Origin of the sequence: Armatimonas sp. (assembly GCF_043757465.1) — a bacterium.
Taxonomy (GTDB): domain Bacteria; phylum Armatimonadota; class Armatimonadia; order Armatimonadales; family Armatimonadaceae; genus Armatimonas.
In genome coordinates this window covers 1-54,829 of the sequence record NZ_JAYVPL010000023.1, presented here as the reverse complement: position 1 = coordinate 54,829, position 54,829 = coordinate 1, and the positions used below count along the sequence as shown (strand labels likewise).

General features: G+C 58.6%; 55 protein-coding genes, 1 tRNA gene and 1 pseudogene (1 of these 57 cut by a window edge). 28 read left to right on the top strand and 29 right to left on the bottom strand.

Going from position 1 to position 54,829, the window contains the following annotated elements:
* On the bottom strand, nucleotides 1-860 hold the 5' portion of the coding sequence (locus ACH2ED_RS03345; protein ID WP_395088792.1) for an ADP-ribosylglycohydrolase family protein. Its footprint begins 118 nt before the window's first position; only the first 860 of its 978 coding nucleotides appear in the window; its start codon is at nucleotides 858-860; its stop codon lies off the left edge, out of view.
* Nucleotides 861-915: 55 nt separating this feature from the next.
* Between ACH2ED_RS03345 and ACH2ED_RS03340 the strand changes: the two genes are divergently transcribed.
* Genes ACH2ED_RS03340 through ACH2ED_RS03330 form a run of 3 tightly spaced genes read left to right on the top strand, consistent with a single transcriptional unit; the run spans nucleotide 916 to nucleotide 3,298 of the window.
* A complete protein-coding gene (locus ACH2ED_RS03340) occupies nucleotides 916-1,599 on the top strand; it encodes an outer membrane lipoprotein carrier protein LolA (RefSeq protein ID WP_395088791.1) in 684 nt (227 codons plus the stop codon).
* Nucleotides 1,596-2,225: an outer membrane lipoprotein carrier protein LolA gene (locus ACH2ED_RS03335; protein ID WP_395088790.1), complete on the top strand. Its 630-nt coding sequence runs from the start codon at nucleotides 1,596-1,598 to the stop codon at nucleotides 2,223-2,225. The genes ACH2ED_RS03340 and ACH2ED_RS03335 overlap by 4 nt, the downstream gene beginning before the upstream one ends.
* Nucleotides 2,222-3,298: an AAA family ATPase gene (locus ACH2ED_RS03330; RefSeq protein ID WP_395088789.1), complete on the top strand. Its 1,077-nt coding sequence runs from the start codon at nucleotides 2,222-2,224 to the stop codon at nucleotides 3,296-3,298. The genes ACH2ED_RS03335 and ACH2ED_RS03330 overlap by 4 nt, the downstream gene beginning before the upstream one ends.
* A gap of 14 nt (nucleotides 3,299-3,312) precedes the next feature.
* Here ACH2ED_RS03330 and ACH2ED_RS03325 read toward each other — a convergent pair whose 3' ends face one another.
* Nucleotides 3,313-3,939, bottom strand: a complete 627-nt coding sequence (locus ACH2ED_RS03325; RefSeq protein ID WP_395088788.1) for a hypothetical protein — start codon at nucleotides 3,937-3,939, stop codon at nucleotides 3,313-3,315.
* 108 nt (nucleotides 3,940-4,047) lie between these two features.
* The gene (locus tag ACH2ED_RS03320; RefSeq protein ID WP_395088787.1) at nucleotides 4,048-4,221 is read right to left on the bottom strand and encodes a hypothetical protein; all 174 of its coding nucleotides are present in this window, start codon (nucleotides 4,219-4,221) and stop codon (nucleotides 4,048-4,050) included.
* 81 nt (nucleotides 4,222-4,302) lie between these two features.
* Here ACH2ED_RS03320 and ACH2ED_RS03315 point away from each other — a divergent pair, with 81 nt between their 5' ends.
* Nucleotides 4,303-5,034: a DUF1080 domain-containing protein gene (locus tag ACH2ED_RS03315; RefSeq protein WP_395088786.1), complete on the top strand. Its 732-nt coding sequence runs from the start codon at nucleotides 4,303-4,305 to the stop codon at nucleotides 5,032-5,034.
* A complete protein-coding gene (locus tag ACH2ED_RS03310; protein WP_395088785.1) occupies nucleotides 5,031-5,657 on the top strand; it encodes a VOC family protein in 627 nt (208 codons plus the stop codon). Before ACH2ED_RS03315 ends, ACH2ED_RS03310 begins: the two co-directional genes overlap by 4 nt.
* Nucleotides 5,658-5,662: 5 nt before the next feature.
* Here the strand turns inward: ACH2ED_RS03310 and ACH2ED_RS03305 are convergent, their stop codons facing one another.
* The gene (locus tag ACH2ED_RS03305) at nucleotides 5,663-6,541 is read right to left on the bottom strand and encodes an alpha/beta hydrolase (protein ID WP_395088784.1); all 879 of its coding nucleotides are present in this window, start codon (nucleotides 6,539-6,541) and stop codon (nucleotides 5,663-5,665) included.
* Nucleotides 6,542-6,572: 31 nt separating this feature from the next.
* On the opposite strand from ACH2ED_RS03305, the gene ACH2ED_RS03300 reads away from it, so the two are divergent.
* Nucleotides 6,573-8,747 carry a beta-L-arabinofuranosidase domain-containing protein gene (locus ACH2ED_RS03300; protein WP_395088783.1) on the top strand — a complete coding sequence of 725 codons (2,175 nt, stop codon included), beginning with the start codon at nucleotides 6,573-6,575 and terminating at the stop codon, nucleotides 8,745-8,747.
* A 56-nt stretch (nucleotides 8,748-8,803) separates the two neighbouring features.
* On the opposite strand, the gene ACH2ED_RS03295 is transcribed toward ACH2ED_RS03300, so the two are convergent.
* From ACH2ED_RS03295 to ACH2ED_RS03280, 4 genes are all read right to left on the bottom strand, one after another.
* Nucleotides 8,804-10,540: a tetratricopeptide repeat protein gene (locus tag ACH2ED_RS03295; RefSeq protein ID WP_395088782.1), complete on the bottom strand. Its 1,737-nt coding sequence runs from the start codon at nucleotides 10,538-10,540 to the stop codon at nucleotides 8,804-8,806.
* Nucleotides 10,540-11,328, bottom strand: coding sequence for an ABC transporter permease (locus tag ACH2ED_RS03290; protein ID WP_395088781.1), 789 nt, complete (start codon nucleotides 11,326-11,328; stop codon nucleotides 10,540-10,542). The genes ACH2ED_RS03295 and ACH2ED_RS03290 overlap by 1 nt, the downstream gene beginning before the upstream one ends.
* Nucleotides 11,329-12,348, bottom strand: coding sequence for an ABC transporter ATP-binding protein (locus tag ACH2ED_RS03285; protein ID WP_395088780.1), 1,020 nt, complete (start codon nucleotides 12,346-12,348; stop codon nucleotides 11,329-11,331).
* Between the two features lie 170 nt (nucleotides 12,349-12,518).
* Nucleotides 12,519-13,730, bottom strand: a complete 1,212-nt coding sequence (locus ACH2ED_RS03280) for a DNA glycosylase AlkZ-like family protein (protein ID WP_395088779.1) — start codon at nucleotides 13,728-13,730, stop codon at nucleotides 12,519-12,521.
* Between the two features lie 65 nt (nucleotides 13,731-13,795).
* Here ACH2ED_RS03280 and ACH2ED_RS03275 point away from each other — a divergent pair, with 65 nt between their 5' ends.
* Nucleotides 13,796-14,368, top strand: coding sequence for a DUF4476 domain-containing protein (locus ACH2ED_RS03275; RefSeq protein ID WP_395088778.1), 573 nt, complete (start codon nucleotides 13,796-13,798; stop codon nucleotides 14,366-14,368).
* A gap of 16 nt (nucleotides 14,369-14,384) precedes the next feature.
* Here the strand turns inward: ACH2ED_RS03275 and ACH2ED_RS03270 are convergent, their stop codons facing one another.
* The 3 genes from ACH2ED_RS03270 to ACH2ED_RS03260 are packed head-to-tail and all read right to left on the bottom strand — an operon-like array spanning nucleotide 14,385 to nucleotide 16,754.
* On the bottom strand, nucleotides 14,385-15,035 hold the full coding sequence (locus ACH2ED_RS03270) for a response regulator transcription factor (RefSeq protein ID WP_309687434.1): 651 nt from the start codon (nucleotides 15,033-15,035) through the stop codon (nucleotides 14,385-14,387).
* Nucleotides 15,022-15,621, bottom strand: coding sequence for a hypothetical protein (locus ACH2ED_RS03265; RefSeq protein WP_395088777.1), 600 nt, complete (start codon nucleotides 15,619-15,621; stop codon nucleotides 15,022-15,024). Before ACH2ED_RS03265 ends, ACH2ED_RS03270 begins: the two co-directional genes overlap by 14 nt.
* Nucleotides 15,618-16,754 carry a DNA double-strand break repair nuclease NurA gene (locus tag ACH2ED_RS03260; protein ID WP_395088776.1) on the bottom strand — a complete coding sequence of 379 codons (1,137 nt, stop codon included), beginning with the start codon at nucleotides 16,752-16,754 and terminating at the stop codon, nucleotides 15,618-15,620. The genes ACH2ED_RS03265 and ACH2ED_RS03260 overlap by 4 nt, the downstream gene beginning before the upstream one ends.
* Before the next feature lie 50 nt (nucleotides 16,755-16,804).
* Between ACH2ED_RS03260 and ACH2ED_RS03255 the strand changes: the two genes are divergently transcribed.
* Complete coding sequence (locus ACH2ED_RS03255) at nucleotides 16,805-18,382, top strand: ankyrin repeat domain-containing protein (protein ID WP_395088775.1); 1,578 nt, start codon at nucleotides 16,805-16,807, stop codon at nucleotides 18,380-18,382.
* Nucleotides 18,375-19,520 carry a molybdopterin-synthase adenylyltransferase MoeB gene (gene moeB / locus ACH2ED_RS03250; protein WP_395088774.1) on the top strand — a complete coding sequence of 382 codons (1,146 nt, stop codon included), beginning with the start codon at nucleotides 18,375-18,377 and terminating at the stop codon, nucleotides 19,518-19,520. The genes ACH2ED_RS03255 and moeB overlap by 8 nt, the downstream gene beginning before the upstream one ends.
* A gap of 18 nt (nucleotides 19,521-19,538) precedes the next feature.
* On the opposite strand, the gene ACH2ED_RS03245 is transcribed toward moeB, so the two are convergent.
* Together ACH2ED_RS03245 and ACH2ED_RS03240 are read right to left on the bottom strand one after the other, a co-directional pair.
* Entirely contained in the window at nucleotides 19,539-20,576 is a 1,038-nt protein-coding gene (locus ACH2ED_RS03245) for a threonine aldolase family protein (protein WP_395088773.1), read from the bottom strand.
* Entirely contained in the window at nucleotides 20,573-21,103 is a 531-nt protein-coding gene (locus ACH2ED_RS03240; RefSeq protein ID WP_395088772.1) for a DUF1992 domain-containing protein, read from the bottom strand. Before ACH2ED_RS03240 ends, ACH2ED_RS03245 begins: the two co-directional genes overlap by 4 nt.
* Nucleotides 21,104-21,352: 249 nt before the next feature.
* On the opposite strand from ACH2ED_RS03240, the pseudogene ACH2ED_RS03235 reads away from it, so the two are divergent.
* Nucleotides 21,353-21,829 (top strand): annotated as a pseudogene (locus ACH2ED_RS03235) (DUF6932 family protein); the annotation flags it as partial.
* On the top strand, nucleotides 21,753-22,199 hold the full coding sequence (locus ACH2ED_RS03230) for a helix-turn-helix domain-containing protein (RefSeq protein ID WP_395088771.1): 447 nt from the start codon (nucleotides 21,753-21,755) through the stop codon (nucleotides 22,197-22,199). The pseudogene ACH2ED_RS03235 and the gene ACH2ED_RS03230, both read left to right, overlap by 77 nt.
* A gap of 6 nt (nucleotides 22,200-22,205) precedes the next feature.
* Here ACH2ED_RS03230 and ACH2ED_RS03225 read toward each other — a convergent pair whose 3' ends face one another.
* On the bottom strand, nucleotides 22,206-22,814 hold the full coding sequence (locus tag ACH2ED_RS03225; RefSeq protein WP_395088770.1) for an RBBP9/YdeN family alpha/beta hydrolase: 609 nt from the start codon (nucleotides 22,812-22,814) through the stop codon (nucleotides 22,206-22,208).
* A gap of 64 nt (nucleotides 22,815-22,878) precedes the next feature.
* Here ACH2ED_RS03225 and ACH2ED_RS03220 point away from each other — a divergent pair, with 64 nt between their 5' ends.
* Both ACH2ED_RS03220 and ACH2ED_RS03215 read left to right on the top strand, forming a co-directional pair.
* On the top strand, nucleotides 22,879-24,177 hold the full coding sequence (locus tag ACH2ED_RS03220; RefSeq protein ID WP_395088769.1) for a PQQ-dependent sugar dehydrogenase: 1,299 nt from the start codon (nucleotides 22,879-22,881) through the stop codon (nucleotides 24,175-24,177).
* A 1-nt stretch (nucleotide 24,178) separates the two neighbouring features.
* Nucleotides 24,179-24,505: a hypothetical protein gene (locus tag ACH2ED_RS03215; RefSeq protein ID WP_395088768.1), complete on the top strand. Its 327-nt coding sequence runs from the start codon at nucleotides 24,179-24,181 to the stop codon at nucleotides 24,503-24,505.
* Between the two features lie 9 nt (nucleotides 24,506-24,514).
* On the opposite strand, the gene lysS is transcribed toward ACH2ED_RS03215, so the two are convergent.
* Together lysS and ACH2ED_RS03205 are read right to left on the bottom strand one after the other, a co-directional pair.
* Nucleotides 24,515-26,044 (bottom strand): lysine--tRNA ligase, encoded by a 1,530-nt coding sequence (gene lysS, locus ACH2ED_RS03210; protein WP_395088767.1) that lies wholly within the window; start codon nucleotides 26,042-26,044, stop codon nucleotides 24,515-24,517.
* A 32-nt stretch (nucleotides 26,045-26,076) separates the two neighbouring features.
* Nucleotides 26,077-27,306, bottom strand: coding sequence for a Gfo/Idh/MocA family protein (locus ACH2ED_RS03205; protein ID WP_395088766.1), 1,230 nt, complete (start codon nucleotides 27,304-27,306; stop codon nucleotides 26,077-26,079).
* 59 nt (nucleotides 27,307-27,365) lie between these two features.
* Between ACH2ED_RS03205 and ACH2ED_RS03200 the strand changes: the two genes are divergently transcribed.
* The 4 genes from ACH2ED_RS03200 to ACH2ED_RS03185 all read left to right on the top strand — a co-directional run bounded on the left by ACH2ED_RS03200 (nucleotide 27,366) and on the right by ACH2ED_RS03185 (nucleotide 31,059).
* Complete coding sequence (locus ACH2ED_RS03200; protein ID WP_395088765.1) at nucleotides 27,366-28,508, top strand: M24 family metallopeptidase; 1,143 nt, start codon at nucleotides 27,366-27,368, stop codon at nucleotides 28,506-28,508.
* A gap of 61 nt (nucleotides 28,509-28,569) precedes the next feature.
* Complete coding sequence (gene trxA, locus ACH2ED_RS03195) at nucleotides 28,570-28,893, top strand: thioredoxin (RefSeq protein ID WP_395088764.1); 324 nt, start codon at nucleotides 28,570-28,572, stop codon at nucleotides 28,891-28,893.
* 115 nt (nucleotides 28,894-29,008) lie between these two features.
* Nucleotides 29,009-29,704: a response regulator transcription factor gene (locus ACH2ED_RS03190; RefSeq protein ID WP_395088763.1), complete on the top strand. Its 696-nt coding sequence runs from the start codon at nucleotides 29,009-29,011 to the stop codon at nucleotides 29,702-29,704.
* Between the two features lie 488 nt (nucleotides 29,705-30,192).
* Nucleotides 30,193-31,059: a sensor histidine kinase gene (locus ACH2ED_RS03185; protein WP_395088762.1), complete on the top strand. Its 867-nt coding sequence runs from the start codon at nucleotides 30,193-30,195 to the stop codon at nucleotides 31,057-31,059.
* Here the strand turns inward: ACH2ED_RS03185 and ACH2ED_RS03180 are convergent.
* Nucleotides 31,042-31,326, bottom strand: coding sequence for a hypothetical protein (locus ACH2ED_RS03180; protein ID WP_395088820.1), 285 nt, complete (start codon nucleotides 31,324-31,326; stop codon nucleotides 31,042-31,044). The genes ACH2ED_RS03185 and ACH2ED_RS03180 overlap by 18 nt on opposite strands.
* 11 nt (nucleotides 31,327-31,337) lie before the next feature.
* Between ACH2ED_RS03180 and ACH2ED_RS03175 the strand changes: the two genes are divergently transcribed.
* The 4 genes from ACH2ED_RS03175 to ACH2ED_RS03160 all read left to right on the top strand — a co-directional run bounded on the left by ACH2ED_RS03175 (nucleotide 31,338) and on the right by ACH2ED_RS03160 (nucleotide 34,404).
* Nucleotides 31,338-31,721: an FKBP-type peptidyl-prolyl cis-trans isomerase gene (locus tag ACH2ED_RS03175; RefSeq protein WP_395088818.1), complete on the top strand. Its 384-nt coding sequence runs from the start codon at nucleotides 31,338-31,340 to the stop codon at nucleotides 31,719-31,721.
* 1,033 nt (nucleotides 31,722-32,754) lie between these two features.
* A complete protein-coding gene (locus ACH2ED_RS03170) occupies nucleotides 32,755-33,264 on the top strand; it encodes an FKBP-type peptidyl-prolyl cis-trans isomerase (RefSeq protein WP_395088817.1) in 510 nt (169 codons plus the stop codon).
* 237 nt (nucleotides 33,265-33,501) lie between these two features.
* Complete coding sequence (locus tag ACH2ED_RS03165; RefSeq protein ID WP_395088816.1) at nucleotides 33,502-33,834, top strand: FKBP-type peptidyl-prolyl cis-trans isomerase; 333 nt, start codon at nucleotides 33,502-33,504, stop codon at nucleotides 33,832-33,834.
* Between the two features lie 3 nt (nucleotides 33,835-33,837).
* Nucleotides 33,838-34,404: an FKBP-type peptidyl-prolyl cis-trans isomerase gene (locus ACH2ED_RS03160; RefSeq protein WP_395088761.1), complete on the top strand. Its 567-nt coding sequence runs from the start codon at nucleotides 33,838-33,840 to the stop codon at nucleotides 34,402-34,404.
* Here ACH2ED_RS03160 and ACH2ED_RS03155 read toward each other — a convergent pair.
* Nucleotides 34,391-35,497 carry a glycosyltransferase family 4 protein gene (locus tag ACH2ED_RS03155; protein WP_395088760.1) on the bottom strand — a complete coding sequence of 369 codons (1,107 nt, stop codon included), beginning with the start codon at nucleotides 35,495-35,497 and terminating at the stop codon, nucleotides 34,391-34,393. The genes ACH2ED_RS03160 and ACH2ED_RS03155 overlap by 14 nt on opposite strands.
* A gap of 143 nt (nucleotides 35,498-35,640) precedes the next feature.
* Here ACH2ED_RS03155 and atpC point away from each other — a divergent pair, with 143 nt between their 5' ends.
* The 3 genes from atpC to ispD are packed head-to-tail and all read left to right on the top strand — an operon-like array spanning nucleotide 35,641 to nucleotide 37,964.
* Entirely contained in the window at nucleotides 35,641-36,051 is a 411-nt protein-coding gene (gene atpC / locus ACH2ED_RS03150; protein WP_395088759.1) for an ATP synthase F1 subunit epsilon, read from the top strand.
* A gap of 32 nt (nucleotides 36,052-36,083) precedes the next feature.
* The gene (locus ACH2ED_RS03145; protein ID WP_395088758.1) at nucleotides 36,084-37,244 is read left to right on the top strand and encodes a PIN/TRAM domain-containing protein; all 1,161 of its coding nucleotides are present in this window, start codon (nucleotides 36,084-36,086) and stop codon (nucleotides 37,242-37,244) included.
* Between the two features lie 9 nt (nucleotides 37,245-37,253).
* A complete protein-coding gene (gene ispD / locus ACH2ED_RS03140; RefSeq protein ID WP_395088757.1) occupies nucleotides 37,254-37,964 on the top strand; it encodes a 2-C-methyl-D-erythritol 4-phosphate cytidylyltransferase in 711 nt (236 codons plus the stop codon).
* Here the strand turns inward: ispD and ACH2ED_RS03135 are convergent.
* A complete protein-coding gene (locus ACH2ED_RS03135; protein ID WP_395088756.1) occupies nucleotides 37,950-39,146 on the bottom strand; it encodes a PQQ-binding-like beta-propeller repeat protein in 1,197 nt (398 codons plus the stop codon). The two genes, ispD and ACH2ED_RS03135, sit on opposite strands and share 15 nt — an antisense overlap.
* Nucleotides 39,147-39,168: 22 nt before the next feature.
* On the opposite strand from ACH2ED_RS03135, the gene ACH2ED_RS03130 reads away from it, so the two are divergent.
* Nucleotides 39,169-40,494 (top strand): ankyrin repeat domain-containing protein, encoded by a 1,326-nt coding sequence (locus tag ACH2ED_RS03130; RefSeq protein ID WP_395088755.1) that lies wholly within the window; start codon nucleotides 39,169-39,171, stop codon nucleotides 40,492-40,494.
* A 29-nt stretch (nucleotides 40,495-40,523) separates the two neighbouring features.
* Here the strand turns inward: ACH2ED_RS03130 and infC are convergent, their stop codons facing one another.
* The 6 genes from infC to ACH2ED_RS03100 form a co-directional block, all read right to left on the bottom strand.
* The gene (gene infC, locus ACH2ED_RS03125; RefSeq protein WP_395088754.1) at nucleotides 40,524-41,321 is read right to left on the bottom strand and encodes a translation initiation factor IF-3; all 798 of its coding nucleotides are present in this window, start codon (nucleotides 41,319-41,321) and stop codon (nucleotides 40,524-40,526) included.
* A 144-nt stretch (nucleotides 41,322-41,465) separates the two neighbouring features.
* Complete coding sequence (locus ACH2ED_RS03120; RefSeq protein ID WP_395088753.1) at nucleotides 41,466-42,428, bottom strand: ABC transporter ATP-binding protein; 963 nt, start codon at nucleotides 42,426-42,428, stop codon at nucleotides 41,466-41,468.
* Nucleotides 42,428-43,405, bottom strand: a complete 978-nt coding sequence (locus ACH2ED_RS03115) for an ABC transporter ATP-binding protein (RefSeq protein WP_395088752.1) — start codon at nucleotides 43,403-43,405, stop codon at nucleotides 42,428-42,430. Before ACH2ED_RS03115 ends, ACH2ED_RS03120 begins: the two co-directional genes overlap by 1 nt.
* Nucleotides 43,406-43,418: 13 nt before the next feature.
* Nucleotides 43,419-43,778, bottom strand: a complete 360-nt coding sequence (locus ACH2ED_RS03110; protein WP_395088751.1) for a DUF5658 family protein — start codon at nucleotides 43,776-43,778, stop codon at nucleotides 43,419-43,421.
* Between the two features lie 29 nt (nucleotides 43,779-43,807).
* Complete coding sequence (locus ACH2ED_RS03105) at nucleotides 43,808-45,184, bottom strand: PIG-L deacetylase family protein (RefSeq protein WP_395088750.1); 1,377 nt, start codon at nucleotides 45,182-45,184, stop codon at nucleotides 43,808-43,810.
* Nucleotides 45,185-45,225: 41 nt separating this feature from the next.
* A tRNA-Ser gene (locus ACH2ED_RS03100) sits at nucleotides 45,226-45,313 on the bottom strand.
* Nucleotides 45,314-45,373: 60 nt separating this feature from the next.
* Between ACH2ED_RS03100 and ACH2ED_RS03095 the strand changes: the two genes are divergently transcribed.
* A complete protein-coding gene (locus tag ACH2ED_RS03095; RefSeq protein ID WP_395088749.1) occupies nucleotides 45,374-45,838 on the top strand; it encodes a phosphatase PAP2 family protein in 465 nt (154 codons plus the stop codon).
* Between the two features lie 3 nt (nucleotides 45,839-45,841).
* Here ACH2ED_RS03095 and ACH2ED_RS03090 read toward each other — a convergent pair whose 3' ends face one another.
* Genes ACH2ED_RS03090 through ACH2ED_RS03075 form a run of 4 tightly spaced genes read right to left on the bottom strand, consistent with a single transcriptional unit; the run spans nucleotide 45,842 to nucleotide 53,499 of the window.
* Nucleotides 45,842-48,949, bottom strand: a complete 3,108-nt coding sequence (locus ACH2ED_RS03090) for a hypothetical protein (RefSeq protein WP_395088748.1) — start codon at nucleotides 48,947-48,949, stop codon at nucleotides 45,842-45,844.
* The gene (csaB, locus tag ACH2ED_RS03085) at nucleotides 48,946-49,950 is read right to left on the bottom strand and encodes a polysaccharide pyruvyl transferase CsaB (protein WP_395088747.1); all 1,005 of its coding nucleotides are present in this window, start codon (nucleotides 49,948-49,950) and stop codon (nucleotides 48,946-48,948) included. The genes ACH2ED_RS03090 and csaB overlap by 4 nt, the downstream gene beginning before the upstream one ends.
* Nucleotides 49,947-51,872, bottom strand: coding sequence for a DUF5693 family protein (locus ACH2ED_RS03080; RefSeq protein ID WP_395088746.1), 1,926 nt, complete (start codon nucleotides 51,870-51,872; stop codon nucleotides 49,947-49,949). Before ACH2ED_RS03080 ends, csaB begins: the two co-directional genes overlap by 4 nt.
* Before the next feature lies 1 nt (nucleotide 51,873).
* Nucleotides 51,874-53,499: a M48 family metalloprotease gene (locus tag ACH2ED_RS03075; protein WP_395088745.1), complete on the bottom strand. Its 1,626-nt coding sequence runs from the start codon at nucleotides 53,497-53,499 to the stop codon at nucleotides 51,874-51,876.
* Nucleotides 53,500-53,528: 29 nt separating this feature from the next.
* Between ACH2ED_RS03075 and ACH2ED_RS03070 the strand changes: the two genes are divergently transcribed.
* A complete protein-coding gene (locus ACH2ED_RS03070) occupies nucleotides 53,529-54,155 on the top strand; it encodes a flavin reductase family protein (RefSeq protein ID WP_395088744.1) in 627 nt (208 codons plus the stop codon).
* Between the two features lie 11 nt (nucleotides 54,156-54,166).
* On the top strand, nucleotides 54,167-54,694 hold the full coding sequence (locus tag ACH2ED_RS03065; protein ID WP_395088743.1) for a hypothetical protein: 528 nt from the start codon (nucleotides 54,167-54,169) through the stop codon (nucleotides 54,692-54,694).
* Nucleotides 54,695-54,829: the final 135 nt, after the last annotated feature.

Here is a 54,829-nt window from a genome sequence, read left to right as displayed (position 1 = left end):
CGCTGAGGAATACCTGAGAGGCCGCAGGCAAGCCCGGCGATTCCGCCCGCGACGCAGGCTGTTGTGTCGGTGTCGTTGCCGAGTGCGACGGCGGCTTTCACAATGTCCTCGTAGTTGCCCGCACTCTGGACTTGGTGGGCGGAGCGCAGGCAGTCCACGACATAGCCGCCGCCTGTGCCGGGGATATTATCCAGAGGCCGGACAGAGAACTCTAGCTGCTCGCTATAGGAGCCGTTTGGTGTGTAGTAGGCGGTGAGCGTGGCAACGGCTTCCAGCCAGGGATTGAGCGAGTCCGCGAGAATATTTCTAGCCCAGAGGCAGTAGAGTGCGCAGCAGACTTGGGCACGCGGGTGCCCGTGGGTGATGCTAGACTGCAAGTGGGAGTCGCGGATGAGGTCATCGTCGGTGCCGGTGTGCCAGAGGGCGAGGGGAAGTGCACGCATGAGTGAACCGTTGCCGTTAGCCATCTCATCGGTCCGACCGGCGGCATGCGCGGGCGTTCCACGTATCAGCTCGCGGATGGCGTCGCCCGTCTGGATGCCGCAGTCGAAAACGCGCTGGTCTGGGGTGTAGGCGGCTTCGTTGTACCACGCGACAATGCGCCTGCCGAAATCGTCTAAGTTTAGCTCGCCACAGGTGAGAAGCGAGTCGAGTAAGGCCAGCGCCTGTGCGCCATCATCGCTCCAAGTGCCTGTGGGAGTTCGGCCATGCGCACGGTTGAAGCCCGGTGGGGGCTGCATCTCTATCTGATCCAAGGGCGGGATCGTCTCCGGGCGGTGGAACTCGTAGGGAACGCCCAAGGCATCGCCGATGAGAAGGCCGTAGAGACCGCCGGCAAGTCTGTCTTTCAAGTCATTCATACAATTAACGTATCACAGACAATAAATACCTGTCAAGAGGCAGGTATAATGCGGTATGCAAGAAACCTCTGCTGACCCTGCCGTGAAAACGGAGCTGGCCCGCTGTTTTGCCACCCATCATGCGCTCAAGTCCTTCGCGGTTGACGTTCGCGTGACATCGCGTGGTGTGCCGATGTTGCGAAGTGTGCCGATGTTGCGAAATGGAGTCGTGCAGATTGCTCTGGAGCGCCCCGGGCGGCTACGCATGGAGGCGCAGGGAGCACTGCGTGAGGCGGGGATATGCCTTTTGGTCGCGAGTAGCAACTATATCTACGAGGCACTCTCGCCCGCTAAAACCTACCGCGTCAAATCCATACCCGCAGATGGTGACGCATTGACGTATGGGCTCCAAAATAACGAGATCCTTCCCCTGCCTTTCTTCTCACAGCTCCTGGTGGATAAAGACGGGCTAGAGGCACTTTTGAAAGAGTATGCAACGGTGCAGATGGCACGTGAGACGGTGATTGGAGCACCGGCACAGCGGGTATTTACGCTGGAGAGAGAGAGCCGTCGGGTCATACTTCGCTTTGACGAGAAAGCGGGGCTTTTGCGCCAGGCCATTTTGACACAAGGAAATATCGAGATTCGTGAGGACTACCGAGGCCTGCGAGTCAACCCGCGCTTACCCGCTGATCTCTGGAGATTTGTGCCACCCCGTGGCTTCCGTGACGAAGATGCCCAAGGAGCCGCAATCGGATGAGACAAGTAGACCCAGCCGCAAGCATGCTCCTGGATCGCTTAGTGGCAGCACACCAGGCGCTCTTCTCTTTCTCCGCCGATGTGAAAGTGGAGGCGGTCAGCGATGCACGAAACGAGACCACTCTGGCGTCTGTTGTCTACATGAAGCCCAATAAAGCACGGGTGGAGCTCAAGCTCGCTCAGGGCGCACGTATTGTCTCCGTTTGTGATGGGACGACCCGCCTCTATGCCGATGGGAAAAAGCACCAGAAAGTCAAGGCGGAGTCCGGGGAGAAAGCCATCATCGAGACTCTCTCACAGACGGGTCTCTTGATTGCCCCGGTCTTTCTCTATTTAACGTCGCGCTCGGCACCGGTTCACACTCTTCGACCGGGGGCGACGAAGGTCTTGGGATTCACCACGCCTACCACTCTGGATGGTGTCGTTGTGGATGTGGTCGCCGCTGATATTGAGACCAAAGACGGCAAGGCACGACTTGTGTTCTCGATAGGCAAAGACGACCGTTTGCTTCGTCGGCTGGAGATCAATACCAGCAACCAGCGCCAGAGTCTCTCTCTCGTGGAGAGCTATACCAATGTCAAGGCTAATCCCAAGCTCGATAAAAAGGCATTTCTCCTGGTCCCATGATCACTGCGCTCTCCGTGAAGGGGTACCGATCCGTGCGGGACGCGTGGCTGGAGCTCGGGCCGCTGAGTGTGCTCACCGGACCCAATGGCTGTGGAAAGTCCAATCTCTACCGGGCGGTCTACTTGCTCCATGCGGCGGCGGCGGGCAACCTCGCTCGCGCACTCGCCGATGAGGGCGGGATGCCATCGGTACTCTGGGCGGGGCCACGCAAGCGCCAGGAATTGCGTGAGCTGACACTTGGAGTACGGCTCACAGGCGGATTCGCCTACACGCTCACGGCGGGACTACCAGGCCCCAATGAGCTGCCCATGAACCTGGGATTTTTTAGCAACGACCCCCTGATCAAAGAGGAGAGCATTACGTTCGAGGGCGCGTCACTGGTAGAGCGGGGCAAGAGTGGCGTCACTCTGCGCGACGAGGCCGGAAAGCGCGTCTCGCTGCCGATGCTCTTGACGCGCAGTGAGTCGGTCTTGACACAAGTGTCCGATCCGCACCGCTATCCCTACTTAGTCAATCTGCGTGATACGCTCCAGCGTTGGCGCTTTTACCACCAGTTCCGCACCGACGAAAGTGCGCCTCTGCGCCAGCCGCAAGTCGGGACATTCACGCCCGCACTCTCGCACGACGGGCGCGATCTCGCTGCCGCTCTGGCGACGATTCTCACGATTGGTGATTCGGAGCGGCTCTACCAGACCATCCGCAGGGCGCTGGGCGGCGCGGAGCTACGGATTGAAAACGACGATCAGTCACGCTACCGTGTTCAGCTTCAAACGCCAGGCCTGCTCCGTCCGCTGGAAGCCACCGAGCTCTCCGATGGCACGCTACGCTTCTTGTGCCTTGTGGCCGCACTGCTCTCCCCACGCCTGCCGCCACTGCTGGCCTTCAATGAACCCGAGACAAGCCTGCACCCCGACCTCATCGAACCGCTTGCCGAGCTCATCGTCGAAGCGTCCCGTCGCTCGCAGCTCTGGATCGTAACACATAGTACCAAGCTGGCAGAGGCGATTGAGCAACAGTCTGGCACCGTACCCGTCCGGCTGGCTTTACGAGATGGGGAGACCGTGATTGCCTAGCGCTTGGGGATTGCCTAGCGCTTGGGGCCGTTCGGGTCGGTGTTGGGCAGAAGGCTCTTCCACAAAACCCCGAGCTGCGTTCCTTGCTGGATGTGCTGGCGTGCGATCTTGCCCTCGCCGTTGTGCCGTTTTTGGGCATCGAGAAGGCCCTTGGTGATGGTCGCTGTATCAGCAGTGAGAGGCCACTGGGCGAGAACCGCACCTTTCTGACCGAACGTGTCTGGCTCGATGGCGTAGATACCAGGGCTGGCGACGGTGATACCTGCTGCCTTCAAATCCTGCGGGGTTGCGACAGGGGCATAGGCATACTTACCAAGAAGCTCAGGAGCCCAGGCAAGCTTCACAAGCAGTGCCTCGCCGCCACCCACAGCCACGACGAGGGGCATGGAGTCGCAGGCCGCTGTGTTGAGCGAGAGGCGGAAATCGTGCATGGCAGGGACGGCGCTGGGCTCACCTTTGGCCGGATACTTTCCGGCTGACTGCTTCATCGCCTCCGCCATCTCGGCGGGGCTACGGAACGCAAACTGAGGAGATCGCCCCGGACGGGCGAGGTAGCTCTTGCCATCGGGCGTGAGCATCGCAAAGACGGTGTTCTCCAGGGTGCCCGCCCGTCCTTTGAAGATCCCCTCCAGGTACTTCACTTCGGCGGCATTCTCATAGGTGGCGGGACGGATGCAGATAAACGCACGCGACGCGTCAATGACGGGTTTCTGAGACAGGAGACTCCTGTCTGTACTTTGCTTGCCCGGTCACCAGATACCGGAGACGCCGTGGCACTCCGGGACTGCGGACATGATCAAGAGGGGGCGATTGGTGCGCTTGGCTTCCGCGAGCCCGGCCTTCAGCGTGCCGAACCACACAATGCCACCTTCGGGCCGGTACCCGACAGTGCGCTCATTTAACGAGGGAGGTTGAACTTTCATGTTTTGCAGTATGGGGCAAACTTGTGAAGGAGTCATGAAGGCGGGGGGAGGAAAAATGCCCGAAATGTCGAACCAATAGTCATGGCAAAACGTAATTCCCTTTTATTTTTAAGCGCAACAACGCTTCTCGGAGCGGCGACGCTCCTGGCAACAACGGCACCGGCGGCCTCTCAGGGCCAGAGAGCCGCACAGCCTCCCGCCTTTCCAACCTCCATTCGTCTAGGGGGGCGCGCACCGATGGCGGCGAAGACCCTGATTGGTAACAAGGGCGAAGAGTTCGGCACAAGCTGGGTCAAGCGTGGTTCGACAGAGGCAGCCGCATGGACACTGGAAGAAGACGGCGGAATGAAGCCCGATAAGACCGATATCACCAGCAAGGCAGAGTTCGGCGACTGCTTTTTGCATGTCGAGTTCAAGGTTCCGACGGGCCACGGTAACGCGGGGGTCGCGTTTCAGGGGCGCTACGAAGTCCAGATATACAACTCCTTCGGTGGCGAGCTGACCAAACAGACGGGTGCCGCCTTCTACAGCCAGAAAGCCGCCACCTTCAACGCCGCCAAACCTGCGGGTGAGTGGCAGAGCTACGACATCCTTTTCCGCGCTCCTCGTTTTGATGCGGAGGGGAAAGTGACCGAGAAGGCCCGCGCCAGTGTCTTCTGGAACGGCGTGCTTGTCCAAAACAACGAGGAGTTCAATGGCCCCACCGGAATCCAGTACGGAGATTTCAAAGGCGAGGTCAAGGTCGGACCGATTGTTCTGCAGGGCAACCATGATCTGGTGCAGTACAAGAACCTCTGGGTTATCGCGCAGTGAGTTTCCGTGCGCTCCAGATGGGCACCGCTGATCTGGAGCGTGCACAGCAGTTTTGGACCCATACTATGGGGCTGGAGGTACTTTCCTCCGGCCCTAACTGTGTCACCCTCGCTGCGGGCGAGACGCACTGGACTCTCACGCAGGCCAGCACCCCGCCTGCCATCGCGCACTTTGCTTTCAATGTCCCCGAGAATCTGTTTGACGAAGCGGTCGCCTGGCTGAGTGCGCGTACCTCGCTCCTCACTAACGCTGCGGGCGACGAGAGGCTTTTTGACTTCACGAACTGGAACGCCCACGCCGTCTACTTCACCGACCCCGACGGCAATATCGCCGAGCTGATCGCCCGCCACACACTCCCCACAAGCCGCCGCGCGAGCTTCGAGATTCTTGGTATCAGCGAGATCGGCCTCGTGACCGACGATGTTCCCGGCACCGCGACTTCACTCGGGCTTCCGCCTTACCGGCAAGGCGGCCCACAGTTTCAGCCCGTCGGTGATGAAGAAGGGCTTCTCATCATTGTCCATCAAGGCCGACCCTGGTATCCCGACAACCGCTACCCCGCCGAGCCGATTGCGTTTTCCGTCACGATGGCGGATGGCCGGACGGTTTCGTCGGAACGCTGAAGTGCCTACTTCTTCGCCAAGTATTTATCGAACCAGTCCATCAGAAGCAACGCGTCGTTCTCGATACCGGGCCAGCCGTGGCCTTTTCCGGGGCGACGCACTAAATCACACGCGACGCCTTCTTCCTTCAGCTTTGCGATAAAACGCTCGGACTGCTGAATCGGGACGAGCAAGTCGGCGGTGCCGTGGATCAGAAAGACGGGTGGGGTGGTTTTGTTGATGCCATAGATCGGCGAGAGCGTCTTGCTGAGGCGCTCAATCTCCTCAGGTGGTGTCTTGTCCGTGATCCCGAACGCGGGCCAGTAGCCTTTCAGAAAGGGATTGAGCATCGCCTTCGCGCCGTCTTTGCCGTAGTTGAGAAAGTCGGTGGGGGGATAGAAACACGCGGCGCACTGCACGGCACTCGACGCGCGGTCTATGGGATCTTTGGCAGTGGGATCGCCGGGGCCGCCGTAGGCCGCGATCATCGTGGAGAGATGCCCGCCCGCACTTCCCCCGCTGATACCAAGCTTGTCGGGGTTGATCCCCCAGCGGCTGGCGTTGGTGCGAACAAAACGCACGGAGCGGTGGATATCCTGCATGATCTCGGGGAGCGTGAACTTGGGCTGCGTGCCGTGCACGACCTGAAAGAGTGTGTAGCCACGGTCGGTGAAGGCTTTCCCCAGAGCCGGGTTAATGTCCTCGTGCCGCGAGTTCCAGCCACCGCTCACCATCCAGAGAATACCTATCCCGTTCGCCTTGGACTTCTCCGGCACAAAGACATCCATGCTCAGCGCGATGCCCTGTTTGTGGCCGTAGATCACATCCGTCTGACGGGTCTGCGCGGACGCAGGAGAGAGGAGGGCGAGGGCGGCAGCGATGCCAGAAAACATTCGTCGTGTCATGGAGATATTTTACCCGTAAAATGCCAGCGACATGCCCAATCACCTTGTTCCGCTCGATCCCCGCCACGTCCGTCTAGGCGCTGGCCCCTTCGCCGCTGCCCGTGACCGTAACGCCGCCTGGCTTCTGTCCCTTGATCCCAAGCGCCTACTGCATGGCTTCTACCAAAACGCGGGATTACTCCCCTGCGGCGAGGCGTACGGCGGCTGGGAGCAACAGAGCCTGTCGGGTCACTCACTTGGGCATTATCTCTCGGCGTGTGTGCGGCTCGCCGTAGAAGCCCCCGGGGATGACCCGCGCTTTACGGAGCGAGTCGCGCTCATTCTCTCTGAGCTAAAGCGCTGTCAAGACGCTCACCCCGATGGTTTTATCGGCGGAATGCCCGATGCCGACCGGGTCTTTGACGAGCTACGTGCGGGCGTGGTTCGTGCGCGTAACTTCGATCTCAACGACTGCTGGGTGCCCTGGTACAACCTGCACAAGCTCTTTGCGGGGCTATTGGATGCGGCACGATTGTTCGTCCCCCCCCGCCGGGCGGGGGATGGGGGGCTGGCCCTCAGCCTCGTCACCAAACTCGGCAATTGGGCGATTGAGGTGACAGCAAATCTTAATGATGCACAGTGGCAGACAATGCTTAGCTGCGAGTTCGGCGGGATGAATGAATCTTTTACCGAGCTGTATGCGCTCACGGGCGAAGTGCGCTTCCTAGAAATGGCCGAGAAGTTCTATCACTGCGCCGTCTTAGACCCGCTCGCCGACGGGACGGACTGCCTGCCGGGCTTGCACGGCAACACGCAGATTCCCAAGATCATTGGCTGCGCCCGGCTCTACGAAGTGACTGGCAACGAGAAGTACAGGCGCATTGCGGAGAACTTCTGGCGCTTTGTAACGCAGAGCCATAGCTATGTAATCGGTGGGCACGGAAGCGGCGAGCACTTTGGACCTGTGGGAGAGTTGTCGGGGCGGCTGACGAACACGACCTGCGAGACGTGCAATAGCTACAACATGCTCAAGCTCACGACGCAGCTTTTCTGTTGGGAGCCACGTGCCGAGTACGCCGACTTTATGGAGCGCGTGCGGATCAACCACATCCTTGCCAGCCAGAACCCCGCCGATGGCATGGTCTGCTACTTTGTCTCGCTGCTCTCCGGGCACTTCAAGACCTACTCCACCCCCGAGGACTCGTTCTGGTGCTGCGTGGGCACAAGCTGGGAAAACCACACCCGCTACGGCGACGGCGTTTACTTTAGGGATGCCAAGCACCGGGTGCTCTATGTCACGCAGTTTCTTGCCTCTGAGGTGCATTTACCTGAGTGGGGGCTGACGGTGCGCCAGGAGACCGCCTTCCCAGACAGCGATACCGTGCACTTCACCGTCACCGGCCCTAGCGATATTGCCGTCCGCTTACGCATGCCGTCTTGGGCAGGGTATTCGGTGATCCAATGGCAGGACATTCGCAACCAGACAGTGACCTTCCCGAAAAAACGCTCTCTGGAGCCGCTTTTCGGTGCGTCACAGAAAATAGCGCTTCTCGACGGCCCGGTGGTGCTTGCCGCCGATCTCGGAGCTGCGCCGCTGCCCGGCGATACGGATGGGGGAGAGCCGTTCAATGCACAGATTCCCTCTGCGCCGGTGCTTCTCAATCCCAAAGCCCGGACGTTTGAGCGTGAGGGCATTGCCTTGGTGCCGTTCTACCAGCTCCACGGGCATCGGCAGTGCGTCTACTTTGACACCTTCTCGCTCAAGGACTGGAAAGCACAAGAAACTACCTACCGCGCCACCGAAGCCCGGGAGCACGCAGAGCGAACCAAGCTCCTCGATACCTTCTCGCCCCATCAGATGCAGCCGGAGCGCGACCATCACTTCACCGGCGAGGGCTTTATCGGCGGCGAGCGCAGCGCCTGGAAGTTCCGCCAAGTGGAAAAAGAAAACGGCTGGTTTTCATTCACCTTGCGTAGCCTGCCCGATACTCCCGTAGAGCTTGTCTGCACCTGGGGGCCACCACAAGAGGGCGATGTAGAATTTACCGTCGCAGTGGAGGGCGAGCAGATCGCTGCCCCAGCGCTCGTTCTTGAAAAGCACCGACACATAGTCGAGACCTATACGCTCCCCGAAGGTCTCACGCAAGGCAAAGAGCAGCTCACAGTGCGTGTGATTGGCCCCAGTGCGCCACTCTTTCTAGCGAAGCTCCAGAAGTGCCTATCGTAACGCACAAAGGCCCCGGAGCCAGCGGCTCCGGGGCCTTTGTGCGTTTGTCACGAGGGCTACTTCTGGAGCTTGTCCAGTCCGATACCCGCGCTGTCGTCAAATAGGACTTTTTTATCCGACCCGTTGATGTCTTCTTTGGTCAGCTTGAGCTTCAAGTAGAGCATCTGCTGGCCGAGCTTAACATCCGACCGGAGGTAGCGCTTGTCCTTCAGGCCCTCCCCATTCCAGCCTAGGCGGTCTTGAACAAAATCCGGGGCGCTCCGTGGGCTAAAGGAGACAATCAGGTCGTAGAGGTCGGTCTTGAAGCCGTACATCTTCGGATCCTTGCTCATGTCCAGTTCGCGATTTTTGCCAAACTCACTCAGTGCAAGCTTGTCCTCTGTCGCCACTAGGATCTTCTTTGTCTCAAGCTGAGCCATACGCGCTGGGTCAGACTTAAGCTCACTCAGAAGCGCTGGGAGATCTGCCAGGGTGTAGAACTTCTTCTGGTGCGTCATCGGGGGGAAGATGAAGGTCACCAGTTGGAGCTGACCTATGGGGGAGATCTGTCCCGATGCCAAGGCTTGCGCCGCCGAGATTCCCTTAGGCGCACTGGCTTGATCCTTGTAGGAATAGATCCCCGCACGCTCCAGGTTTTGATCGCCTGCACCGCCAGGGTTGAACTGATAGGGCGTTCCCTTCAAAGTTCGTCGTCCCCCGCGTGAGCTAAGCGAGTCCTGCATGATGGTCAAGTCATCGGACACTTCGAAGCTAAAGTTCTGGGAGTCCGGCATGACATAGCCTGCATTTTGCAAGCGAACATCAACACGGGCTCCGTCAACGGGGCCATCCATGACAATTCCGCTAGAGATCGTGGCGGACTTAGGATCACCTTTGTCATCGAAGCTGAGATCGTCGTACTGATCTTTCAGGCATCCGACCAGGTTCCAGCTTCCTTCGACTCTCAGAACACGGGGGCGAATCCGAGTGACTTTAACCCCCAAACTTGCCTCTACGAGGCCTAGACGCGCGATGTCTCTAGGACGGCAGTAGCTACGGACTTTCATGATACGGAAGTTTTTCGACGCATTGTTGTAGCCCTGGCGGTTGCGGCTCTCAATGTCTTCCTTGCCTGCGACACCCTTGGAGGCATCCCAGAGTACCTTGTGTCGCCGCATGGCATCTGCCCAGGCAGCAATCGCCCCCTCGGGATCACCAGAGCGCTCGACACAGTGGGCGAGCAGGTGCTCTATTTGGTTGATATCGTGATTAGGATCGGCATCGCGCCCGGCTTTGTAAGCATCCGCTGCCAACTTGAAATCTTTCACCTTGTCAAAAAGGTTCCAACCCTTTTCTTTATAGAGGTCAAAGACCGTGGAATTCGCCGCGATTCCCTCATTGAGCAGGGCAAGACCCACCGGCAAGTAACGGCGATCCGAGCGCTGGTCGGTATCGGTGAAGTTGTACATCAGGTGCCAGGCACCCGTCGCGTAGACATCCAGCCAGTTGGGATCGAGCCACGTGATCAGGCGCAGGAGTGGCAGGATCGCATCGTAGTTGCCCGAGTGGAAGAACGAGTCCGCGCGCACCCAGAGCAGCCCCGCGATCACCTGCCGGAAGCCCGAAATCGCAGCGAGGGAGTACTCGAAGGGCAGCCCCCCCGTGGACTTGATCATTGAGGGCGGCTCGACTGCGGGTTGGCGGCGGAGCGGGTCAATCCTGGCCTGAAGAAGGCCCTGGACTGCCAGCAGTGCCAGTGCACCGGCGGCGAGCTTTGGGTTACCTCGCACCGCATCTAGGAAATTTTTCATCATCACACCTCGCGCCGATCAAAGACCAGGATGGAGAGAATCAGTAGCACTGTGGCATAGACCACCGCGTAGATACAGTTCTGTGTGAGCAGTACCGCCTCGGACTTCACCTGCACATTGGCCTGCACAAGCGGGTTGGTGTAGTTAAAGTTGCCAAAGTTAGGCACGAGGTAGTGCACCGCCGTGAAGAACCCTTTCGCCAGGACATTTTGCGTGTTCTTCGCCAGATCCAATGTAAAGCTGGAGAGGTTGCCCACGATAAACATAGAAAATGTCAGGAAGAAGTTCACCAAGGGCGACAGGAATGTGGAGAAGAAGATCGCCAGTGCACTCAGCAGCGCCATCTGCATGTAGATCATCAACACGCCCTTGAGCATGTTCAGCGGGCCGAACAGACCCTCTGCGCCACGCTGTTTGAGGGCGATTGCGATCACAAAAGCAAGCCCCATCAGTCCAACATTGATGAAGATGGTGCTGGCGGCGCCAAAGTACTTGCCCAGCAGGAACTCTGGGCGACGGACGGGCTTGGAGAGGATAGTGTAGATCGTGCGGCGCTCGATCTCAGCGGGGATGAGGTTGATCGAGAGGATGACGGTGATCAGCAGCGCCGCCATTGAGATAATCCCAAGGCCCATGCCTTTGACGAGCGTTAGCTCCTGGCGGGGGGCGAACTGCTGGAATGCGAAGGTGAGGACCAGCATCGCAAAGCCCACCATGAGGAAGGCATTGAGAACTTTCTTGCGTAGGGCTTCGCTAATTGTATTTCGTGCAATAACAAGGGAAGTATTCATTTATTTATCCATCAAGTCCTTATACTTGTTCACGGTCGGTTTGGCATCGCTGCCCTCGACGGTGCGGTCGCCGGTGGACGCCAGACTTCCGGTGGCTGCATCAATGCGCTCACCGACGATCTCGACAAAGAGATCTTCTAGACGGCGTTTCTTGGGAATGACAGAGAAGACATCCCCCTTTGCGCTCCGGATGGTATCGAGAAGTCCGCCGACATCCGAGTTCGGGATGGTGATCGTCAGCTTGTCATCAAAGGTCGTGCTTGCCAGGTTCCCTAGCTTGCCGGTAAGCTCCGCCGACGGCTTTGCAACTGTCACCTCTACCCGCTCGCCGCCCAGAAGCTCGTCCATGGTGCCAATGACCTGGAGCTTGCCCTTATGGATAATCGAAGCACGCCCACAGACCATCTCGACATCCTCAAGCTGGTGGCTGGAGAGGAACATTGTCTTGCCTTGCCGCTTGAGATCCAGCATCAGGTCGCGAATATCACGACGTGCAATGGCGTCCAGACCCGAGGTTGGCTCATCGTAAAAGAGGAGATCCGGGTCGTTGATCAGGCTCTGAGCAATACCGACGCGCTGGCGCATTCCTTTGGAGAACTCCGCGACACGTTTGTTGACATCGCTCTTGCCACCCAGCCCGACAAAGTCCACGAGCTCGGCGGCTTTCTTTTTGGCGTCTTCGTACTTCATGCCAAAGAGCTGCGCATAAAAAGTCACGATCTCAAGAGCGGTCATGTGCTCGTAGAAATAGGGCGACTCAGGAAGATAGGCGATCTTGTGTTTTGCCTCGATATCCCCGGCGGGTTTTCCCAGGACATAAGCTTCTCCCTGCGTGGCGAAGATCAGCCCCAGCAGGATTTTAATCGTGGTTGTCTTTCCGGCGCCGTTGGCGCCCAGGAAGCCAAAAACTTCGCCTTCTCCCACCGTCACGGAGAGGTTGTCCACTGCGTTGACTACCTCGCGCTTCAGGGGGACAGGGTACTGTTTAGTCAGGTTTTTAATTTCTATGGCTGCCGCCATACGAAAGCTCCTTATGCGAAGCGAAGTGCCCTGTCGTTGGGCCGCGCCGCTCCACGAGTGCGTTTGGGAATGTTTTTGTTATAAACGATGACGAGGAGCGACGCAAGAAACGTGCCCCCGAATTAGTACGGATAAGCCAGAGAGAATGTTCCCATTCAGGCCGCAGAAGTTTACCGCTTCGCTCTCCTAATGTCAAGCAAAGATGCAAGTGACTTGCAAATAGCGACGGGACAGGTTCCCATAATGATAACTTGGCTCACTTCCAAAAAGCTTGCGAGATTTTTAAGGCAAAGTGCAACGGTTTCCGCGACAGTCTGCGCCTCGAGACTGTTCTCCAGTGAGAGAGAAAGCACCTGCAGCGTATCCGTCTTCGTCTCGCGCTTTAAGTCCACTCTTCCAATGAGCCTGTCGCCCAGAAGTATAGGCAGAACGTAGTAGCCCCACTTGCGTTTTGCCGCCGGGACATAGACCTCCCAGGTGTAGTCAAAGTCAAAGATCTCGCGGTTGCGCTGCCGGTCGTAGATCAGCGGATCGAGGGGGGCTAATAACCTTCCATGTGCGCAAGGCACCTGAGAAGAGGGAGGGGAGAGATGCAAAATGTCTTCGATGAGGCAGTACCAGGGCTTGGTGAGTCCCTCTATCTCCACTTTGCAAAACGCGCTCTCGCCGAGCGTTGCAAAATCGTCTCGCCGGGGGCGAAAGAGCGCTTTTGCCTTGAGGCGCTTGCGGGCAAGATAACGCGCTGTCTCTTCCGGTTCCGGGAGCGTGGCATCGTCGGCGTGCCACTGTGCCAGCTCCGGGGCGACACGCTCCAGGCGATCAAAGTAGCGCTCAAAGTTCTTGCGGTGCGCAATCCCGAGCTTCCCGTGTAGCCAGAGCTTCTCCGCCACCTGCGAGATCACGGTGGAGCGCGTCCCCCAGCCGGAGAGCATGTGTCCGAAGTCATTTCCATGACGGCGCGTCGAAAGCGGTCCGTGGGTGTCCAGCGCTGCCAAAAATGCCTCCGCGACGGGCTCTTCCTCGGGAAGCAACCCCTCCCAGCGCCCTGGCGTCTGTGTGCGGGCTTTCTTGCGGCGCACAAAATACGGGTAGTCGGCATGGGGAAGTGCTGCGAGATTAGGAAAATGGATCTCAAAGGCGCTCGCAGGGGAACTCTCGCTGCCATAGAGGGTGTCGGCGAGCTTTTGGGGCGTGTAGTCTTTCACGCGGGGCCACAGGATCAAATCATGCATCCGGCCACAGATCGGGATAGAGTCCTCCTGCACAAACTCCAGCCGCTGAATCGCCGCTTCGGTGTCGGGGAGGCTCTGCCAGCTCTCTAGCGCAAAGGCACGGATAAGAAACGCCCGAGCGGTTTCTTTGGGGATTCGAATCGTCTGCACCCCGCTTGATTCGTCGGTGAACGCCCGTTTTCCTTCTGGCGAGCGTTTTTAGTGTACACTAATATATGCAAAAATCTCGAGAGATACGGACTACAGGGCGCGCGATGCTCCCAGAGGAGCGCGCCCATCGTCTGGCGGTGGACATGGCGGACGCACGCGAGCTGCTCCGTCGGGTGCTGGCCGCACAAAGTAAAGATAGTGGCACGGCCCGCGAGCGGGAGACCCGCCGGGACCGAGAAAATGATCAACGTCGCCTGGAGACGCTTCTGGATCAGGCCGAACGGGACGCACGCGATTTAGAGCGAGATCTCGTGCGCCAGAGCGCTTATGCGTACTTGGAAGTGCCGCGTCTCGCCCTGCGCGACGACGAGTTCCGTGATGTCGTGGACTCCGTCAAGCGCCGTAGCTTCCCGGAGGACAAGCTCAGCACCGTGCGCCTTGCCACACGTAGCAGCTACCTCACCTGTAGCCAGCTTCGTGTCCTAGTTGGCCTATTCAACTTCAGCGAGGGAAAAGAGGAAGTGGCTGTCACCCTCTACCCACGCCTCACTGACCCCCAGCGTTTCTATACTCTGGCAGACGCCTTTCCCTTTTCCAGCACCTGGCGCAGCGTGTGCACCAAGCTAGGCATTCTTTAGCCTTCGCAGGTGATTTCTATACCAGCCCCTGTCGGGCGGCCAGGAGCGCGGCCTCGGCGCGGGAGTTTACTTCCAGCTTCTCAAAAATCTTGGAAATATGATTCTTGACGGTCTTCTCGGAGATGAAGAGCGCGTCGGCGATTTCTTTGTTGCGCATGCCCTTGCCTATCAGCCCCAGCACCTCGCGCTCGCGGTCCGTGAGGTGGGCAAAGACGGCGTTATCGGCGGCTTTCTGAGTCGTGAGTCGTCCAAACTCGGCCAGAATGCGGGTGATCAGCACGGGATTGAGTAGCGACTCACCACGCGCCACGGCGCGGATGGCGGCCAGCGCATCCTCGGGCGGGGAGTCTTTCAAAACATAGCCGAGCGCACCGGCTTTGATCGCCGCAAAGACTTTGTCATCGTCGCCGTAGATCGTCAGAATGACGACTTGCGTGTTGGGGAGCTCCTGGCGGATCGTCTCCGTGACCTGGATACCGTTGAGCTTGGGCATGCCAATATCGGTGAGGAGCACATCGGGCTTCTGGGCGCGACAGACAGAGAGGGCCCGCTCGCCATCTGATGCGGTACCGACCACCTGAATATCGTCTTCGAGGGCGAGAATCTGCGCCAGGTTCTCGCGCATCATGGTCTGGTCTTCGGCGATAACGAGTCTAATTTTTTCCACGTTTTTGTTGCTCCATTGGCTTTGAGAGGACTTGTTTGGTGGGATGGGCGGACGTCTCCGCTTTGCTGAAATACAGGAGCAGAGCGGGCAGAGCAACCCAGAGGGGAAGCAGAAGGTACAGCATGGCCCGCATCAGGCTCAGGTTTCTTAGGTAGAAATCAAGCGGCATGACTTCTTTATTCAACGTATATCCGGTATTGCTGGTGATGCGCTGGACTTCCTCTTCCAGGGCGTTGATGTGTTTGTCTGATTTCTTGAGACTGTCAGTGGCAACCTGAAGGGAGTGGGCGGCGAGGAACAGGAACACAATCAAGACCAGAGCAGCTAAACAAATAAAATAGTGCGTGGGTGTATCCGCCTTTTGAAAAGACACAGCCAGCCAGAGTGCCAAGGAGATATTCGTGATCACGAAGCTGAAGAAGCCCAAGGCGATCAGAGTGGCGTTGTGTCTCCAGTGGACATGGATCTCAAAGATCCGTCGCTCGACACGCTCAATATTGGTGTGGTGAGGAAGGAGCTCATGGTTGTGTGGCAGAGCAGCAGTAATACTCTCCTCCGAGTTGAAATAGTCGTTTGTTGTAATCACAAGGCCTCCGTCCGGTACGAGTGGGCTACCAGTGCAACATACTCCGAAAGTCCGGCATCGGCAAGGTCGTAGTGAACGGCGGTGCGCAGCGCCACGAGAGCATCGCCGACGGACTTGGCCATTCGGTCGGCGACGTACTGCGGGTAGGGTTCGCGAATCTCGGGGCTGATCACCTGTGCTTTAATCACGGCGAAGACCTGCGCGAGCCTCTCGGGAGTCTGCGCGATCTCTTTTTTGATCTCTAGCCGGTAGGCAGGGCTCCAGGGCTGTGGTTTGTAGTAGGTGGCAAAGAGCCCGTCGGTGCGCACCTGGGAGACGGCCTCATTCACAGCCTCACGCACTTCTTCACGAATCGCATCGGAGGGGGTGAGTTTCTGAATTTCCTTGGCAATCCAGTTGCGCTTGCTCTTTTGTGTCAGCCCCAGCGGCACGGGTTCGGTGTACTCATCGGTCTGGAGCAGCAGTGTCATGGTCGTGCGGTCGTCGAGCTTGAGCTGGCCACCCAGCCAGGTCTCGCCCAGATCCCGCGTGCCGTCGTACTTCACTAAAGCGACGATCTCTGGCTTAAACATTGCGGCGTGCAGCGCTTCTGCGGTCTTGTACTGCGCAAAGTTCTCGGCCAGCTCTTGCCGGAGCCCGTCGTCTCGAATGCTCAGCGCGGCGTTGAGCGAGATCACGGGCGTCAGGTGCGAGCCATCTAGGAGCACAACGGGATGGGGGGCGTTAGCAAGCAGCGAGAGCTCTAGTGTGGTCATCACGGCGCGGCAAGTGCTCCCCGTGGCATCGCCTTCGTGCGGGAGCGTTTTCTGCCATGCGGCGAACGGGGTCTCGCGCCACAGCCCCGATCCTCCCAGGCCCTCCACGCCCACAGCCACTGCCAGCGCCGTGTCCATACCCAGGCCCTTCTCCACCGCCGCGCCGCCGTCTACGGCGCAGCACGGAGGCGCAATTACCTCGGGAAGCTGCGTGGTGTGGAGTATCCGGCTGGCCAGAATCAGCTGGTGGCGCATCAGTTCACGGCGGGAGTCCACGCTCTCAAAAAGCTCCCGCACCTCGCCTGCCACCTCGGCGGCTTTGCCCAGAATTTGTCGAATAATCTGATCGGGAAGGTCGGAACCACTATCGAATGACATCACGCGGATTGTACCCTTGGTACGGTAGAAAGGCACGGTACAATAGCGCCATGGCCTTCTCCTGGAAGCGAGCGCGGCGGGCGAGTAAGCTCCGTCAGTACCGCGATGTGCGTGAGGATTTGCTACGCATGGGGCGCTATGCGCCAGCTCCGATTCGCAGTAAGGCCGCGCCGGTTCGCTTCTGTCCCCACAGCTGGACGACTCTTTGGGGCGCGGCGGCACTGGGCTACGCTAAGATCGTTAAGCGCTTTGTTGAAAACGGAGCGGCTGTCAACCAGCGCGATGAGTGGGGGCGCACGGCGCTCTGGTGGGCGGTGGATGAGCGGCGCTTTGAGATCACGGAGCGGCTTTTGGCCTTCGGTGCGAACCCTGATCAGCGCGATGAGACTGGAATTGGCCCCCTGCACCTTGCCATCCGGCGCGGCGACACGGCGCTGGTCACGCTACTCTTGAGCCACGGAGCGCGTCCCGAAGGCGAGGTGGAAGGTGACAAGCCGACCCCGCTGATGTGGGCAGTGCGACGCGGTGATGCGGCTCTCGTGGAGACACTTTTGCGTGCAGGAGCGCGCACCACGGCGCGGGATCGGTGGGGGCACACCGCGATTTTCTATGTCCAGAGTGCCACGGCGGGCAGTGTTCTGGCACTGCTCCTGGAAGGCGGGGCAGCGCCGACGGAGCGGGCGGGAGATCACGATACCCCGCTGCACCGTGCGCTCCGCGTGGGGGATGTGCGGCTCTGGAAAGCGCTCGTGCCCGGGGATGATCTGCCCGATTTTCTGCCCCTGCGTGGCCGTGCCGACGACACGCTGCTCCATGCCGCCGCAGAGGGGGGGGATCCAACACTGGTGGCCCGCCTGATAGACGATGGCACGCTGATCAATGGGCGCAACGCCTTCGGGCACACCCCACTTCTTGTGGCGCTGACAGCGGAGAATCTTCGTGTGACAATACTTCTCACCCAGGCTGGAGCAACCATTGGGTTCCTCGAAGCGATTGCAATGGGCGATGCGGCGCGTGCCTCCGAGCTCTGGCCGCGCCCGGGGACACTGCTCGATGCGCCCATCTCGGGTCTGGAAACGCCTCTGATGGGTGCGATTGCCCGAGGTCGCACTGAGCTGGTCGAGCGATTGCTGGCCGTGGGAGCCTCCCCCAATGCGGGAACCCGGACGCTGGGAACGCCCCTAGATGTCGCGGTGCTCACGGATCAGCCCGAGCTCGCGCGGCTGCTTCTGGCACGCGGGGCTGACCCGACTCTACTGCGTCACGTCACCTCGGGGGAGCTGCGCGAGCTTCTAGGAGAAATTCCGGAGCTACTGCCGCTCCAGATGGCGCGCCTGGAGCACACACGTGCGGACACCCAGGCCCTCTACGAAGCCGCCGTCGCCGGGGATGATGCCCTGCGCTTCTTGCTACTCTGCGGTGCCAACCTCAATACGCCCGATGAACAGGACGCGACGGCATTAATGCTTGCCGCTCGTGATGGCGATGCGCCTGCGGTGCAGCGCTTACTCACGTTTGGAGCCGCTCCCGCCGGTGCCTACGCCGAGGCGTTGAAGGCCGGGCGCATTGCAGTGCTCTCCCTGCTCACTCTGGATGAGGATACGGAGGAGCCCGACGGCGATGACTGATAGTTCTTCCACAATGGATCTTTCTTCCACGGAGCGCGAGCGCTATGTCCGGCATTTGTTATTACCAGAACTCGGGTTGGCGGGCCAAAAACGACTCAAGGCGGCCACGGTCGCGGTGGTCGGGGCAGGGGGGCTGGGCTGTCCGGCGCTCCAGTATCTCGCTGCCGCAGGAGTGGGCACGATTCGCGTCATTGATGACGATGCTGTAGATCGCTCGAACTTACAGCGCCAGATTCTCTACCGAGACAGCGATGTCGGGCAGGCCAAAGCCGAGGTTGCGGCGGCTGTGCTCCGGGCACAGAACCCACTGATTCTCATCGAAGCCCACCGCGTGCGCCTGGTTGCAGCAAATGCCGCTGCGCTTCTGCGCGGGGCAGACGCAATTGTCAATGGCGCGGATAACTTTCCCACCCGCTACCTGGTCAGCGATGCGAGTGTTTTGCTAGGCATTCCCCACGTCCACGGCGCGATCCATCGCTTCGAGGGCGAGGTGAGTGTCTTTCTGCCCGGTGGGCCGTGTTACCGCTGTCTCCATCCGAATCCCCCGGCACTGGGAACCGTGCCATCGTGTAGCGAGGCAGGGGTGCTGGGCGTGTTGCCTGGACTGGTGGGGACGATTCAGGCCACGGAGACACTGAAGCTGCTGCTTGGAATCGGGCTACCGCTGGTCGGGCGCTTGCTCCTGCTCGATGCACTCACTTTGCGGTTTCGCGAGCTTCGCCTGCCCCGAAATCCGGCGTGCGGGGCCTGTGGAAACACGCCAACCCTCCAGGAGCTTGCCGATAACACTGGGGTACAATGCCCCACAGGAGTAACAACGATGCGTGAGATGACGCCCACGGAGCTGAAAGTAAAGCTAGATCGCGGCGATGAATTTCTTTTGATTGATGTGCGTGAACCCAATGAGTTCGAGCTGTGCCGGATTCCGGGTGCACGGCTTATCCCCCTAAACACGATTCCCCAACACATGGGAGACCTCGATCCCGATGCGGAGATTGTCCTTCAGTGCCGCAGCGGTCGCCGGAGCGCCGACGCGCTGTTATTTCTTCAGGCGAATGGTTTTACCAACCTCTGGAACCTCAAGGGGGGAATTCTTGCGTGGGCCGACGACATTGACCCGACGATGGCAAAGTACTAAGCCCGTAGCCGGCACACCCTAACTGCACACCGCCCGGATCACAGTGAGCGCCTCAGAAATTTCGGCCCGACCGACTCCTAAATGGGTCACAAACCGGGGACGGCTACCGCTCCCCGAGCAGACGACACCTTGAGCTTTGAGCCGGGCCTTGAACGCATCGCCACTAAGGCCCGTACCCGCAATATCGACAAACACCAGATTGGTCTCCGGCCACGGGGAGAGCTTGAGCCCGGGAATTTCGGCGAGTCCTTGCGCTAGAATCTGAGCGTTTTCGTGGTCCAAGGCAAGCTGGGGAAGGTGGTGCTGGAGTGCGTAGAGCCCCCCCGCAGCAACGATCCCGCTCTGGCGCATCGCCCCACCGATGGCATGCTTCCAGCGCCGCGCAACCTCAATCGGCTCTTTGGTTCCCAGCAGCAAAGCCCCAATAGGTGCTCCCAGCCCCTTGGTCAAGCAGACCGTCACCGTGTCAAAATCGCGGACTAAGCGCTGCGCCATGGCCCATGCCCCCTCCACGCCGCCAAGCGTCACCGCTGCATTGAAGAGCCGTGAGCCATCGAGGTGTAGCTTAAGCCCGGCCTCGCGCACCGCAACCACCACATCGTCTAGCTCCGCCATTGTCCAGACTGCGCCACCACAGAAGTTATGCGTGTTCTCCACACACACCAAGCGGGTGGGCGGAAAGTAGGGGCCGCTGGGACGAATTGCCGCCCTCACCTGGTCCCCTGTGAAGACTCCCCGCTCACCCGTCACCACATCTAGCATCACCCCGGAGAGTACCGCCGGAGTACCGCCCTCGAACAAGCGAATATGACACAGCTCGTGGCAGATCACCGAATCGCCCGGCTGCGTGTGAACCTTCAGCGCAATCTGATTGGCCATGGTTGCCGAGGGTAAAAATAGTGCCGCTTCTTTACCAAGCTTCTCCGCTAGAAAGTCCTGGAGCGCCTGCACGGTCGGGTCTTCCCCAAAGTGATCGTCCCCAACCTCAGCCGCCGCCATCGCCGCCCGCATCGCCGCCGTCGGCTTGGTTTTGGTATCCGAGTACAGATCAATCATGTGCCAAACTCTTCCATTTCTTTGGGGATGCTGTAGCTACGAAAAGGCCGCGCGTAGCCCGATGGGCAGATCATGTTGTACTGGAGAACCAGTGTATTGACCGCGCTCATGGACTCTTTCAGCTCAGTGCGCAGGCGCACCTTTACTCGCTCCCGGCTCTCCAGCGGCGCTTTATCGAGTAGCTTGAGCGCCCGCTCTTTTTGTTTCGTCACCGCCTCGAGCTCCCGCTTGATGTCCACCTCAAGCTGCATCCACTGCGGGAGCGCCCCAGCGTTCTTGAGGATTTTCTTCACCATGCGCTGCTCCGGCGGCAAGCCCATGTCTTCGTCGTAGTTTAGGGGCTGGCCTTTGAGCGGGTTGTCGTCGAACACTCCCGCATCCATCGCCTCCTTGATCTTCCGCTCCCCTACAATGCGCATCCAGTCCATACGATTCAGTTTACCCTGCGTCATGAACGACGCGGGCCCCGCTTCGCGGCGGGCGCAAGCGCCACAAAGTCGCTCCGCGACAGGAGGGACTATGAACATGGCAAAAAAGTTGTGTTTGGGTATTGACATTCTTAAAACCCAATGATATAGTTGTGTTACGTCGGAAGACTCTTACCAAGATAAAAACACAAACAAGATAAAAACACAAACAAGAGTTATTTTTGGTTTGAAAATAAATTTATTATAAAGATGACTATGTCATTTTATGTAGCCTGGAGAAATTATGTTGATGTGTTTCGACCGAAGTGGGAATTTCCCCATTGGTATCCATGAGCCAGTGGGAATTTCCCCATTGGTATCCATGAGCCAGAGAGTTGGGCTGAGTTTGTTTCGCGCCTCGGGACAAACCCGACGCGTCGTCGTCAGATTGAGGGGCTGAAAGATGCCTTGCGCCTGCTGAAAGAGGTGGGTTGTCAGGCCGTTTATGTGAACGGTAGTTTCACTACGGCGAAGGAGTTGCCGGGTGATTTTGATGCTTGCTGGGACACCACGGGCGTAGATTTTGATCGGCTTGATTCGATCTTTTTCAGGCTTCGCCCTCCACGCAGCCAGATGAAAGCGCGTTTTGGCGGTGAGCTGTTTCCTGCGAGCACCGGTGCAGGCAACGGCGAGACTTTTCTGGAGTTCTTCCAGCACGACCGCAACGGGATACCGAAGGGGATCGTGAAACTAGATTTGAGGAAATTAAATGGCAGCGATCTTGAACCAGCGCCAGTACCGGATCACGAAATCCTGGGTGCGGCGCTTCGAGAAAACACTAGCTGAGTTCCTGACTTCCGAGCAGGCAAATGCGCTCCCACCAAAGCAGCGCCAGCTTGAGGAGGATGCCATTCGTGGGCAGCTAGAGACACTTCAAGCGGAAGTGGCGGAGTATGAGGCGCTTCTGGCAAGTGCTCAGCCGCTGGAAGTCCGCTCGTTTGCGGAGCTTCCCCGCGCTCTGATTCGTGCTCGGATTGCGTCGGACATGACGCAGAAGGAGCTTGCAGAGCGCCTCGGGCTGAAGGAGCAGCAGATCCAGCGCTACGAGTCCAGCGAGTACAAAAGCGCGAGTATGGAGCGTATCGCTGAGATTATGGCGGCACTGAATGTCGAGATTGACGGGATGCGGCTGCGGTTTGCGCAAGCCGCACCCTGACACTCTCTATTTGTTGCCGACGGGCGGCAGCTCGGCGTTTCCGAGGCACCAGTCCTCGACCCACTGCCACTTGCCGTAGCCCCAGTACGGGCTGATATGGCCCCCGCCCGTCAGGACGGTGCACTCAATCCCGAGGCGCTTGGCGTAGGTTTCCATCTGCTCCCAGGTCGCGTAGTCGTCGTCGTTGCCGCCAACCAGGTGGGTGACTGTTGCTGCTTGGGCGATGGCTTCGGGATTGAGGGGCGGCGGGAAGAACGTGTCCACCGTGGCAGGGGCGCTCCACGGGGGGATGCCGGGGACGACGTAGGGCGGGGCGACCAGCAGCACGCGCTCGGCGAGCTTCTTACTAGAGCGGGAAGCGACGTGCAAGTAGGTGATGGCTCCGAGGCTGTGGCAGACGACGGTGAGATTATCGGGATCACCGGCTGCGGCGAATGCGGCCTCCTGGCCCGCGATCCAGAGGTCGAGGTTCGGTGCCGTTGGCTCGGGGAGCTTGGGGTAGTGCAACGTCTGGCCCGCATTCGTTAGCGTGGCGGCGAGGTGCTCCTGCCAGTGATCGGGCTTGTTGCCGCCCCAGCCGTGCAGTATCAGAGTGGATTTGTTCTTGTTATTCATGGGCTGTATTAGACCACAAAATTCCAGCGGAGAAAACGCGGCTGCACAGAGGTACAATCTTCGCATGAAGAATCGGAGAGTGATAGTTCTTGCTGGGGTAGTGCTGGCGGGAGGCGCGTGTGCGCTGGCCCAACAGTCCGGGGTTTTGACAGGGAAAGCGGCGCTGGGAGACTGGAGTACCGATGCGCCCGGGGTGCGTCGCAAGCTCACGACGGCGGATCTGCCCAAACCATTTGATACGCCGTCGGTGGATCGTGGCCCGCAGTGGGCTCCTCGGCCAGAAGGTGCACTACCTAAAGCGCCCGCCGGATTCAAAGTGACGCGCTATGCCGAGGGGCTGGAAGGCCCCCGTGTGATCCAGACCGCACCCAACGGGGATTTATTTGTGGTGGAGTCAGATCGTGGCCGCGTGAAGCTGATCCGCGATGCCGACGGCGATGGTAAACCGGAGCTGACGCTGGCGTTTGCGACGCGCCTCAGGCAACCATTTGGGCTGGCGTTCTTTCCCGCCAAGAACCCGCAGTGGGTCTATGTTGCCAACACGGACTCGGTGGTGCGTTTCCCGTATCGAGTGGGGGATCTGGCCCCCCGTGGCGAGGCGGAAGTGGTGGTCGGTGATCTCTCTGGCGGCGGACGACTGCGCGGCGGTGGGCACTGGACACGCGATATCGCCTTCTCCAAAGACGAGACCCGGATGTACGTCTCCATCGGCTCCCTCACCAATGTAAACACGGAGAACTTAGACGAAGAGGAGCGCCGCGCTCGGATTTTCTCTTACACGCCAGTGGGCAAAGATCGTAAAGTCTACGCGTCGGGGATTCGCAACGCCGTGGGGCTCGCGACCAACCCCAAGGACGGCACACTCTGGATGAGCGTCAATGAGCGCGATGGGCTGGGGGACATGCTGCCCTCAGACTATGTTTCCAGCGTGAAAGAGAACGCGTTCTACGGCTGGCCCTGGTACTACCTCGGTGACAACGAAGACCCACGCCATGCCGGAAAGCGCCCCGACTTAAAAGGCAAGGTGACCGTTCCCGATGTGCTGCTCCAGTCGCACTCCGCCTCGTTGGATCTGGCGTTCTACACAGGCAAGCGCTTCCCAAAGACCTACCAAGGGGATATCTTCGCCTGTGAGCACGGCTCGTGGAACCGGGCACGGCGCACGGGCTATAAAGTGATCCGAGTCCCACTCAAAGACGGCAAGCAGGCCACGGGTGAGTACGAGGACTTCCTGACGGGCTTTGTCGTGGACGAAAACCGCGTGTGGGGTCGCCCTGTCGGGGTGGCGGTTGGTTTAGACGAGGCGCTCTACATCACCGATGATTTCTCGGGATCCGTCTGGAGAGTGGCATGGGGGAAATAAAATGAAGTTCTTCCGGCAGTGGGCGGGTGTGATCGCGTCGCTGGTTCTGGCTGGCTCCGGCTGGCTGGTCAGCTTGGGCGAGGGCCATCTTTTTGGACTGCTCCTGATGGCGGTCGGGCTGCTTGCCGCTACCTGGCAAGCCTGGCAAGTCAAGAAAGAAATCGGTGACCCGTATGATCTCAACAAACTCTGGGACTCGCCCCTGCCGGAAGACATCCAGCCCGAAGAGGCACTCTCCGAGCCGGATCAAGCCTACTGCCACCGCTGCGGCCACATCGTCCCCGACGACTTCGCCCGTTGCCCGGACTGTGGCGAGCGGGTGCGCTAGTCGGGGATTTTAATGCCCAGATTCGGGTCGCATCAACGGGAAGTAGATAATATCTCGAATGCTTTGTGCACCAGTGAAGAGCATTGCCACGCGGTCTAAGCCCATCCCGAAGCCGCCCGTGGGAGGCATCCCGTACTCTAAGGCGCGGATATAGTCGGCGTCGTAGGGGTGTGCTTCTTCATCGCCCGCGTCCTTCTGCCCCGCCTGGTTCTCAAAACGCTCTTTTTGATCCAGCGGATCGTTGATCTCCGAGAAGGCATTGCCCGTCTCGCGGCCCGCGATATAGCACTCGAAGCGGCGCGTCAGATGCGGCTCACCGGGCTTCTTACGGGCCAGCGGGCTGGTCTCGTAGGGGAAATCCGTGATAAAAGTCGGCTGTATCAGCGTCGGCTCGGTCAAAATCTCATTGAGCTTTTCGATAATCCCGCCCACGGTCGTCTCTTTGCTCGGGTCGCCGCCCACACGGGCAAGCGCAGCCTTGGCGTTCTCTAAGTCCAGAAGCTCACTGCGCACGATGCGGCCTCCTGAGTTCTCCTCGATTCCCTGAAGCATGGGCAGGCGACGCCAGGGTTTGGAAAAATCCAGCTCCGTCCCGTCGGGGAGCTTGAGAGTATCGCCGCCGATCACGGTGTTGCAGATATGCCGGAACATCTTCTCGACAATATCCATCATCCCCTCTAAATTCGTGTAGGCTTCGTAGAGCTCTAGGAGGGTAAACTCCGGGTTGTGGTCGCTGTCCACGCCCTCGTTGCGGAAGACCCTCCCGATCTCGTAGACTTTCTCAATGCCCCCAACAATCAGGCGCTTAAGCGGCAGCTCCAGCGAGATACGCAGGTGCATTTCGAGCTTCTCGGCGTTGTGGAGGGTATTGAAAGGCCGGGCCGCCGCGCCCGTCGCATCCATCACGAGCACGGGCGTCTCAACCTCTAAGTAGTCAACGCTGTCCAGATACTCGCGGACGGCCCGGGTGACTTGCATACGCTTGCGGAGTACTTCACGGGCATCGCGGTTGACGAAGAGATCCACGTAGCGCTGACGGTAGCGAATCTCGACATCTTTTAGCCCGCCCTTGACCTGCTTCTCACCGTTCTTGTAGTACACTTTGGGAAACGGCGGCTGGCGCAGCGCCTTGGAAATCAGCTCCAGGCTAGTGACACGCACAGCCCAGTCGCCCTTTTGTGTTTGAAAAACCTCACCCTCGACACCCACAAAGTCGCCCAGGTCCACGAACTCTTTCACGTAGTCCTGAATCTCCGCCGCGTCGTCTTTGGAGACAAATACCTGGCCATCGCCCGACGCATCTTGCAGGCCCAGAAACGGCAGGCGCAGGCTGCTCACCCGCCCCGCCACTTTTACCAATGTCCCCGCGAGCGTCTCGTGTCTTTCACGAATCTCGCCGAGCTGGCAGGAGCGATCCCAGCGCTCGTGGGCAAACGGATCGCGCCCGTTGGCGCGTAGTGCCTCCAGCTTGCGCAGGCGGTCCGGGTGAATGGCGCTCATGGCGCTCTCTTCTTCGGTTAACTCAATCTCTTCAGGCATGGTAGCGGTTATTGTATCGTGGGTTAGGGGATTTATTCCCAGTGCCCGCGCGTGAAATCCGGGAACTCGACGGGCATATTGCCAAGGCGTACGGAGTCCTCGGAGAGCGGGCCAGGAGCGCTCCAGGCGGCGGCATCGTAGACATCCATATCGGGGACGAGCCCTTCGTGGAGGCACTGCACCAGCCGCCAGTTCATCACGAAGTCCATCCCACCGTGCCCACTGCCTAGTTCTTTGACCTTCTCGCGCAGCTCCTTCCAGAGCGGGTGCTCAAACTCCTCTTTGATCGTCGCGATGTCGGCCCATCCGCCGTGGTGTGGCGTTTTGGGATCGGCCTCTAAAAAGACACCCGCGGGCCAGTCACGAAACGCGCCTTTGGAGCCCTGGAGCAGCGTTCCTCGGCTGTAGGGGCGCGGCGTGACCACATCGTGCTGGAGCATAATGGTCCGGCCTTTGGCGGTCTGGATCAGGCTGGTGTTCATGTCACCCGCTTTGTAGAGCTCACTGCGCTTGGGATTGCCGTCCTCGATAATCGCATTGCGCGTCTCCGTCAGGCTAGCCTCGCGGCTGCTCATGGAGATCAGGCGCGTAAACCGGTCGCCCCGGTGAATCCCCATGGCCTGCGCCACGGGGCCGAGGCCATGGGTGGGATAAAAATTCCCATCGCTGTTCTTATGCGGCTCGCGTCGCCACAGACCTTCGCTCTGGTCGGAGAGGAGCAAGTGTCGCAGATCGTGGATGTAGGCCGCCTCGCCGTGGGTGAGTGTGCCTAGCTTGCCCGTGCGCGCCAGGTGAACCATCATCAGCTCATTGTCGCCGTAGCAGCAGTTTTCGAGCTGAATGCAGTGCCGCCGGGTGCGCTCGCTGGTCTCCACCATCGCCCAGCACTCGGCAAGGGTGACGGCGGCGGGCACTTCCACAGCGGCATGTAGCCCAGCCTCCATGGCCGCGACCGCGTAGGGAACATGCTGTGGCCACGGCGTCGCAATGTAGGCAAGGTCCGTCGTGTTAGGATCCAGCACCTGGCGCACGTCGCCGCCGACAATAATCTTCGGCTCCGTTTTGCCCTTCTCCCTGATCACATTCGCCGCTTTCTGCGCGGCTTCGTCACTCACATCGTAGACCGCGACAACCTGGACTTCGGGGCAAGCGAGCAGCTCACGCAGCATCCCGCGCCCGCGCCCACCACAGCCAATCAACGCCAAGCGCACCGTCTCGCGCGGGGCAAACGCCACACCGCGCATGGTTTGTATTGAAGACATGGGGGGATTTTACCCCCTAACCCCGCCAGGCGGGGGGCAAACCGGGTACAATTTCGCGCATGCAAGATTTTTCGTTTCCCGCACGGATCTCTGGGCTGCGGGCACGCTTCGAGCTTGAGGCCGCGCAGTTTCAGGGGATTGATGCGCTCATCGTCTCCCACCCCGAGAACGTGCGCTATCTGACAGGGTTTTCAGGCTCCAGTGGGCTTGTCGTGCTGACCAAGACTGATGCTTTGTTCTTCACTGATGGGCGCTATGCCGTCCAAGCCGAGCGTGAGGTTCCGGGTTTCGAGCGGGTTGTGCTGCCTGCGGGGAGTGTTTTATTGGTCGCAGCAGGGGATTGGCTCCGGGAAAATCATCGGGTGAGCTGTATCGGGTTTGAGGCCGATCATATTCCCTACAGCGCCTACCGCACGCTGGAGCAGACACTCGATCCGGATGATCGGGCGCAGCAGGCGGTCTTTGCTCGTTCGGGCGATGTTGAGGCACTTCGGGCGATCAAAGATGACAGCGAGGTGGCGAAGATCCGCGCGGCCTGTCAGCTCGCCGATGCCTGTTTTGCGCATCTTTGTGGCTTTATCAAAGTCGGTATGACCGAGGCGCGGGTGGCGTGGGAGCTGGAGTCGTATTTTCGGACACACGGGGCGCAGAAGCTGAGCTTCGATCCGATTGTGGGCAGCGGCGCAAACTCAGCACTGATTCACGGACGGGCTTCGGATCGGGTGATAGGGTCGTCGGGCGGGCCGGAATTTATCTTAATGGACTTTGGCTGCGTACGGGAGGGCTACTGTTCGGACATCACGCGTACCGTGGTGATCGGCGGGGAGCCAACGGCAAAAATGCGCCATATCTACGACTCCGTTTTAGGTGCACAGCTCGCGGCGCTCGCGGCGATCAAGCCCGGTGTTGAGGGGAAAAGCGTGGACACGATGGCGCGCGAAATGCTCAAGAACGCGGGTTACGGCGAGATGCCACACGGACTGGGGCATGGTCTGGGGCGCGTGGTTCATGATCTGCCATTGCCAACATTCTCCCCTAAAGCAACGGTAGTCCTGGCGGCGGGGATGGTCGCGACCGTGGAGCCGGGTGTCTATATCGAGGGTCTGGGCGGCGTGCGGATCGAGGACGATGTGCTGGTCACAGAGTTGGGGTGCGAGCGACTGACATTGTCGAGCAAAGAGCTGATTGTTCTTGGGAACTAATCCCCTTGCCGAGTTGTAACGTGTGTGGAAGATTTTCTTAGAACGTTTGGAGGAAATAAAGATGAGTGCAGCAGCAGCGGTGACAGCCGCCGATTTTGAGACAACGGTTCTGAAGTCCGAAGTTCCGGTTCTGGTTGATTTCTGGGCGCCCTGGTGTGGCCCGTGTCGCCGGATCGCGCCGGAGCTCGATGCCGTGGCGGAGCAGCTGGGCGATAAAGTCAAGATTGTGAAGCTCAACGTAGACGAGGAGCCAGATCTGGCGGGCCAGTACGGGATTCAGAGCATTCCTGCACTCTTGATCTTCAAAGGGGGCAAGCAAGTGGACGGTATGGTCGGACTTGCGCCACGTCAGGTAATCGCCGAAAAACTTACCGCGCATATCTGAAGCGCCCCATAGAATAGAATAAGGCGTCTGCGTGCCATTGCAGACGCCTTATTTTATTGGCGGCGGTTAAAAATCCATGAATGCGCCGGGCATTTTGCGGCGGTATAACAAGAGAGTGCGAATTCTTTTAGTCGAAGATGAAGCCCCGATCGCCGCTGTGGTGAAACGGGGGCTGGAGCGCGCGGGCTATCAGGTAGAGGTTGCGGAGGATGGCTTGAGCGGCTGGGAGCGGGCGATTGAGGGGGGCTTCTCTCTGATCCTGCTGGACTTGATGTTGCCGGGCCTGGACGGCCTGGAGATCTGTCGCCGCCTGCGTGCCCGACGAGAGCGCACGCCCATTTTGATGCTGACCGCGCGCGATGCCGTTCCCGAGCGCGTGAGAGGACTGGAAGTGGGGGCAGATGACTACCTTCCCAAACCCTTTGCCTTTGAGGAGCTGCTGGCACGGGTGCGTGCGCTGCTCCGTCGCGAGGGAGTGAACAAGAGTAGCATTATCGTGATTCGGGATCTGGAGATAGATACCACCCTGCGGCGCGTGCTGCGTGGCGGAGAGGAGCTGGCGCTGACGCCACGGGAGTATAGCCTGCTGGAAGCACTCGCCAAAAACGAAGGCCGCGCACTCACGCGCGAGACCATTCTGGAGCGTATCTGGGGCGACGAAGGGCGCACGGGCTCCAACACCGTGGATGTCTATATCACGATGCTCCGGCGCAAGATAGACATAGATGCTGAAATAAAACTAATCCATACCGTCCACGGGATCGGCTATGTCCTACGCCGTCCCCCCCAAGAGGAAATCGAAGCATCATGAGTGTCCGTGTTCAGTTGACGCTGTTAAATATGCTCGTTTTCGCACTGGCACTCGGAGTTTTCGGGAGCATGGTGCGCGTCCAGGTAGAGAATAACCTAATCAGCGGTGTGGACCGTAACTTGCACAGCGATCGCCCGAATCGTCGCGAACGACCACGGAGCGAACCTAATAAACCATTTTCTCTGACCGAGATCCGCGCGAATTTTGCAAAATCTAAGCTTAGATACACTGATTCGGGTGTACCTGTGTGGCCGATTTATCTGATGTCCGGCATCAACGCAATAGATGGGGTTTCCTCTTCTCGTGATCTCGACGGAATAAAGAAATGTGTTGCGCTGGGCACCCCTGTTTGGACGACATCTAAAGGATTCCGTTACTGCACGACGAAGATTAAGGTAGACAGTGGCCCGGAGCTCTATTTCCAGCATTCTGAGTCATTGGCACAGGTTCATGCTGAGCTAAATCGGCTCACGCGGACACTGCTCACCATGATTCCCATAGCTCTCTTGATTGCGGGACCTGCTGGGATGTTTCTGACGGGCCGGGCACTGGCTCCCATTCGCGCGGTCACTCAAGCGGCGGGACGAATTGGGGTCGAGGATCTCTCCGAGCGCCTACCGGTGCGTGGCAAGGACGAGTTTGCAAAACTAGAGGAAACTTTTAATGGAATGCTGGCCCGGCTTGAAGCCTCGTTTGAGCGGCAAAAACGCTTTGTCGCCGATGCCTCTCACGAGCTCAAGACGCCTCTAACAGTGATCAAGGCAAACTCCAGCCTCGCGCTCACCGATCCTGACCTGACCCCGGATTACCGGGAGACTCTGGTGGAGATAGATCGCGCTGCGGATCGAACGGCACGCATCGTCCAGGACTTGCTTCTGTTGGCGCGTACGGATCATGGGCAGCTCCCGCTCAAAGAGTCCGAAGTGCTGCTCGAGACACTTTTTACCGGGACGGTCTCAGAGGCACGTAAGCTCCACACCGACGGAGCACAGATCGCTGTTCAGGTGAGCAAAGAGGCAGTCTGGGGGGATGCACATCTGCTCCACCGACTGCTGCTCAACTTGCTAGACAATGCCCTGCGGCATACCCCCAAAGACGGCACGGTTCAGGTGACGGCCCTCGCCGATGGCTTTTTGGTATCGGATTCAGGCGAAGGGATCTCGCCGGAGCACCTCACACACCTAGGCGAGCGCTTCTACCGGGTAGACAGCGCCCGTGCCCGCACGGGGGGCGGCACAGGTCTGGGACTGGCGATCAGCCGCGCAATTGCTGAAGCGCATGGCGGCACTCTGGAGATTCAGAGCGAGCTTGGTAAGGGAACCACCATCCGGGTGACCCTAGCGGCGCAGCAGTAGCGCACTGCCAAACAGCTCCGAACCGTCGGGGAGGCGCAAGCGGATCTCCAGGAGTGCCTCGCTCGTGATCTCTTCCAGCGCCTCATGGGTCACCGGATTGGAGATTGCAAGCAGCAAAGGGGTGGTCTCGGGCGCAATAGACTCCAGCAAACCGGCGAGCCAGTGAACAATTACTGCGGCTTTATGTGTCTGGCTCTCGTAGGTTGCCGTGTCCAGCAGGTCTTGAGCGGTTTCCAGTAGGTAAGAAAGTAGCTTTTCCGGAGGCATTACCCCAGGGTATACCACGTTCTGCGGGTTGCTCTGGTAAACTGGAAGGCATGGCAACTGTGACTACGGCCTCTGGCCTGCAATATGAAGATATCGTCGTTGGTGAGGGTGACGCTCCTGTCGTGGGGCGCGGGGTTTCCGTGCACTACACGGGCACGCTACTCGATGGCAGCAAGTTTGACTCCTCACGGGATCGAAACCAACCATTTGTCTTTACGCTGGGAGTTGGGATGGTGATCAAGGGCTGGGACGAAGGCGTGGCGGGCATGAAAGTCGGAGGGCGACGTACCCTGACGATCCCGAGTGATCTTGCGTACGGTGCGCGGGGTGCAGGTGGCGTGATCCCGCCGAATGCAACTCTTATTTTCGATGTCGAATTACTCGCGGTAAAATAGGCTGATGCGACAACCTCTCTTCCTGGCGGCTCTTCTAGCCGCGCTCCCTTTCTCGGTGCTCAGTGGCTGCGGCGGTGGTGATAGTACCAGTGTGTCAGCGGCCACGACTCCTGTCAAGCTAGATATCGTGTGGGCGGCACGGAGCCGGAGCCTAAGTGCGCCGTCGTCCGCGCTCTCCGCCGTTGTCTCGCTGAAACAGGGAGCCTTTCCCGCGACCAACCGCAACGATGATTCCGCCGGCTACACCCAGAGCTACGCCTCGCCCACCAACGTGGCACCGGGGCCAAACGTGCTGAACGTGACATTCTATGCGGGCAAGAACGGCAGTGGTGCGGTGGTTGGAACGGCGAGCAAGACCGTTAATCTTGCAAGCGATGGTACCGGGGCGGGAGATGTCCTGCTGGTAGGCAAGGTGCAGACAGTTGCAATTACGAGCCCGGCACGGATCATCGTGGGACAGAGCACCGACCTGGGCCTCTCGGCGACGGATGGTAACGGGGCGAGCGTCGCGATCTCCACAGGCTCAGCGACCTATACCGTGCTCAGTGGGAGCGAGGTGGTCAGTCTGACACCCGATGGCAAGCTCACTGCTAAGGCAGTAGGGGTAGCGCGGGTGCAGGCGGCTCTTGATGCAAAGACCAGCGCGTCCTTCGAGATCGAAGTCCGGGCACCGGGCACTGCGACGGCTGTCATTGGGGCAGGTCAGAGCGTCAAGCTCGGCGAGAGCAAGCAGCTCGACTTCAGCTTTACCGATGCGGATGGTAACCCGATAAGCTACGACCCTGCCCAGCGTACCTTCGAGGTAACCAGCGGTGGGGATACGGCCAGCATTGACAACACCGGGAACATCACAGCGTCAAAAGTCGGTGTCCTCAAGCTCAAGGCGAAAATACCGGGCTTGGAGAGCGCAGAAACCACGGTCAATATCCTGCCAAACGGAAGCTTTACCCTATCCATCCCTGCTGAGCAAGGGGTTAAGGTTGCGGAAACGAAAAACCTCACCGTCACGGTAAAAGACAGTGGAGGCAATGCGATTCCGTTAGGGACGGGGGGCGCTAGCTTCAGCATCACACGAGGTAGCGAGTCGCTGACTCTCACCAGTGCAGGAGCGGCAACAGGAGCTGTAGCAGGCTATGCTGTCGTTCGTGTCAGTGTCGCAGGCAGCACCAGCGAGTCGCAGGCAGTCTTTGTCGGGGACGTCGTGACAAAGCCCAGTGGGTTGAAGTACATTGAGAAAACGGTGGGAGCTGGGGTGGTGCCCTCGAACGGCCAGACGGCGGTGGTGAACTACACGGGGGCCTTGCTCAACGGCACGATCTTCGACTCGTCGCTGAATCCAGGGCGCACTCCTTTTAGTGTTAAGCTGGGGGCAAGCCAGGTGATCAAGGGCTTCGAGGAGGGGATCTCCACGATGAAAGTGGGCGGCAAACGCTTGTTGATCATCCCCTCGGAACTTGGTTATGGTGCAGCGGGCCAGGGCGCAAGCATCCCGCCCAACAGCACGTTGATTTTTGATCTTGAGCTCCTGGAGGTAAACTCGTAAACCGCTATGAATCGTAATCCTTTTATCAAGCCCATTGTGATTGTCTTGGGCATCTTTGTCGCTTTGTTTATCGTCGGGAAATTTTTTGCTCCCAAAGAGCCCCCCGTGCCCGTCGAGGCAACGCCGAATCCGGCGTCCGTCACTGCGGAGGCGACCAACCGTAAAGAAGCCTTCGGGAAGAAAACGGCGGACGAGGCGCTAGCCAATGGGGAAAAAGCCAAGCTCGGGCCCAAGGCTGTGACGACAAAGTCGGGTCTCAAGTACGAAGATCTGGTCGTCGGAGCTGGGAAAGAAGCCAAGGACGGCACTACTGTGGATGTCCTCTACACGGGCTGGCTCACCGATGGTACCAAGTTTGATTCCTCGGCGGATCATAATAATGAGCCGTATTCCTTCTCACTACCCGGCCAGGTAGTTGCAGGTTGGAACGAAGGGCTTCCTGGGATGAAAGTGGGCGGCAAACGCAAGCTCGTCATTCCGGCAGCTCTAGGCTACGGGGAGACGGGGCAGGGGACGATCCCTCCGGGAGCGACACTCGTTTTTGAAATCGAGCTCCTGAAAGTGAAGTAGCTCTTGTCTACGTCGCCTACGTCCACAGGAACTCTCAAGCGGAAAAAGCGCGGTAAAGGTGGCTGTTGTGGCTGCCTGGTGGTGCTGCTTCTACTCCTGGGAGGGAGCCTCTGGCTCGCACGCAAGTGGGCACCCAATCACCTGAACTGTGGGCTCGCGTGGAGCCGTACGCAGGTCGTGGCCAAATATCCCGCGCTGAATCGCTGGATCCCTAAGCCACCAGGGGCCACCCCGCCGTCGGTTTTTGAACCCAGTTCGCCACCGCAACCGACAACTCCCAGCCCACCCCCGCAGCCACTGATGAGCCCGTCGCCCACGCCGGGGCCTGTGGCGACTGCATTAGACACAAGTGCGCCTGTGGATGTGGTGGTTGGTACCGGTCAGGAGGCACAGCTTGGGCAGACCGTCGTGGTTCACTACAGTGCGAACAAGCCATCTGAGCTTCCTGAAATATTTATGCTCGGCACAAGCGATGTCAGTGAAACACTCGATAAGGCAGTGCGAGGAATGCGTGTTGGAGGGAAGCGAAAACTAGCGGAGCTTGAAGTGGAACTTGTCAAGATGCTTTAGAAAGTTCCTGCTCCATACGTGCTAGTATCCGCCCTACATTTTTCTCCACATCGTAGCGCTCCTCCGCATCGTGGCGGGCTGCAATGCCCATTGGCCCAAGATGTTGTGGGTTACTCAGCAGAAACTCCAGCCGATCCACCAGTGCATCGTAGTCACCTGGCGGGAGTAAGTAGCCCGTCTCCCCATCGCGAATTATATCTCCGGTTCCACCGACCTGACTGAGTAGGACAGGCAATCCAGAGGCGATTGCCTCTAGGCCCGCCAGAGAGTAACAATCGCACCGAGTGGGTATCACAAAGAGCTGCGCTTTACGGTACAGCGCGATGAGATCCGGATGGTTGGGGCCAAGCCCATGGTAGATATGAACATTAGGATGGGTGGTAGGAACAGGGTCTCGGGTGACCAGGTGCAAGTGCCAGTTACGCTTGCGAGTCTGGTGTGCCCAGTCCAGGAGTAAGTCGCCCCCCTTGCGGACAAAATCTCCCCCCACAAAAAGGATATGGATATCGTCGGTAAGAGATCGCGGCTCCGTCTGCCAGAGGTCTAAGTTGATACCAGGCGGAACCACCTCGACTTGTGCGGGATCAGCGCCGTAGTCGTGGATCATGCTCTGGGCGGCCCAGTGTGACCAGGGAAAAAGAAGGCGGGCATTCTGGTAGAAGTCGCGGCGTGCCCGCTCCTTCCAGCGTTCGTAGGGGACGAACGTGCTGGGGGTCTTCCCGTAGCAATCCCCAAACGCAGTGAGCTGTTTAGGGGTACAGTCAATCGCGACAAAATACGGCTGCTGCCTCAGGAGTTTTCGTCGGTTATAGGTAATTGCGGGGGCACCGATCAGAAGACCATCGAACGGCCCACTCTGTAGCCCGGCGCTGAGCTGCTGCTGCGAGCGCAAGCGCGCCTTCCAGGAACCGGGCAGAAGTGGAAGACGCTCCAGTACGCCCCCAGGCCGGTACCAGTCAATAACAATCCAACGAGGATCGAGAGGTGGAGCGAGGCGTGTGAGAGCCTCACGCCAGTTCTGGTACTGTGTCTTTAGTCCCACTTCTGTCGAGAAGACGAAGCCGATGCGCGGAGCATTTCGTTGTATTCCCACCAGTGCCATAATCGGTAGGTTCTATGGCAATATTTATGCCGAATGGGGAGCGACTCTACCAAATGGACTCTGTTGAGCGGCAGTGAGAGTGGTACAATGAGAACCGAGTACGCTCTCCGTGGGAGAGTTTAAGGATAGAAAATTTGGCAGCGACTTTCAATTTAAATATCGTCACACCAGAGAAAACGGTGCTTTCTGGAGACGTGACCTCTGTCCAGGTGCCCTCGGTTGAGGGAAGCCTTGGAATTCTCGCAGGACATGCCCCCTTACTGGCGGAGCTTGGTGTTGGTGAGTGTGTCGTCCGTCTGGCCGACGGCACCACACGACAACTGGTTGTTGCAGGCGGGTTTCTTGATGTCGCCAAGACTAAAGTCTCGGTTTTAGCAAACACGGCTGAGTTTGACGACGAGATAGATGTGAGCCGCGCGGAAGCCTCTCTGATACGGGCACGCGAGTTGCTAAGCAGCGCCGAGAGTATTGACCGCACGGAGATAATGGAAAGCATGCGCCGGGCTCAAGCACGGATTCGCATTGCTAAAAGCGGGAACAGCTAAGCAAACCCAATCGTACCAGAAGGAGACACACTATGAATAATAAAATTTGGCGTTTGACTTTCACCGCTCTTCTCGTTAGTTTAGCGGTTGGAGTGGGTTGGTATGCCTCTAATCTGGTCTTCGATTTTCTTCGTGCAAAAAACTTGCTGACTGAAAATCAACGCTGGGTTTACTGGGTCGTTTTTGGACTCTCTAGCGTGATTTTTGGCTTTGCCTTGGGGCGCTTTATCTTTCGTAAGATCGAGAGCCTGGGCGACCAGATGCGCAAGATGTCCACACGTGACAAGGTCGCCATTGGTGCTGGACTCACGATGGGAATATTCCTGACGGCTGCGATTTCGGTGGTGATCTTCCGTGCGTTGGATCACAACACACTGGCAGCCGTAGCAGTCGTGCTTATTACAGGAGTTATTTTAAGCTACCTGACCACATCCGCTGCATTCTCGATGAAGGAGGAGTTGCACTTCTATATGCCGCCACAGACCAAGGAGGCGGAAGAGGAAAACAAGCTTCAGCACGCGACTTTTAAGATTCTGGATACGAATGTCATCATTGACGGTCGGATAGCAGATATTGCGCGGGCGGGATTTGTGGAAGGGACGATCTATATTCCTGGATTTGTCCTCGATGAGCTGCAACATATCGCTGATTCGTCAGATGGTCTCAAACGGGCACGAGGCCGTCGTGGGCTGGATATTCTCAACCAGATGCAGAAAGAGCTAACGCTTGTGGTGCGGAGCTATGATAAGCTCGCACCCGAAAAAGAGGAAGTGGATTCCCGGCTGGTGAAGCTCGCAAAGGCGCTCGATGGCACACTCGTGACAAACGACTTCAACCTGAATAAAGTGGCGGAGCTACAGGGTGTCCCCGTTTTGAATATCAATGAGCTTGCTAATGCTCTGAAGCCAATTGTCCTGCCCGGCGAGGAGATGCGAGTCGCTGTAGTACGCGAGGGGCGTGAGCAGAATCAAGGGATTGGGTATCTCGACGACGGCACGATGATCGTCATTGAAGGGGGCCGTAAAGTGGTGGGAGAGACAGTTGAGGTAATTGTCTCCTCGCTCCTGCAAACGACGGCGGGTAAGATGATCTTCGCCCACTTGCGCGATGACGACGGCGGGGCGGACTACGACCGGAATATTCGTCCCTACACGCGCGGCCCTCGTACCCCGATCCGGGCCCAGCGTTCCTAGAAAGAGCCGATGCGATCCCAACCTGCTGTCACTGCCCTCATCCCCGCTGCCGGGCATGGTGGGCGCTTTGGAGCGGAGCAGAATAAGATATTCACCGATCTTCTGGGCCGCCCCTTGCTTGGCTGGACTCTAGATGCCTTTGGGCAGTGTACCGATATCGCCCGCATTGTTCTGGTGGCCAATGAAGGGGAGAGCGATTTGCTCTGGGAGCTGGGCGAGCGGTACGCAGGCGGGAAGCTGCAAGCGGTGGTGCTTGGCGGTAGCACGCGCCAGGAGAGTGTCCGACGGGGCTTGGATGCCGTTACGACCGAGTACGTGCTCGTCCACGACGCGGCACGGTGCTGCATCACCCCTGAGCTGATCTCTGAATGCGTTGGCACCGCACGTAGCCACCAGCTCATGACTCTCGTTCGGCCCGTTACGGACACACTGATCCGCCGCAGTGGGGAACTCGTCGAGAGGGCCGATCTCGTTGCTGTGGAGACACCTCAGGGATTTCTGACCGACTTACTCAGACGCGCCCACCTCTCAGCGCGCTCCGAAGGCTTTGTTACTACCGATGATGCAAGCCTCTTGCGGCGGCTTGGGCGTACCGTCCACCTGATGGAGAGCACCGCGCCGAACCCGAAGATTACCTACCCAGAAGATCTCGTGATTGCCATTGCACTCCTCACGGCCCGCGCCACCCTAAAGCTCCCCACCGTGTCAGACACGCTCTAAACAGTACAGATGTGTACTGGTTCGAACATAGAGCGCTTTCCCGCAGAGAGCTGGCGAGGCATGGCACCCCATTTCAAGCTCATTCTGCGCGACCGTGTTAAGGGTTCGACCTGGCTTAACAATCCAAGCCTTGCCACGCTCGTTAAATAAATAGATTAGCCCTCCGGCATAGACCGGCGACGCGTAAAAACGCCCCCCGATGCGCTCCTTATAGACTTCTTTTCCCGTTGCAGCCTCTAGGCACGTGAGCACCTCGGAGTCGGCAACGAAGTAGAGAAGATCCTCCAGCAGAAGCGGCGAGCTCAGATTGGGAACACCTTTGGTGTAGCGCCAAACAACGTCATCGGGCGTCGGACCGTCCGGGCGATCCAGCTTGACTGCCCAGAGCTCCGGGCGATTGAAGCCCGTGTTTAAGAACAGGAGTCCGTTGCCGGAGATGGGCCTGGATGCGTTCGAGAAGCCAGGGTGGGGGATACGCCAGAGCTCTTTGCCAGATCCAGGATCGTACCCACAGGCCGCACTGGCACCCACACTCACTAGCTCCTGTTGGCTGCCTCGTTTCAGGAGGTAGGGGGTTGTGTAGGCTTTGTGCAGATCACCGTCACTGTTGCTAAACCGCGTATTGCGAGGGGTCTTCCATAGTGTCTTGCCCGTCTTCGCCTCCAGGGCAACTAAGTACTGTACATCCATCCCATCGTAGGTCAGGATCAGTTTATCTTGAAAAAGCAAGGGCGATGAACCGGGACCTTGCCCGTGCTGACAATTTAAGTCACGCCGCGTCCAGAGGATAGTAAACCGACGCGTATCAATGCAGGCCGTGCCAAATGTCCCGAAATGCACATAGACACGACCCTTCTCAATCACGGGTGACGGTGACGCATACGTGTTGTTACTTCGTGGAAAAGCTTGAGGGGAAGGGTTTTGGAAGACCAAGATCCGTTGCAGTAGCTTCCCCGTGGTGCGCTCGAAACACAAGGCGAACTGCTCTTTGCCGTCTTCCGTTGCTGCCGTAAGCCAGATATGGTTCTCCCAGACTACGGGCGACGACCAGCCGTGTTCGGGAACCGGGGTTTTCCAGCGGACATTTTTCTTTTCGTTCCACTCTTTGGGAAGGTCGGTGGCGCCACTAAAACCATCACCCTTGTGGCCGCGAAAGTCTGGCCAGTTGCTGTCTTGTTGCATCGTACTATAGTATAACAGAATCATGCATCGCCGTACCTTCACGCTGGGAATTTTGACACTGCCCCTTGCTGCAGATGAGATACTCCCTCCGCTGCATGCGGCCACAGTCGTAGGCAATCTGGACGAAGTCCGTCGTTTGGTGAGCATAGATGCGTCTCAGGTAAACAGCCGTGATCAGAAAGGCAATACCCCGCTCCACCATGCCGCCTGGCACAATCAGCTAGAGATCGCACGATTTTTCGTTGCAAATGGTGCCACTTTGGATGCGCGACGCACCGAGGGACGTGTCACGCCCCTGGAGTCGGCGAGCTATTTTGGTTATTTGGACATGGTACGCCTGCTCATCAGATTCGGAGCGGATGTCAATGCCAAAGTCTACGAGGGCTTCACGCCCCTGCACCAGGCCGTACGCAATGGCCACACAGCGATCTGTCAGCTCTTGATGGAAAAGGGGGCGCGAGTAGATGCGGAGCGCGACAATGGCTTCACGCCCCTCCACAGCGCCTCAGAGAGCGGTCAGACCGAGAGTCTGCTCTGGCTCTTGGCGTGTGGCGCGGATCCCACACAGCGGGCCAAAGACGGTCGCACACCTCTCGCTGTGGCAAGCAACGACAGTGTGCGTGAGCTTCTCCAGCGTGCCCTGACGCTGCGCGCTGATGTTGAGGCAAGGCTGGTGGCGCGTGAGCTGCTGCTGCCGGATGCGTCCCTGACAACGCGCCTTGAGCTTCCTGCCTATGAGAGTCACTTTGAGCGCGCCGCGACAGGTGCCGAATGGACGACCACTGCGCTGGGAGGTACCTGGAACAACTTGGAGCACGGAGTGACTCCTCGGGGTAACCGGAGTTTTTTGGGGCTGCTAAGTAACCAGGAGGTTCGACTGGCTCTGGGAAAGCTGCCGACACACAATGCGCTCCGCATTTCTTTTGAGCTTTTTGTCGTTGGTACTTGGGATGGCAATGGCACGCCCCGCAACGGCCCTGATCTCTTCGATCTCTCCGTGCTCAACGGACCAACCCTGCTGCACACGACTTTTTATAATCCCGGCACGGAACTCAAAGACGCCGCTCTCCAAGCCTATCCTGCGGACTACCCACTAGGAAACAATAAGGGCTACACAGGTGCGCACGAGCGAAACAGCCTCGGCCTGTTCATGGATGAGAGTGGCATGCCTCGTGATTCGGTCTACAAAAATGCCTTTACGTTCACGCACCGCTCGGATTCCGTCGTTCTGCGTTTCTCGGTCACGGGCTTGGAGGGACTGGAGAACGAGAGCTGGGCACTCTCGAAAGTTCAGGTGACTGCGCTGACGCTTGGGGCAGCCACTCCTCCGAAGCCTAAGAAAAAATAAACCGCCCCGGAAACTACCGGGGCGGGAATCTATTTGGCTTCCGTCTCGACGGTCTCAGCAGTCTCAGCGACCTCTACAGCAGCTTCGACTTGCGTTTCCGCATTGACTTCCAGACTCTCGTCGTCATCCTCATCATCCTCATCATTGAGGTCGTCGTCCTCATCTAAGTTCTCGTCATCCAGCTCCTCTTCTTCGTCCTCGTCCTCGGCAGGCTTTGTGGACTCGGTACCAGAGGATTTGTTCTGGCTACTGGGATGTTGCTTGGCGTTGGTGCGGCTCTCCAGGCGCTGGGCAGCACGCTTCATCGCCTCTTTGGAAGGGGACAGAATCATGATCATCTGACGGCCTTCGATCAGCGGGTGGCGCTCGACCTGTCCGACTCCGGCATCAACTGCAGTCTTTGCGATCTTGGCCATCGCCTCTTGTGCAAACTCAGGGTGCGACATCCAGCGGGAACGGAACCGGAAGGTGATCTTAACCTTATCGCCGTCCCCCAGAAACTTCACGCAGTTTCGGATCTTGATGTCCAGGTCATGATCGTCAATAAAACCCATCTTTGGGGAGATGGTTATTCCCTTCATGTCGGATTGTCGCTGTTTCAGGCGGGCTTCACGGTCTCGTTTGCCTTGCTCGTACTTGAACTTACCGTAATCCATGATGCGGCAGACCGGAGGAGTTGCAGTGGGGGCAACTTCGATCAGATCCATGCCTCTGCTACGAGCAACATCCAGCGCTTCGCGCGGGGTCATTACCCCTAGTTGCTCTCCGTCCTCGCCGACAACACGGACTTCTCGAACGCGGATGCGCTCATTGACTCGGGGGCCCATGTCCCGATTGCGGTCGAAACCGCGGGCATCACGTTGATGACTTATGCTAAACCTCCAGGTTGATTGACATTGACGTGGTAAAGTCCACGAAAAAGAGTCCCTAAAAAAATGTTCGGTTCATTCTATCCCTGGCAAGATACCCTGTCAAGAATTCCAGACAGGCAGCTCCTGTGAGAAATGACAGGCAGCGCCGCTTTCCAGACCGAGTGTGGGCTCTTTTTCTGTACAGATCGCTTGCGCAAACGGACAACGCGTACGGAAGCGGCAGCCAGTGGGGATGTTGAGAGGCGACGGCGGGTCACCTTCCAGCGGCGCACTATTGCGGCGCTTGGTCGGATCAGGCAGCGGGACGGAGGCCAGAAGGGAACGGGTGTAGGGATGGCGCGGATTGGAATAGATCGCCTCGGCAGTTCCCATTTCGACAATTCGCCCTAAGTACATAACGGCAACCCGGTGCGCGATATGCCGAATCAGTGCCAGATCGTGGCCGATGAAGATATAAGTGATCCCGCGCTCCTGCTGCAAGTCCATCAAGAGGTTGACAACCTGGGCGCGTACGGAGATATCAAGTGCGGAGACAGGCTCATCAAGAACAATCAGTTCGGGGTTGAGAGCGAGGGCTCGCGCGATCCCGATGCGCTGGCGCTGCCCCCCAGAAAACGCATGGGGGAAGCGGCTGGCGATCCCATCAGGAAGCCCCACGGAGCGCAACAGTTCCTCGACACGGGTATTCTTATCGCCTTTAATATCGTGGATCTCTAGCGGCTCACGCACGAGCTGGCCGACGGTAAGGCGCGGGGAGAGACTCGCGTAGGGATCCTGAAAGACCATCTGCACGCGCCGACGGAGTGCCTTAAGCGCATCGCCAGAGAGGGCATGGACATCGTCGCCGTCGAAACGCACCGTGCCACCGGCTTTGGGCAAAAGCCGCAGGATCGCCCGGCCTGTCGTGGACTTCCCACAGCCCGACTCGCCGACGATTCCCAGGGTCTCACCTTTTGCTACGGCGAAGGAAACCCCGTCCACCGCGCGGACAAGCTTGCCGCCACCGACAGAGAACTGGACAGAGAGATTCTCTACCTCAAGCAGCGCTGATCCCTCTGGCATCAGTGCTCTCCTTCCAGAACACGGTGGCAGCGTACTAGGTGCTCCTTGGTGATCAGCCGCGTTGGGAGTGGCTCGTGACATTTCTCGATGGCTTCAGAGCACCGGGGGCGGAACGGGCAGCCGCTGACTTCACTCGGGCGCGTGGGCGGCTGCCCTGGAATGAAGTTGAGACGCGCGGCAGTGGCTCCCGTATTCTTAGGAGCATTTTCGGGAAGCGACTCCAGCAAGGCACGGGTGTAGGGATGCTTGGGGCTGGAAAAGAGCGTGTGGACATCGGCCTCTTCCATGACCTGACCACCGTAGAGAACCGCGACACGGTCACAGACCTGAGCGACGACACCAAGATCATGGGTAATAAAAATCACTGCCATGCCGAGCTCTTGTTGCAACTGACGAATGAGCGTCAGTATCTGAGCCTGCACTGTCACATCCAGCGCCGTCGTGGGTTCGTCGGCGAGGAGCACATCCGGCTCGGAGGCGAGCGCCATGGCAATCATCGCTCGCTGGCGCATCCCCCCCGAGAGCTCGTGGGGATACTGGCGTGCACGCCGCTCTGGATCGGGTATCTGCACCCGGCGCAGGGCAGCCACAGCGGCATCCCAGGCATCAGACTTGCTGACACGCTTGTGCAGGCGTACGGACTCGGCGATTTGATTCCCAATGGAGAAGACGGGGTTGAGGCTGGTCATCGGATCCTGAAAGATCATCGCGATCCGGCCCCCACGAATCGCGCGCAAGTCTTTTTCCGGCAGCGCAAGCAGATCCTGCCCCTCGAAAAGAATACGCCCCGCCGTCACTCGGCCCGGCTCGGGGATAAGGCGTAGCGCGGAGAGCGCTGTCATGGTCTTGCCGGATCCTGATTCGCCGACGATTCCCAGGGTTTCCCCACGGCTTACCGCAAGAGAGACTCCCCGCACGACCGATCCGGCGGGAAACGAGACTTCCAGGTTCTCCAGAGAAAGGAGAGGTTCACTCACAGCGGGCAGTATATCAGAATTGTGCGAGCTTGAAATAGGTGAGAGCGTAGACAGCAATAATTATCCGTAGCAGCCAGATCGTGAAGGTCTTGTGGCGACGAGCTAGATTAGGGGCCATGAGTACTGCGGGGATACACGAGATGGATTTCACGAGAACAAAAGTGATCGGGTGAACATCAAACGTCCATGCAAGCAGGTGATTAGCTTCCGTGGCATAGCCCATGGTTACCCACAGCAGCGTGGTGAACATGTCTACCATGCAGATAGTGGCAAGCACCAGTGCCTCTTTTTCCCCAGCGCGCCGCAGGACGATGGGGCCGTGGAAGAGCAGGCGCAGTGAGTTGCGACGGTTGAGCGAATCTATTTTTTCCAATGGTTCCTGTACATTCCTTCGCAAATCAATCACGGATTGCGTAAGATAAAGCGGCGGTAGCCAGTTCGGTCCACGATATAGCGTGTGGTCATGCCTGTTTCTGCCGAGAGCCAGAGAGTGTTAAGGGCTCCTGACTCACCAAGCCGAAGCTGTGCAAGAGGAAGCGTGTAGGTGAGCTCGCGTTTGCCAGTTTGTATCAATTGTGGAGACTGCAAGGTTCGTGCCAGATAAACTCCCGACGAGGTGCGGAGTCGAAGCCCATAGCGCACTCCAGGGGCAGCCGCACCGCGAAGCTGTAGAGTAACCCGAAGACTCTCGTTTTCTACCTGAGCGGACAGCGCCGTCAGGTCTGTCGCCGGGTTTGCGAAGCGCACCACATCATCTCCTTGGGCATCTCGCACTTTCGCAACTTGCGATGTTCCAATACTGGGTTCGACTGTTGCTCCAAAAATCTCATTGCCTCTCAGAAATGATCGGAGCTGACGGCCACATAGCTCTAGCTGAGAAGAATACTGGTTCAGAGCACGCTCCTTGGCCTTTTGAGTCTCAGGACTCAGTACCAAAGAGCGCCAGTGTGTATCCGCGAGCGCAAACCCGGAGGGCGGGACAAGATTAAGCTGAGGGGAGTAGCCCTGTGGAAGCGGCCAGTCGCCCCGGTGCACGATGTAGTAGTGCAGTAGAGTATTTTTGAGTGATGTGCCTTCTAGTGCGGCCTCCGTGAACGAGGCCCCGATGCTATGATCCATGTGATCGTCGGCGGGATGCGTGACAAAGACATCGGTGGGGCGGAACTGCTCCAAAACCCCCTTGATGTCCGTGACGAGAGCGGCTCCACAGTACGCTCCTCGTGGCGTCGAGCTACGGTTTGTGTAGGGAGAGCGGTAGGGAGCGCTGGGTAGCCAGTGATCTTCCCAGAGCGCATTCAGCCCGCGATCAGGGTACCCGAGAAAGGTCACCGACTCCGTGCCCACACCTAGAGCGGCAAGTGCCTTGAGCGCCTCTTTTTGACGGAGCTCTCCAAGATGTACGTAGTCCGTGGCACGGGTGGGCAGTCGCCGTGTGACGAGGGCACAGGCGGCGGGGAAGGCATCGCCATTGGTGAGAAAAACCACCCGGACGGGAATCCCGCTCTGACGGGCTTGCGCGATGAGGCCACCAGCTCCCAGGGTCTCGTCATCGCAGTGCGGAGCGATGATTAGCAGGCGCTGCGTTTTGGTAAGTACGGGGAGCTTCGGCAGAGAGGTACCTGACATCGCCTGGGCCGTGCGATGCAAGTTGGCATAGAAGCCCAGTGAGACCAGGGCCGCAAGAAGGGTGGGGGAGACCACAGCAAGCAACGCAAAGCGCTTCCAGCGAGGCCAGCACTTGACGGTCTGCACGGAGTTTTCCCAGGTGATTCGTCGCAACAGTGCTCAGGTCCTCCTGTACCCCGAAAGGAATTGTAGAACGGAGTGAGTGGGATTCGAACCCACGAGACCTTTTACAGCCTACACGATTTCCAATCGTGCTCCTTCGACCAACTCGGACACCACTCCAGAACAGGATTGATTCTATCGTCTTTTGTGAGATTTGCCAAGATACGGGATACTGTGGCTATGCGAATCTTGCTAGCCGTTTTGTTTGCGACTCTTGCCATCGTCCCCAGTCATGCCCAGACCGGGCTACTTGACCACTCGACAGCGAAGTTTTTCTCGCACGAAGGCAACCTGGCGTTTCTGGCCGCAGGGGTTCTGTCAGGGGACTCGCGTGACCGGGGACGGGCACTGGTAACGAGCACGCTACTCGCCACCAGCCTGAAGTATCTGTCCCACGAACGTCGCCCCGATGGTTCGACCTTCGACAGCTTTCCCAGCGGCCATGCCAGCGCCGCATTTACGATTGCCGGGCTAGCCGCAACCAGAGCCCGAAGTAAGACCGAGGCCGCGCTCTGGTATCTGGGAGCTGCCGCAATCGCCGATAGCCGGGTAACTCTCAAGCGTCACTATCCCCACGATGTGGTTGCGGGAGCAGTTCTCGGCCTTATCATCGCTCACATGCCCTCTCTGCGGCTTCGTTTCTAGGGCTTAATTAAACCGAGCGCGCAGATCGAAGTTCAGGGTTCGAGCATTGTAGGAGAACTGCGGAGTGTCGCGGTCGGTCATTCGGATAAAGCGTACATCGAACGTGGCGGAGAGAAGGCTACTGACGGCCCACTCGACCCCGACTCTTGCCTCGTTGTTGAGGTAGTTGAGCGCGTTGTGAAACCCGCCGATGCTGCCGGTTCCTGAGCCTGTCCCCGTCCCTGTTCCTGTGGCGGCGGGGCTACTGGCGTTAAGAAGACGCCACTCGAAGAACGGAAGCAGCGGCGTCTCCCGGCTCGTGCTTTCTTTGCTCGCACCCTTTGTGCGCTGCTGAAGTGAGACGGCGTAGGTGCTTCGCAGAACAAAAGTCGTGGTGACACCGCTCTGACCGAATCCGGAGCTAGTCCCCCCCCCGATCTGCCCCAACCCGGACCCGACCCCGGAGACAATGCCTCCTCCTGTGCCAAAACTGCTTAGCGCGGAGCCAAAGTTCATACGTGCCCCACTGACCGTGAAGTTCATCCGGCGGTAGGGACCCGCCATGACCTGGAGGATGTAGTTCTGGTTGTCCGAGTCGCTCGTGCTGCCCACATAGGTTGTCCCTTGTTTACTCCACTGCCCTAGGAGCTTAAACTTCTCGTTGAGGGTGTAGTCTAGCGAGAGGTCGGTTGTTTTACTCTCCGTGTTATCGTAACCGGGAATCAAGGAGAGCTGCTGAATAAAGCCCGTCTCCACACGGAAGCGTGATGTCGGCGTAAACGAGACCCGCGCGTTTTGGGAGCGTGTTCGCTGTCCGGTGGACGCTCCCCCCAGCCCTGTATTTCCGGCATCCAAGCCCGAACCCGCGTTATAGAACCCGGAGAGATTCTGCCCGTTGGTGGTATCAGTGATATCAAACTGGAACTGGAGCTTTTCTGGCAGTGGCGAGTAGGTGGTCGAGAACGCCAGATCACGCCCGCGAAAGAGCGCTCCCCCGGAGTGATTGCTCGTTAGCCCCACGCTGGTCGAGAATGTTAAGTTGGCCCCAGGTGTCAGATTGAGCTTGAGCTGCGCCGTTTCAGAGGACGAGTTCGTAGTGGTCTGGGCCGTTGTGCCGTCGCGGTAGCCACCGAGCAACCCACCCGTACCACTGGAGCCACCTGTGCCGACGGTTTGGGTGTAGCCATTGGCAAAGATACTACGCCCCTTGGAGCCGGTTCGAAAGAGGCTCGCCTCAACACTTCCCTTCACCAAATCGTAGGTTGCGGCAAGCTGGTCGCTATTAAAAGTCGCCAGGGAGCTACCACTTCCTTGATTGGTGCCCGCATGGGAATAACGCATCCTCGGGAGCTTTTGTCTGCCCTGAGTCAGCGGTGTCCAGTTTGCTCCAAAGTTCATGGTCTGGTTTCGGAAGGTAGAGATTGTGGAGCCCGTCGTTGTGGTTCCTACACTGGAGCTGAACGGCTGAGAGACAGTTGTGTCGTTGACGGTAAAGTCGTAGACCCAGCTCGGGGAGGGGCTAAACCCAAATGTCCCCCGGAGCCCGCGCTCCGAGCGCAGAAGCGCCGTGGCGGTGGACTCGATTCCCGAAAAGCCTGGCTCGATATTGCGCCAGCCCAGGTTCGCGTTCCACGAAGGCCGAAAGCCCGAACCTGTCGCCGCACTGGTGCTCTTCAGAAGGGCATCTGTGTCTTTCGTGCCCATCATTACCGCGCTCTTACTGTCTGTCTGCTGTGAGCCCAAGGCAGCAGTGAAAATTAGCCCCGTGCCACTATTTTGCTTACTGACACCCTGGCTCTGGCCGTACTGAACATTGATCTTAGCATTCGGCAATGGGGAAAACTGCGTGTCTAGGCCCAGCACCTGGCGATCACCTCCCACACCAAGTTGTGGCACGGGCGTGTAGTTGATCGAGAGGGACGATATTCCAAGTAGTGCGGTGTCCGCAGGCAAGGAACGTCGGAGCTGGATGTAGTTCAGCTCCCGGTTGAGAATATAGTCCGCATTGATCCCCTCGGTCAGCAGGCGCTCCTGGTAGCGCACCTCCACGGGGGTATTAGGCTGAATAGGGGAGGGCAGGGTGTAGCGAGAGGCCAGGTCGCTGTAGACCGGGAAGTACTGAGTGACGGGCCGGTTTGCTGTCCCACTACTACCTGCCATCTGTCGTAGCACCGTGGCTCCCACGCGCCCCGACTTGGCAAAGCTCGCGGGGGTCTCGAAACGCAGGCCCGTCAGCACACCCGGGCTCGTATTGAAGTTCTGCGCCTCGTAGCTGAACTCCACCGTATCTTCACGGTTGAGGATACGGCTCTTTTTCATGTGAACTGTCCCCAGAATATAGTCCAGCTCATAGTCTTCGTAGGCAACGAGCTCCTGGCCATTGAGGTAGAGTTTTTCCGACGCCGGAATAATCTGTGAGGCATTCATGTAGTAGGGGCCGGTCGTTCCATTTCCCTGGAAGCTACCTCGCCGTGCCAGAGCCCGCGTGATCGAGGCCACGGTAGAGAACGTTCGCCCTGCGCCCAGTTGCCGGTCGTACTGGACGCCAACGAGGCGGCGGGAAAAAGTCACGAGCTCATTGCCTGGCAGGCTCGCGTTGACATCGCCCACCGCTGCCTTAGTGCGCTTGTCAGCACTCTCGTATTCGAAGCCCAGGAGCTGCGCAAGGCTCGTCTGTGCCGCGACTCGGTTGTTTGTCAGGCTGGTATTGACGCGGACAGCACTGAAAAGGCTCCCCATCAAAGTCATGTCGAGCTGCTGCTTGAAGGGGCCGAGCGACGAAGTATTAAAAAACTGGTTGTTGTTTTGAAACTTAAACCAGTCTTTAGCGGACTGGCTCCCTGAAACCTGGTTTGACCGTAGAGTGAGCACCCAGTTCCCGTAGGCATTGAGATCTTTGCCGAGCGGCCCGATCAGGCGCTCAGGGAAGGTCTTGCCATCGCGCGGTGCCCCCCCCATGCCGCCCGTATTGCTCGAGTTCATGCGGAACTGGTCTTTTTTCTTTTTTTCGTCTTTTACTTCTTTTGTTTCTTGTTTTACTTCTGTCTCTTGCTTGACAGTGGTCTCCTGAGCCTGGGCTAGAAGTGCCGCCAGGGGCAGCACAGCCGCGAGAAAATAGCGTCTTATTATCATCGGAACCATTCCTGGGCAAGCTCACTCGGGCGGCGGGCGCGGATGCGCTCGGCTTGTGCAAAAGCGTGAAGCTGCTCGCGGCGCTGGGGAGCGTTTTCTCGGACGCGTGCCATTGCGGCACGCAGGCTCTCGGGAGTTGCGTGCACGGCGTCCAGTAAGGCGTCCTCCTGGCCTGTCGCTTGCGCTAGAGCATCAACCTTCGGGTCGTAGGAGAGTGCGACAAATGGCGTCGCGCAGCGTGCTGCAAAGATCAGGGCGTGAAGTCGCATCGCCACGACCTGCTCCGCCACCGCGACCTGCCCGAGTACATCCGCCACCGACGCGCCTTTAAGCTGCCAGTTGTAGCAAGGGAGCTCCCCGTGGGCCTCAAGATCGCCGGGTAGGTGCATCGGAAGCGCGGTGGCTCCGGGGACAGCGCGGGCTAGGGTCTCTGGGGAGACGCCCGGCCAGCGACGTAGCGCCACCAGTGTCCCCGACGGTTTCGTCACGGCTGTGGGGTCAAGAGCAAATGCGGGGTCGGCCACTACTTCTATAGACCGTGTCACGCCGATTTCCTTCAAAAGAGTCGCGCTTTTTATATCCCGCACCGTCAGCCCATCTGCCTGCTGCGCGATAAAACGAACCACCTTTCGGGAGAGCGGATGGCTGAGCGGGCCAACTCCCTGCCCCCACCAGAGCACACGCCGCGCCTTACGGCGTGCGATCAAGGCCATCAGGGCGTACCAGAGTACGGAGCGCGCACTTGTGACGTCTTGCAGTAAGCTGCCGCCCCCGAACACGAAGAGATCCGTGCCCGAGAGAGCACGGACGGTCTCTTTCCAGTGCCAGCGATTGGCGGTTCCGACGCCGGGATGTAGTGCGGCTGTCGCGGTGGAATCAGCAGTCAGAACCAGTAGCTGCGCAGCCGGAAAGCGCTCCGTCAGCGCTGTCCGAATCCCTGCGAGCACTGCCTCATCTCCTAGATTCCCAAAGCCGTAGTAGCCCAGTGCCGCAATCTTCATGACTTGGTTTTTTTCCAGTGCCGCTCCAACAGTACAATGAGTAGCGTGCCTAGACCTAGCCCCAGAACAACCCCCAATGAGTCGCGCATCACACTGACAAGGAGGGGGATGTGTAGATGGCAGAAAGTATTGAGGTAGTCTGTCACGGCAATCACGCCAAGAAGATACAAGGGCACTCCCCAGCGCCTCTCTCCCCGACCGGCAAGATAGATTCCCAGGAGCAGTGCCGCAAAAAGAAGCGCCTTAAAGCGTGGTCGGACGGGCAGAGTGGCATCGAGTAGATCCCGAAAACGCAGCTCAAACCCCGTGACCACGACGGCGCCTTCGTTGCCGGAGCGTAGCCAGAGCATCGCCAGGATGATCAGTATCGCCAGGCCCGCTCCCACTTGCCAGAATCGTACCGGCTCGTTGATCAAGAGAAGTGCCCGCTGGAGCTGGCGGCGCAGCAGGGATAAGAGAGCTGCTGGACTCTCGGTGCGCAGCCCGACTGCCCAGACCAGCACGGCAAGAAACAGCGGGAGGTAAAGGGCCGCCTTGATCCCGACAAACGCATCCGCTTTCACGATAAATGCCTGAGTCGCTAGCAGGCCGACCACCGAAATAATTCCCAGTGTCGTCACGCCGACGATCCGCACTAAACGGAGAAGTGCCACGCGGAGCGGTTTTTTACCCCACTCCACGGGGCTAAGGAGCCCCCCCTGCACCACCGCGAACCCCGCAAAGACAACCGCCGCAGCCAGTGCCGCAAGTTTGGGGGACACTGCCGCCAGGACAACGAGCCCGCCCGCACCCGCTAATACCAGTAATGAGAGAGGATGAGCCAGATCACCAAGTAGGCCAAAGAGCTCCTGGCAGAGAAGAAAAAGCGTGGCTGCCAGCCCCAACCCGATTAAGACACGCGCGGCAAGAGGGACAGCAAATAGGGGATAGGTATGCGCCTCGCCAATCGTTAACCCACCCCGCTTAAGAGACTTGACAAGCGTCTCTATGTACTCAATGTTCTCGTTAAGGGGATTGGTTTTCTCCAGAAAGAGCCGGATATAGAGCATCCGAATATTACGTTCCCGCGCTGCCAGGGAGAAGCGCTGGATATTATCCGCAGGCGTTGCCGTGGCCATCTCAGCCCCCGGAATCGTATGGACGCGGACAACTTGCTCTGTGGCAAGCTGATGCAGAAGCGTATCGCCTTTTATCTTGGTGAACTCAACAATTCCAACCTGAAGGTGCTTAGCCCCTAGGGCCTCTGCCGTGGTGCGGAGCTGGCTATCGTAGCCCAGAACATCATCCCCAGAAAAAATGACGGTCTTAACACCCTGGCTCTTGAGCTGCTCCAGTGCCCAGCCAATTCCCGTGTTGGGGATGTTGACGGAGTTCTGAAGTCGCCCCACGACACTCATATTGGCGTTCTTCACCATCTGGAGCAAGTTTGGATCGAGTCCGACCCCGATCGTCTTAATCACCGAGAAAGGCTGGTAGACCTCCATCCCAAGGTCTTCGACTTTAAGGAGCTCCGCACCTGGGGGAACTCGGATCTGAGCGTACTCATTATTGGGATCCAGCTTGAAATGTGTTCGGCTCTGAATGGCAGCTAGAATGCGGGAGTAGCTTCCCTGATGAGTCATCAGATAGGTTACGCCTGGTTCCGCTGAAGGGATTGCCTCCACGCGACGCGACTCCTCCAGCGAGGCCAGCGTGTCCTCGGTAATCGCAACCGACGTGATGCCTGCTTGCCTAAATCGCTCCAGTACGCGGGCTGTAGGCACTCCCTCCGCGGACGCCAGCTTTTGCAGCTCCGTCATGTCTAGAGTTAGCTCAATACGCTTGTTACTTGCCTCCGCGACAAAGCGCAGGCTTGCCCCGTACAGACCCGCCAGCGTTCCAATGCCAATCAGCGCCCAGAGCGCCACCCGCAGCTTCTGCATCCTATTCCTTCCACCCTAAGTACGCTCGTGCGGCCAGCTCCCGCTGGATATCCAGGGTTAGCAGGCGAAGTACCGTGGCAATATTTTCCGGAATTCCCCCGCTTTGTACCACCCATTCCGCCCAGGAGGTTCCCAGAGGGCACGGCTTCTTGTCTCCCCGCTCCACGGAGAGTGCCGCCGAGACACTCGCCTCTCCGGCGGAGCCGCTCCATTCTACCGGTTGGCCCAGACGGCGCTCCACAAGCTCGCTCCAGAGTGCCCTCTTTGTAAGACTGCTCTCTGGAATCAGCAGATCCAGTTGCTGTTGGTAGCGCCGAACCCGGGCCATCGCCAGATAGCGCCATCCCCCTCCCGCCGCACGATCCGCGCGGGAGAGCTCACTTTCCGCATAGCGGATCAGTCCCTCGACGGCGGCGAAGTGAGTCCACTGTGCCGCTGAGTTCAGGCGATAGAATCTGCCTACATGGAGATCCGCCAGTACCGTGAGTGATGCCTGGCTCGCACGCTGAAGCGGTGTCGGAACTGCCGCAATCTGCGCTAGTGCCTCGCGGATCTCCGAGCGCCCTCGAAGGCACTCAATGGTCTCGGGATCTGTGCCCGAGTGCAGAGCATCCCAGACGGGCCCGGCGAGCCGGAGCAGCCGCAGGGTGCGTGCGTAGACATCTTGAAGCTTGAACTGGAGCAGATAGGCATGCGTCGAGAGGACAAGCCGGCGAATATCCTGACTCTGGGCGGTGAGCAAGAGAAGCTGCTGGAGCGTGCTCGCCGTTACGAGAGGCTTGTAGGTAGCCATAAGCCGAGTCTGTTGACGCTGGATCGTATCAGTGAGCTCTTTTCGCTCCAGACGGTTGCGAGCGCTGAGGGATGTGGAGGTTAATACAGGGAGAGCCAGCGGGTCACGCCCCAGACGAACCAGCTGAGCAAGCCCGGCAAGCCCGCGTGCATCTAGCCCCGCGGCCACGGCACCTCGGGAGTCAATATCGCTCTCTCGCACCACGGGCTGCTGGCGTCCGACTGTTGTTCGTTTGGGGCCAGTGGGGTGCGTGCTGAAGTACTCCTCCCAAGCCGCTAGGGGGCCGCTTGCCATGGTCTCAATAAAGCGGAGGAGCCCACTGGGCGCATAGCCCGCCGCTGCCGCAAACCCGAGCCCGACCCTATCGGCTTGGTACTCGTTGTCACGGCTCTGGGCGAGGGCACGCAGCAGATTCAGGATCGGCAAGCCCTGGCTCAGCACGCTGCCCTTGGGAGGTACAATACGCAGCAGGAGCGCGACAAGCCCATTGTTCTGAAGCTGCTGCCACGCATGGCGCTTGGCCACATGCCCAACCTCATGGGCCAGAACCCCCGCCAGCTCATCGTCGCTAGTAACTTCATCAAGCAGCCCGCGTGTCACGAGAACTTTGCTTCCCGGAAGAGTGAGGGCGTTGGCGACATCGCTTCCCAGAATCACAAACCCGGGTTTGGCGTCCAGTCGATCCGAGTGCACCGCCACTTCCTGCCCGATCCGGGTCACCCAGCGCGTGAGCAGGGGATCATCGTCAATCCCAGACGCGCCGATGAGTGCATCGCTTGATGCCCTACCCAGCAGTTTCTCTATTTCGTTGGCTAGGGTATCGGGGCGTTTCACGGGGTCTATTCTACAGGGTACAATCAAATATGTCCCACCGTGCCTTCGATCCGGCGACAATGGCGATCCCGGATGCCTACAAGCTCCTCAATGTCTGCGTCTCGCCCCGGCCTATCGCATTTGTCTCGACCCTCTCACCTGAGGGAAAGCCCAATCTCGCACCGTTTTCGTACTTCATGGCAGGTGGCGCAAACCCGCCGTCGGTGAGCGTTTCGCCGCTGAACAATCGCCACGGACAGCCTAAAGATACTCTGGTCAATATTGAAGCCACGGGGGAATACACGATCTCTATCGTGACCTACGCGATTCGCGAGAAGATGAACCAGGCATCGTTTGAGTACCCCTACGGCGTGAGTGAGTGGGAAGAGGTGGGATTCACCAAAGGTGCGACGGAGGTTGTCAAGCCCGCGCGTGTTCTGGAGTCGCCGCTCGCGATGGAGTGCAAGCTCTTTCAGGTGGTCAAGCACGGGCCGGGGCCGCTCTCAGCAAACTACATTATCGGCGAAGTGGTGCGCTACTGGATTGATGAAGCTCTTTTGGACGAGACCGGAAAAGTAGACGCCACCCGAGTGGATTACATCGCCCGAATGAGCGGCGACTGGTACACACGCGCCCAGCCCGACGCCATGTTTGAACTCGCCCGCCCGATGCCGTAGACTAATTCACCATGCGGTTAAAGACGACCACACAGCAAGCCCAACAAACTCTATCCACGAGCTACTCCACTACGGCGGCTCCCTCGGTGGCAACCGTTTCTGCCGCCTCAACAAATGCTGCAAAAGCTGCCTCCACGATGCACATCAACGTCAAGCCGCGTAAGAGTCGTGCAAAACTAACTCCAACTCGTGCCTTTCTGTGGGCGACATTTCTCACACCACTTGTTCTGCTGGGAGGCTATTTTGCCCGGCCCGTCCCACGAATCGCGCTCCCCCCTCGCACAGAGATTGTTTCCCAAAACGGCCAGATGGTTGCTCGTCGGATACACAGCCGCGAAGGAGTTTCGCAGTTAGCCATTGGTCGTGTCGGAGAAAAGCCACTCTGGACGGAAGATTTTTCAAATGAGGGCATCATCGCCTTCAGCCCTGACGGACGCTATATCGTAACGGAAAGCACACAGGCAGAAGATCTTAGTGCGCTGATTCACTACAAACCATTTGTGCGCATCTCGCTGATGATCGTAAATGCTACTCATTGACTATCATACAGATACAGAAACAACTCTCTGTCGGGATCGCTCCGCTCGTTCGGGAGGGACTTTCTTAGGGCCTCCCGCTATGAGTTGGCATTTTTTTGTCATACTGTCGCTATTTGGTTAAGAAAGAGGTATCTA

What these genes read in the sequence shown, in the direction of transcription:
- ACH2ED_RS03070 (WP_395088744.1), top strand. Translation starts at nt 53,529, where the DNA reads ATGTCCCACCGTGCCTTCGATCCGGCGACAATGGCGATCCCGGATGCC.
- trxA (WP_395088764.1), top strand. Translation starts at nt 28,570, where the DNA reads ATGAGTGCAGCAGCAGCGGTGACAGCCGCCGATTTTGAGACAACGGTT.
- csaB (WP_395088747.1), bottom strand. Translation starts at nt 49,950, where the DNA reads ATGAAGATTGCGGCACTGGGCTACTACGGCTTTGGGAATCTAGGAGAT.
- ispD (WP_395088757.1), top strand. Translation starts at nt 37,254, where the DNA reads ATGCGATCCCAACCTGCTGTCACTGCCCTCATCCCCGCTGCCGGGCAT.
- ACH2ED_RS03200 (WP_395088765.1), top strand. Translation starts at nt 27,366, where the DNA reads ATGCAAGATTTTTCGTTTCCCGCACGGATCTCTGGGCTGCGGGCACGC.
- ACH2ED_RS03290 (WP_395088781.1), bottom strand. Translation starts at nt 11,328, where the DNA reads ATGAATACTTCCCTTGTTATTGCACGAAATACAATTAGCGAAGCCCTA.
- ACH2ED_RS03080 (WP_395088746.1), bottom strand. Translation starts at nt 51,872, where the DNA reads ATGCAGAAGCTGCGGGTGGCGCTCTGGGCGCTGATTGGCATTGGAACG.
- ACH2ED_RS03295 (WP_395088782.1), bottom strand. Translation starts at nt 10,540, where the DNA reads ATGATGAAAAATTTCCTAGATGCGGTGCGAGGTAACCCAAAGCTCGCC.
- ACH2ED_RS03320 (WP_395088787.1), bottom strand. Translation starts at nt 4,221, where the DNA reads ATGAAAGTTCAACCTCCCTCGTTAAATGAGCGCACTGTCGGGTACCGG.
- ACH2ED_RS03230 (WP_395088771.1), top strand. Translation starts at nt 21,753, where the DNA reads ATGGCAGCGATCTTGAACCAGCGCCAGTACCGGATCACGAAATCCTGG.
- ACH2ED_RS03065 (WP_395088743.1), top strand. Translation starts at nt 54,167, where the DNA reads ATGCGGTTAAAGACGACCACACAGCAAGCCCAACAAACTCTATCCACG.
- infC (WP_395088754.1), bottom strand. Translation starts at nt 41,321, where the DNA reads ATGGGCCCCCGAGTCAATGAGCGCATCCGCGTTCGAGAAGTCCGTGTT.
- ACH2ED_RS03120 (WP_395088753.1), bottom strand. Translation starts at nt 42,428, where the DNA reads ATGCCAGAGGGATCAGCGCTGCTTGAGGTAGAGAATCTCTCTGTCCAG.
- ACH2ED_RS03185 (WP_395088762.1), top strand. Translation starts at nt 30,193, where the DNA reads ATGATTCCCATAGCTCTCTTGATTGCGGGACCTGCTGGGATGTTTCTG.
- ACH2ED_RS03340 (WP_395088791.1), top strand. Translation starts at nt 916, where the DNA reads ATGCAAGAAACCTCTGCTGACCCTGCCGTGAAAACGGAGCTGGCCCGC.
- ACH2ED_RS03275 (WP_395088778.1), top strand. Translation starts at nt 13,796, where the DNA reads ATGCAAAAATCTCGAGAGATACGGACTACAGGGCGCGCGATGCTCCCA.
- ACH2ED_RS03220 (WP_395088769.1), top strand. Translation starts at nt 22,879, where the DNA reads ATGAAGAATCGGAGAGTGATAGTTCTTGCTGGGGTAGTGCTGGCGGGA.
- moeB (WP_395088774.1), top strand. Translation starts at nt 18,375, where the DNA reads ATGACTGATAGTTCTTCCACAATGGATCTTTCTTCCACGGAGCGCGAG.
- ACH2ED_RS03090 (WP_395088748.1), bottom strand. Translation starts at nt 48,949, where the DNA reads ATGATAATAAGACGCTATTTTCTCGCGGCTGTGCTGCCCCTGGCGGCA.
- ACH2ED_RS03300 (WP_395088783.1), top strand. Translation starts at nt 6,573, where the DNA reads ATGCCCAATCACCTTGTTCCGCTCGATCCCCGCCACGTCCGTCTAGGC.
- ACH2ED_RS03335 (WP_395088790.1), top strand. Translation starts at nt 1,596, where the DNA reads ATGAGACAAGTAGACCCAGCCGCAAGCATGCTCCTGGATCGCTTAGTG.
- ACH2ED_RS03285 (WP_395088780.1), bottom strand. Translation starts at nt 12,348, where the DNA reads ATGGCGGCAGCCATAGAAATTAAAAACCTGACTAAACAGTACCCTGTC.
- ACH2ED_RS03305 (WP_395088784.1), bottom strand. Translation starts at nt 6,541, where the DNA reads ATGACACGACGAATGTTTTCTGGCATCGCTGCCGCCCTCGCCCTCCTC.
- ACH2ED_RS03260 (WP_395088776.1), bottom strand. Translation starts at nt 16,754, where the DNA reads ATGTCATTCGATAGTGGTTCCGACCTTCCCGATCAGATTATTCGACAA.
- ACH2ED_RS03255 (WP_395088775.1), top strand. Translation starts at nt 16,805, where the DNA reads ATGGCCTTCTCCTGGAAGCGAGCGCGGCGGGCGAGTAAGCTCCGTCAG.
- ACH2ED_RS03245 (WP_395088773.1), bottom strand. Translation starts at nt 20,576, where the DNA reads ATGATTGATCTGTACTCGGATACCAAAACCAAGCCGACGGCGGCGATG.
- ACH2ED_RS03315 (WP_395088786.1), top strand. Translation starts at nt 4,303, where the DNA reads ATGGCAAAACGTAATTCCCTTTTATTTTTAAGCGCAACAACGCTTCTC.
- ACH2ED_RS03205 (WP_395088766.1), bottom strand. Translation starts at nt 27,306, where the DNA reads ATGTCTTCAATACAAACCATGCGCGGTGTGGCGTTTGCCCCGCGCGAG.
- ACH2ED_RS03225 (WP_395088770.1), bottom strand. Translation starts at nt 22,814, where the DNA reads ATGAATAACAAGAACAAATCCACTCTGATACTGCACGGCTGGGGCGGC.
- ACH2ED_RS03130 (WP_395088755.1), top strand. Translation starts at nt 39,169, where the DNA reads ATGCATCGCCGTACCTTCACGCTGGGAATTTTGACACTGCCCCTTGCT.
- ACH2ED_RS03240 (WP_395088772.1), bottom strand. Translation starts at nt 21,103, where the DNA reads ATGTTCATAGTCCCTCCTGTCGCGGAGCGACTTTGTGGCGCTTGCGCC.
- ACH2ED_RS03180 (WP_395088820.1), bottom strand. Translation starts at nt 31,326, where the DNA reads ATGCCTCCGGAAAAGCTACTTTCTTACCTACTGGAAACCGCTCAAGAC.
- lysS (WP_395088767.1), bottom strand. Translation starts at nt 26,044, where the DNA reads ATGCCTGAAGAGATTGAGTTAACCGAAGAAGAGAGCGCCATGAGCGCC.
- ACH2ED_RS03330 (WP_395088789.1), top strand. Translation starts at nt 2,222, where the DNA reads ATGATCACTGCGCTCTCCGTGAAGGGGTACCGATCCGTGCGGGACGCG.
- ACH2ED_RS03145 (WP_395088758.1), top strand. Translation starts at nt 36,084, where the DNA reads ATGAATAATAAAATTTGGCGTTTGACTTTCACCGCTCTTCTCGTTAGT.
- ACH2ED_RS03215 (WP_395088768.1), top strand. Translation starts at nt 24,179, where the DNA reads ATGAAGTTCTTCCGGCAGTGGGCGGGTGTGATCGCGTCGCTGGTTCTG.
- ACH2ED_RS03135 (WP_395088756.1), bottom strand. Translation starts at nt 39,146, where the DNA reads ATGCAACAAGACAGCAACTGGCCAGACTTTCGCGGCCACAAGGGTGAT.
- ACH2ED_RS03095 (WP_395088749.1), top strand. Translation starts at nt 45,374, where the DNA reads ATGCGAATCTTGCTAGCCGTTTTGTTTGCGACTCTTGCCATCGTCCCC.